Source organism: Pseudomonas sp. NPDC089407 (assembly GCF_044900445.1).
Taxonomy (GTDB): domain Bacteria; phylum Pseudomonadota; class Gammaproteobacteria; order Pseudomonadales; family Pseudomonadaceae; genus Aquipseudomonas.
The window spans coordinates 1-57289 of the sequence record NZ_JBJDNB010000014.1; the positions used below are offsets into that span (position 1 = coordinate 1).

The 57289-nt window shown below is 62.8% G+C and carries 49 protein-coding genes and 2 pseudogenes (1 of these 51 cut by a window edge); 23 read left to right on the forward strand and 28 right to left on the reverse strand.

The window, feature by feature from the left end; translation table 11 throughout:
* Positions 1 to 344: 344 nt before the first annotated feature.
* A complete protein-coding gene (locus ACI2KG_RS12795) occupies positions 345 to 1139 on the reverse strand; it encodes a phasin family protein (RefSeq protein WP_404662146.1) in 795 nt (264 codons plus the stop codon).
* Between the two features lie 10 nt (positions 1140 to 1149).
* Positions 1150 to 1569, reverse strand: coding sequence for a phasin family protein (locus ACI2KG_RS12800; protein ID WP_404662147.1), 420 nt, complete (start codon positions 1567 to 1569; stop codon positions 1150 to 1152).
* A gap of 177 nt (positions 1570 to 1746) precedes the next feature.
* Between ACI2KG_RS12800 and ACI2KG_RS12805 the strand changes: the two genes are divergently transcribed.
* The gene (locus ACI2KG_RS12805; RefSeq protein ID WP_404662148.1) at positions 1747 to 6477 is read left to right on the forward strand and encodes a hypothetical protein; all 4731 of its coding nucleotides are present in this window, start codon (positions 1747 to 1749) and stop codon (positions 6475 to 6477) included.
* A 20-nt stretch (positions 6478 to 6497) separates the two neighbouring features.
* Here ACI2KG_RS12805 and ACI2KG_RS12810 read toward each other — a convergent pair whose 3' ends face one another.
* Positions 6498 to 6773 carry a polyhydroxyalkanoic acid system family protein gene (locus tag ACI2KG_RS12810; protein WP_167068318.1) on the reverse strand — a complete coding sequence of 92 codons (276 nt, stop codon included), beginning with the start codon at positions 6771 to 6773 and terminating at the stop codon, positions 6498 to 6500.
* A gap of 124 nt (positions 6774 to 6897) precedes the next feature.
* Here ACI2KG_RS12810 and ubiE point away from each other — a divergent pair, with 124 nt between their 5' ends.
* The 13 genes and pseudogenes from ubiE to ACI2KG_RS12875 all read left to right on the forward strand — a co-directional run bounded on the left by ubiE (position 6898) and on the right by ACI2KG_RS12875 (position 17268).
* Positions 6898 to 7668 carry a bifunctional demethylmenaquinone methyltransferase/2-methoxy-6-polyprenyl-1,4-benzoquinol methylase UbiE gene (ubiE, locus tag ACI2KG_RS12815; protein ID WP_404662149.1) on the forward strand — a complete coding sequence of 257 codons (771 nt, stop codon included), beginning with the start codon at positions 6898 to 6900 and terminating at the stop codon, positions 7666 to 7668.
* Positions 7668 to 8291, forward strand: coding sequence for an SCP2 domain-containing protein (locus ACI2KG_RS12820; protein WP_404662150.1), 624 nt, complete (start codon positions 7668 to 7670; stop codon positions 8289 to 8291). Before ubiE ends, ACI2KG_RS12820 begins: the two co-directional genes overlap by 1 nt.
* Positions 8288 to 9910 (forward strand): ubiquinone biosynthesis regulatory protein kinase UbiB, encoded by a 1623-nt coding sequence (gene ubiB / locus ACI2KG_RS12825; protein WP_404662151.1) that lies wholly within the window; start codon positions 8288 to 8290, stop codon positions 9908 to 9910. Before ACI2KG_RS12820 ends, ubiB begins: the two co-directional genes overlap by 4 nt.
* A gap of 72 nt (positions 9911 to 9982) precedes the next feature.
* Positions 9983 to 10375 (forward strand): phosphoribosyl-AMP cyclohydrolase, encoded by a 393-nt coding sequence (gene hisI / locus ACI2KG_RS12830; protein ID WP_019472588.1) that lies wholly within the window; start codon positions 9983 to 9985, stop codon positions 10373 to 10375.
* Position 10376: 1 nt separating this feature from the next.
* A complete protein-coding gene (locus tag ACI2KG_RS12835; RefSeq protein ID WP_016489563.1) occupies positions 10377 to 10712 on the forward strand; it encodes a phosphoribosyl-ATP diphosphatase in 336 nt (111 codons plus the stop codon).
* A 171-nt stretch (positions 10713 to 10883) separates the two neighbouring features.
* A complete protein-coding gene (locus ACI2KG_RS12840) occupies positions 10884 to 11171 on the forward strand; it encodes a twin-arginine translocase TatA/TatE family subunit (RefSeq protein WP_404662152.1) in 288 nt (95 codons plus the stop codon).
* 3 nt (positions 11172 to 11174) lie between these two features.
* Positions 11175 to 11552 (forward strand): Sec-independent protein translocase protein TatB, encoded by a 378-nt coding sequence (gene tatB / locus ACI2KG_RS12845; RefSeq protein WP_404662153.1) that lies wholly within the window; start codon positions 11175 to 11177, stop codon positions 11550 to 11552.
* Positions 11549 to 12337: a twin-arginine translocase subunit TatC gene (gene tatC, locus ACI2KG_RS12850; RefSeq protein WP_400612344.1), complete on the forward strand. Its 789-nt coding sequence runs from the start codon at positions 11549 to 11551 to the stop codon at positions 12335 to 12337. The genes tatB and tatC overlap by 4 nt, the downstream gene beginning before the upstream one ends.
* Positions 12334 to 13041, forward strand: a complete 708-nt coding sequence (locus ACI2KG_RS12855) for a 16S rRNA (uracil(1498)-N(3))-methyltransferase (protein WP_404662154.1) — start codon at positions 12334 to 12336, stop codon at positions 13039 to 13041. Before tatC ends, ACI2KG_RS12855 begins: the two co-directional genes overlap by 4 nt.
* A 102-nt stretch (positions 13042 to 13143) precedes the next feature.
* Positions 13144 to 14205 (forward strand): annotated as a pseudogene (locus ACI2KG_RS12860) (methyl-accepting chemotaxis protein); the annotation flags it as partial.
* 141 nt (positions 14206 to 14346) lie between these two features.
* Entirely contained in the window at positions 14347 to 15060 is a 714-nt protein-coding gene (locus ACI2KG_RS12865; protein ID WP_404662229.1) for a methyl-accepting chemotaxis protein, read from the forward strand.
* A 264-nt stretch (positions 15061 to 15324) separates the two neighbouring features.
* Positions 15325 to 16365 (forward strand): annotated as a pseudogene (locus tag ACI2KG_RS12870) (methyl-accepting chemotaxis protein); the annotation flags it as partial.
* Between the two features lie 198 nt (positions 16366 to 16563).
* On the forward strand, positions 16564 to 17268 hold the full coding sequence (locus ACI2KG_RS12875) for a methyl-accepting chemotaxis protein (protein ID WP_400613229.1): 705 nt from the start codon (positions 16564 to 16566) through the stop codon (positions 17266 to 17268).
* 111 nt (positions 17269 to 17379) lie between these two features.
* Here the strand turns inward: ACI2KG_RS12875 and ACI2KG_RS12880 are convergent, their stop codons facing one another.
* The 14 genes from ACI2KG_RS12880 to hutC form a co-directional block, all read right to left on the reverse strand.
* Positions 17380 to 18114: an amino acid ABC transporter ATP-binding protein gene (locus ACI2KG_RS12880; protein WP_404662230.1), complete on the reverse strand. Its 735-nt coding sequence runs from the start codon at positions 18112 to 18114 to the stop codon at positions 17380 to 17382.
* Positions 18107 to 19069, reverse strand: coding sequence for an amino acid ABC transporter permease (locus ACI2KG_RS12885; RefSeq protein WP_400612348.1), 963 nt, complete (start codon positions 19067 to 19069; stop codon positions 18107 to 18109). Before ACI2KG_RS12885 ends, ACI2KG_RS12880 begins: the two co-directional genes overlap by 8 nt.
* Before the next feature lie 113 nt (positions 19070 to 19182).
* The gene (locus ACI2KG_RS12890; RefSeq protein WP_027921050.1) at positions 19183 to 19980 is read right to left on the reverse strand and encodes a transporter substrate-binding domain-containing protein; all 798 of its coding nucleotides are present in this window, start codon (positions 19978 to 19980) and stop codon (positions 19183 to 19185) included.
* A gap of 276 nt (positions 19981 to 20256) precedes the next feature.
* Positions 20257 to 22830, reverse strand: a complete 2574-nt coding sequence (gene mdoH / locus ACI2KG_RS12895; protein WP_404662155.1) for a glucans biosynthesis glucosyltransferase MdoH — start codon at positions 22828 to 22830, stop codon at positions 20257 to 20259.
* On the reverse strand, positions 22823 to 24544 hold the full coding sequence (locus ACI2KG_RS12900; RefSeq protein ID WP_404662156.1) for a glucan biosynthesis protein G: 1722 nt from the start codon (positions 24542 to 24544) through the stop codon (positions 22823 to 22825). The genes mdoH and ACI2KG_RS12900 overlap by 8 nt, the downstream gene beginning before the upstream one ends.
* Before the next feature lie 263 nt (positions 24545 to 24807).
* Positions 24808 to 25245, reverse strand: coding sequence for a D-aminoacyl-tRNA deacylase (dtd, locus tag ACI2KG_RS12905; RefSeq protein ID WP_400612354.1), 438 nt, complete (start codon positions 25243 to 25245; stop codon positions 24808 to 24810).
* Positions 25242 to 26213 (reverse strand): prolyl aminopeptidase, encoded by a 972-nt coding sequence (gene pip / locus ACI2KG_RS12910; RefSeq protein WP_404662157.1) that lies wholly within the window; start codon positions 26211 to 26213, stop codon positions 25242 to 25244. The genes dtd and pip overlap by 4 nt, the downstream gene beginning before the upstream one ends.
* Positions 26214 to 26330: 117 nt before the next feature.
* The gene (gene hutG, locus ACI2KG_RS12915; protein ID WP_404662158.1) at positions 26331 to 27140 is read right to left on the reverse strand and encodes an N-formylglutamate deformylase; all 810 of its coding nucleotides are present in this window, start codon (positions 27138 to 27140) and stop codon (positions 26331 to 26333) included.
* A 10-nt stretch (positions 27141 to 27150) separates the two neighbouring features.
* Positions 27151 to 28356: an imidazolonepropionase gene (hutI, locus tag ACI2KG_RS12920; RefSeq protein ID WP_404662159.1), complete on the reverse strand. Its 1206-nt coding sequence runs from the start codon at positions 28354 to 28356 to the stop codon at positions 27151 to 27153.
* Between the two features lie 16 nt (positions 28357 to 28372).
* Positions 28373 to 29776 carry an amino acid permease gene (locus ACI2KG_RS12925; RefSeq protein WP_404662160.1) on the reverse strand — a complete coding sequence of 468 codons (1404 nt, stop codon included), beginning with the start codon at positions 29774 to 29776 and terminating at the stop codon, positions 28373 to 28375.
* A 151-nt stretch (positions 29777 to 29927) separates the two neighbouring features.
* Positions 29928 to 31460: a histidine ammonia-lyase gene (gene hutH, locus ACI2KG_RS12930; protein ID WP_404662161.1), complete on the reverse strand. Its 1533-nt coding sequence runs from the start codon at positions 31458 to 31460 to the stop codon at positions 29928 to 29930.
* Between the two features lie 107 nt (positions 31461 to 31567).
* Entirely contained in the window at positions 31568 to 33241 is a 1674-nt protein-coding gene (hutU, locus tag ACI2KG_RS12935; RefSeq protein WP_051099534.1) for a urocanate hydratase, read from the reverse strand.
* A gap of 271 nt (positions 33242 to 33512) precedes the next feature.
* Complete coding sequence (locus ACI2KG_RS12940; RefSeq protein ID WP_404662162.1) at positions 33513 to 34085, reverse strand: HutD family protein; 573 nt, start codon at positions 34083 to 34085, stop codon at positions 33513 to 33515.
* On the reverse strand, positions 34082 to 34792 hold the full coding sequence (gene hutC, locus ACI2KG_RS12945; RefSeq protein ID WP_404662231.1) for a histidine utilization repressor: 711 nt from the start codon (positions 34790 to 34792) through the stop codon (positions 34082 to 34084). The genes ACI2KG_RS12940 and hutC overlap by 4 nt, the downstream gene beginning before the upstream one ends.
* A 145-nt stretch (positions 34793 to 34937) precedes the next feature.
* Between hutC and ACI2KG_RS12950 the strand changes: the two genes are divergently transcribed.
* Positions 34938 to 36302, forward strand: a complete 1365-nt coding sequence (locus tag ACI2KG_RS12950) for a formimidoylglutamate deiminase (RefSeq protein ID WP_404662163.1) — start codon at positions 34938 to 34940, stop codon at positions 36300 to 36302.
* Positions 36303 to 36417: 115 nt separating this feature from the next.
* Here ACI2KG_RS12950 and ACI2KG_RS12955 read toward each other — a convergent pair whose 3' ends face one another.
* The 5 genes from ACI2KG_RS12955 to ACI2KG_RS12975 all read right to left on the reverse strand — a co-directional run bounded on the left by ACI2KG_RS12955 (position 36418) and on the right by ACI2KG_RS12975 (position 41849).
* The gene (locus tag ACI2KG_RS12955; RefSeq protein WP_404662164.1) at positions 36418 to 36990 is read right to left on the reverse strand and encodes a lipocalin family protein; all 573 of its coding nucleotides are present in this window, start codon (positions 36988 to 36990) and stop codon (positions 36418 to 36420) included.
* Positions 36987 to 37241, reverse strand: a complete 255-nt coding sequence (gene bamE, locus ACI2KG_RS12960) for an outer membrane protein assembly factor BamE (RefSeq protein ID WP_003249234.1) — start codon at positions 37239 to 37241, stop codon at positions 36987 to 36989. The genes ACI2KG_RS12955 and bamE overlap by 4 nt, the downstream gene beginning before the upstream one ends.
* Positions 37242 to 37482: 241 nt before the next feature.
* On the reverse strand, positions 37483 to 38079 hold the full coding sequence (locus tag ACI2KG_RS12965) for a DUF924 family protein (RefSeq protein ID WP_404662165.1): 597 nt from the start codon (positions 38077 to 38079) through the stop codon (positions 37483 to 37485).
* Between the two features lie 3 nt (positions 38080 to 38082).
* Complete coding sequence (locus tag ACI2KG_RS12970) at positions 38083 to 39093, reverse strand: class 1 fructose-bisphosphatase (protein WP_110745120.1); 1011 nt, start codon at positions 39091 to 39093, stop codon at positions 38083 to 38085.
* 305 nt (positions 39094 to 39398) lie between these two features.
* On the reverse strand, positions 39399 to 41849 hold the full coding sequence (locus ACI2KG_RS12975; RefSeq protein ID WP_404662166.1) for a glycogen/starch/alpha-glucan phosphorylase: 2451 nt from the start codon (positions 41847 to 41849) through the stop codon (positions 39399 to 39401).
* Between the two features lie 187 nt (positions 41850 to 42036).
* Here ACI2KG_RS12975 and ACI2KG_RS12980 point away from each other — a divergent pair, with 187 nt between their 5' ends.
* Positions 42037 to 42441, forward strand: coding sequence for a YkgJ family cysteine cluster protein (locus tag ACI2KG_RS12980; RefSeq protein ID WP_003249225.1), 405 nt, complete (start codon positions 42037 to 42039; stop codon positions 42439 to 42441).
* A gap of 194 nt (positions 42442 to 42635) precedes the next feature.
* Here the strand turns inward: ACI2KG_RS12980 and typA are convergent, their stop codons facing one another.
* Both typA and thiI read right to left on the reverse strand, forming a co-directional pair.
* Complete coding sequence (gene typA / locus ACI2KG_RS12985) at positions 42636 to 44459, reverse strand: translational GTPase TypA (RefSeq protein WP_086978644.1); 1824 nt, start codon at positions 44457 to 44459, stop codon at positions 42636 to 42638.
* A 128-nt stretch (positions 44460 to 44587) separates the two neighbouring features.
* Positions 44588 to 46042, reverse strand: coding sequence for a tRNA uracil 4-sulfurtransferase ThiI (gene thiI / locus ACI2KG_RS12990; protein WP_404662167.1), 1455 nt, complete (start codon positions 46040 to 46042; stop codon positions 44588 to 44590).
* Between the two features lie 617 nt (positions 46043 to 46659).
* On the opposite strand from thiI, the gene glnA reads away from it, so the two are divergent.
* From glnA to ntrC, 4 genes are all read left to right on the forward strand, one after another.
* Entirely contained in the window at positions 46660 to 48066 is a 1407-nt protein-coding gene (glnA, locus tag ACI2KG_RS12995; protein WP_404662168.1) for a type I glutamate--ammonia ligase, read from the forward strand.
* Between the two features lie 148 nt (positions 48067 to 48214).
* Positions 48215 to 48745, forward strand: coding sequence for a chorismate mutase (locus tag ACI2KG_RS13000; protein ID WP_404662169.1), 531 nt, complete (start codon positions 48215 to 48217; stop codon positions 48743 to 48745).
* Between the two features lie 261 nt (positions 48746 to 49006).
* Complete coding sequence (gene glnL / locus ACI2KG_RS13005; protein WP_025340937.1) at positions 49007 to 50092, forward strand: nitrogen regulation protein NR(II); 1086 nt, start codon at positions 49007 to 49009, stop codon at positions 50090 to 50092.
* Positions 50089 to 51525, forward strand: a complete 1437-nt coding sequence (gene ntrC, locus ACI2KG_RS13010; protein WP_400612391.1) for a nitrogen regulation protein NR(I) — start codon at positions 50089 to 50091, stop codon at positions 51523 to 51525. Before glnL ends, ntrC begins: the two co-directional genes overlap by 4 nt.
* Before the next feature lie 450 nt (positions 51526 to 51975).
* Here the strand turns inward: ntrC and ACI2KG_RS13015 are convergent, their stop codons facing one another.
* The gene (locus ACI2KG_RS13015; protein ID WP_404662170.1) at positions 51976 to 52413 is read right to left on the reverse strand and encodes a hypothetical protein; all 438 of its coding nucleotides are present in this window, start codon (positions 52411 to 52413) and stop codon (positions 51976 to 51978) included.
* Here ACI2KG_RS13015 and trmL point away from each other — a divergent pair.
* Positions 52412 to 52873 carry a tRNA (uridine(34)/cytosine(34)/5-carboxymethylaminomethyluridine(34)-2'-O)-methyltransferase TrmL gene (gene trmL / locus ACI2KG_RS13020; RefSeq protein ID WP_012274606.1) on the forward strand — a complete coding sequence of 154 codons (462 nt, stop codon included), beginning with the start codon at positions 52412 to 52414 and terminating at the stop codon, positions 52871 to 52873. The two genes, ACI2KG_RS13015 and trmL, sit on opposite strands and share 2 nt — an antisense overlap.
* A gap of 163 nt (positions 52874 to 53036) precedes the next feature.
* Here the strand turns inward: trmL and secB are convergent, their stop codons facing one another.
* The 3 genes from secB to ACI2KG_RS13035 are packed head-to-tail and all read right to left on the reverse strand — an operon-like array spanning position 53037 to position 54231.
* Positions 53037 to 53522: a protein-export chaperone SecB gene (secB, locus tag ACI2KG_RS13025; protein WP_404662171.1), complete on the reverse strand. Its 486-nt coding sequence runs from the start codon at positions 53520 to 53522 to the stop codon at positions 53037 to 53039.
* Between the two features lie 39 nt (positions 53523 to 53561).
* Positions 53562 to 53816 carry a glutaredoxin 3 gene (gene grxC / locus ACI2KG_RS13030; RefSeq protein WP_400612395.1) on the reverse strand — a complete coding sequence of 85 codons (255 nt, stop codon included), beginning with the start codon at positions 53814 to 53816 and terminating at the stop codon, positions 53562 to 53564.
* A gap of 1 nt (position 53817) precedes the next feature.
* Positions 53818 to 54231: a rhodanese-like domain-containing protein gene (locus ACI2KG_RS13035; RefSeq protein ID WP_400612397.1), complete on the reverse strand. Its 414-nt coding sequence runs from the start codon at positions 54229 to 54231 to the stop codon at positions 53818 to 53820.
* Between the two features lie 208 nt (positions 54232 to 54439).
* On the opposite strand from ACI2KG_RS13035, the gene gpmI reads away from it, so the two are divergent.
* Positions 54440 to 55975 carry a 2,3-bisphosphoglycerate-independent phosphoglycerate mutase gene (gene gpmI, locus ACI2KG_RS13040; RefSeq protein ID WP_404662172.1) on the forward strand — a complete coding sequence of 512 codons (1536 nt, stop codon included), beginning with the start codon at positions 54440 to 54442 and terminating at the stop codon, positions 55973 to 55975.
* 230 nt (positions 55976 to 56205) lie between these two features.
* A protein-coding gene (locus ACI2KG_RS13045) for a murein hydrolase activator EnvC family protein (protein ID WP_404662173.1) crosses the window boundary here: on the forward strand, positions 56206 to 57289 show its 5' portion. It continues 230 nt past the right edge of the window; only the first 1084 of its 1314 coding nucleotides appear in the window; its start codon is at positions 56206 to 56208; its stop codon lies beyond the right edge, outside the window.

Genomic DNA, 57289 nt, shown 5'->3' on the forward strand with positions numbered 1-57289 from the left:
CGGGTTGCCTTCTTCGCGGGACAAGCCCGCTCCCACAATGGCCATTGTTCTCTGCGAGACAGCGCAGCCCGGAAGGGCTGGGTGATCTCCCACAGGGCCTGCGCACAATATCGAGTCTGCGCAAACCCTGTAGGAGCGGGCAAGCCCTAATGCCAGTCAGTTAAGACTGCCGGGGCTGCTGCGCAGCCCATCGCCGGCAAGCCTGCTCCCACACCGACCGCATTGAATTCAAGCCATGCGCCATATCTGTGGGAGCCTGGCTTGCCAGCGATGGGCCGCAACGCGGCCCCGAATTGCTTAACTGACCGGCATTAGGGCAAGCCCGCGAAGAAGGCGACGCGGTATCAGATCAGGGTACCGGTGCCAGTGGGTGCCGACGGGGTGCTGCTGGCCGGGGCGGCGGTTGGTGCCGGGGCTGCAGTTGCAGCGGGTGCAGCGCTGGCCGCTGGGGCTGCCGGTTTGGCCGCGGCGGGTTTGGCCGGGGCTTTTTTCACCGCTGGCTTCTTCGCCGCAGCTGGCTTGGCCGCTGCTGGTTTGGCTGCTGCTGGTTTGGCTGCCGCAGATTTGGCTGCTGGCTTCGCCGCTGCCGTTTTGGCCGCTGGTTTTGCCGTGGCAGTTTTAGCTACAGGCTTGGCTGCCGCAGGCTTGGCCGCTGCCGCCTTGGCCAGTGGCTTGGCCGCTGCCTTGCTCGCAGCCGGCTTGGCCGACGCAGTGCGGGACGAAACCGGCGTCACCGAAGCACCGGTCAGTTTCTCGATCTGCTTGGTCAGCGTGTCGACCTGCTGGTGCAGGGCCTTGATCTCGTTGCGGCTCGGTACGCCCAGACGCGAAATGGCGCTGTTGAGGCGCTTGTCGAAGGCCTCTTCCAACTCGCTCCACTTGCCCAGCGCACGATCTTTCACGCCAGACACGCGCGAAGTCGTCGAGGACTTGGCAGTATCGGCAACATCTTCAGCGGTTTTTTTCGCCTGCTTCTCAGCCTTCTCGCCATCCTTCACCAGCGAGTCGAACAGCTTGGGGCCGTCCTGGTCGATCTTCGAATAGATTCCCAGCCCCGCCAGCCAGATCTTGCGGGAGTATTTCTCGATCCCGCCGACCCAGGAGCTGCCTTCTTTGTCGGAATTCTTCTTGCCAGCCATCCTGCTCTCCTTATGGTTTGTGCGCGACGCGCTCAAGCAGCTCGTGCAGCTGTTCAAGCTTGATCGACAGCGCCTCAACGTCATGTTTAGACGGAATGCCGAGGCGATTCAAGGCGCGCCCTACCCGTGCGTCGAAAGCTTTTTCAATCTTGTCGAGTTGAATTTCTACCCGGCCTGGCACACGGCTGACAGCCTGGGTGGCTTCGTCGATCTGTGCGTTGGCTGCATCCAGCTCTTGGTCGATGCGTTTCTTGCCACGCTTCTCGACGCCTTCGCCGGCCTTGACCAGCTCCTGGAAGTAGTCGGAGCCTTCCTGGCCAACCCGCGCATAGGCGCCGACGCCCGCCAGCCAGATCTTGCGCGCGTAGCCGCGCACTTCGCCCAGCGTGCCAGGGGCGTCGTCCTTTTTCTTCACGTTCACTTTGGCCATGCTGTGTACCTCATGCTCATGAGAGGAAATAACGCCCATAAAGGCTGGGCTTGAGCATACGGTAGGCAAGAAAATTAGAATCCTCACCCTAAGGTGCTGCCGGCCTTAACCATCTACCGCAAGTACAGGGCCACCCCACGCTAGCGTCATGTCACCCACCTGTTCGAAGCTGACGCCGTGACTGACACCCCTGATTCATCTAGCGAAACCTTCAAGCAAAAAGTCGCAGACTGTTTCGCTAAACGCCCCACGATACGCGACGTACTGTCCCATGAAGGGTTCAAGGTTCTCGTCGATCATTACCCGTGGGTGCGCGACACCCATCCACAGCTCACCTCGCTCGATGATTTCGTCATCCTGCACACCGCGGACGGTGCCGACACGCACCGCTCGTTGGTGGATGAATTGCTTGAGCATTTTCGGACAGGTAAACGTCTGCAGCTTAGCCTTGCCGATCGGCCAAGCATCGCGCCGCCTGAGCCGTTTCAGTTACAGGTCGAAGGAGCGGGTAACAGCAAACCGGCCGCAATTGCCTTGGACTTGAGCCGGCTCAACGAGGGCCTGGAGCACGTGCTGGGTGCCCTGCTGGAAATGTTCCAGCTGGCTCAGGTCGGTTTTTGGAATGGCACCGACCCAACCACCCAGGTCACCCGTACGCTCTGGCTTGAGCATACGATCAAGGCCGCGCTGCTTTGCAACCTGCACGATCAGGGGTTGGATATCGATGAAAAGGCTGCCCTGTACGCTCTGCTCGCCGAGGCCCATGAAGGCCTGGTCATCAGCGCAGTGAGCGTAAACCTGAAAACAGCAGGCGGGACGCTGTCGGTAACCTTGGCAGGCCTGCTGCTGAGCATGGCGCACGGCCCGCGGCGCCTACTTCTGCATTGCAAGCCGGACGGGAGGGTGCGCAGCTTCACCGACCTGACGGCCTTCGCCAGCGCGTTGCAGGGCGAGTTGGCCCGGCGCTATCGCTTCGAGCGGCTGTCCTGGGCGCACACCACCGTGATCGGCAACCCATTCGCCTTCCAGGCCAGGCAACTGCTCAATGCCATGCTTGAAGACATTGAGCGTTTCAGCATTGGCTCGTTGACCTCGGTCAGTGATTTGCAGAACCAGTTGCACCGGCTGACCGACCCAAGTACGTATTTTCTTAACCAGGCCTGCCGGGCGCACAACATGCCTGACGTCAGCCTACCGGCTTGGCTAGCCAGCGCCGAGGGCGGGGACCGCCACGCCTACCATGCGGCGCTGCTCGATCTGGCCGCTCGGCAAGGGCATTCCAAAGGTTCCACCTCACTCAGCGATGTCGACGACCTTCAGCGCTACGCCAAGCGCCGCCTGCGCGAGCAACTACAAAGCAGCTACCCGCAAGTGGCACAGCACGACCCTGACCAGGTATTGATCGAGGTTTCGCAAACCATCGTCGGCAGCGCTATACAAGGAGGGCAATCGCTGCCCCTGCGCAGGATGAGCTTGACGGACCTGGCCATCGCCCGCTTGCGCCTCGATGCTGGCGAAGTAATGACTGGCGTGACGCTACCCACTGGCGGCAAGCCCGGCGGCTGGCTGAGCCTCGAGCAAATCAACGCGCTGATTCACAAAGTGGACATTGGTGGCCAGTACCCTCGCTATCTGGACACCAAGGTGGCCGAACAACCACGCAGGGGCGAGCGGATCACGCAATACGCATGGGAATGGCGGCGTCACTTGCTGTTCAGCACCCTCAAAGCCGGCATCCAGCAACAGCTGAGCGCACCCGCGCGCGATGCGCTGCTAGCTTGTTGCCAAAATTACGGCGATGGCCAGCCACTGCGCATTGGCCCACTGGCGTTTCTTTGCGCGCCAGGTGCTGCGACCACGGACATCGCCCACGGCATGTTCCTGATCAAGCTACCCGCCGCGCATGGCTGGGTCCTGTACCGCCCGTTCTATGCGAGCCACGTCCTGCTGGAGTTCGCTGAGCTGGATCAGCTGATGGCCGCAATCCGCACTGAAGGTGAATTGCAACAAAGTATCCTCGACTGGCTGCATGAAGACGTACGCGCGGTGTATGCAAATGACGGCTTCACGCGCCCTCACCTTCATCCCAGGCTGGAACAACTGGCGCATTTGCTGGGTGGTGAAAGCCTTGTGGCGGACGAACTGGTACAGCTGCTGCGACAACCGGTCGATTGCGTTTTCAGCCCTTGGTTGGCCGATCTGGACGCCCACCTGTGCGACGCCAGGATCAGTGCCATACGCCTGGCGGCATCAAGCAGCAGCCTGTCCAACGCGCAGGAAAAATGGCAGCTGGTGCAACAGGCGGCCTGGTCGTTGTTCAACACCTTGGCCGTATTCTGGCGCGGCCCCTTGGCCGTCCTGACCTGGCTGCTACAAGCACTGTCGGCCGCCCAGGATGATGTGTCGGTGCTGGCCAACGGTAGCGATGAAGCGCGCATCGTGGCAGCCATTGACCTACTGACCAACCTGGCCATGCTTCTGGCCCATCGCGATGCGCCTCTGCCCGCAAGCGGCACGCCGGCTGCGAAGTTGCGGTTTACCGAGCCCGTCGAGCCGGATGGGGCCATGACAGCGGTCGCAGACAAACCGCATGAGCGCCCCTGGGAAACACTGACCGCCGAGCAGAAGGCAGTACCCATGCGGCTCACCAGCTGGCACGACCACCAGCGCGTGGGCAACCTGACGCCGCCCGAGCGCCAGGCACTGGTCAAGCTTCAGGCCACCTTGTCGCTAGACGGCCATGCACCCTTGGTCGAGGGCCGCCTGCGCGGTTTGTATCACATCGCCAACCGCCACTATGTGTCACTGCAGGGGGCAGCGTACGAAGTGCAGGAGACATGGGGCGGCATTCAGATCGTCGGCCCGGACCCGAGCAGCAGTGAATGGCAATCACGATGGCAGGGCGCCCCCGACGGCTACCACATCGTCGGCCGTGAGCGCAGCAGAGGCCCTTGGCTGACACGCTGGAACGGCGAGTGGGCACTCAACCTGAAACTGGCAGGTGGCATGCCCAGGACCAGCAGGTCCGTCAACGCTGATAACCAGCAGCGCTACGCACAATTGCGCGATACGGCATTGCGCAATGGCGACGCGTTGAACAAGCTGCGCCCTCTCATGGAGCGCAACAGCCAGCGCCTTGCCGATTATGACGAGCTCGCCGCAGCTTACAGCCGCACGTCGCAAGCGTTGCCCGCGCATGAGCGCGCCAATCCACCCGAAGCACTGCAGGCGCAAAAACAACAGCTGCTCGCCCAGCGTCGGCTACATGCCGCCGAGCTCAAGGCCTCTGCGCTGTTCCTGGAGAAACAGGGCGAGATCCTGGAGGCAAACGTCAACACCTTCAGGGAGCTGATTGAACCGCGCTTTCTCAGGCTGGACGCTACCGGGACCAATGCCAGCAGATTCAGCAAGTGGTTCGAGGCGGCCATAGACAGCGACATGCTGTTATGCCGACGTCTGCTGGAACAAGTCGATCATGAACTGCTGGTGGTGCAGGGCAAGCGCATAGTGCGGCTGCCGCAGACCAACGAGCAGATTCAACACTATCTCAACTACCGTGAAAGCGTTCGCGACTCGCTGCAGGCCAGCCGCCGCCTGCTGGTAATCAGCCGCCGGCTGGATCGGGCCTTACCTGAAGCGTTGGAAAACAGCAAAATCGACTTCGCCGACAAGGCCAGCAAGATCGAGACCGCCATCAAGCGGCGCGCCTATTCAACGTTAGTGGTGCACGCGCAGTTAATCGGCGACCTGGCTTACCTGACACTGGACAAGACCAAGCTAACCGCCGAATCAGCCGACAACCTGCTGCCGATGCGGGAGGTGCTTAGCAACAACGATCTGAGCCGCACGATCTGGAGCCATGACGGCCTCGCCACGGCCGTCGGCTCTGCCGAAGACAAGGCCGACGTGCTGGATGATGTGCTACGCCGGTATCGCGCGATACTCGATAAGGCCCACTACATGAGGCAGCTCAGCGACCCGGCGCTGGACGAGGCCATCCTCGATGAATATATCCAGGAAATGCAAGCGCTGGTAAACACCACCGAAGTCCAGCTAGGCACGGCGCTGGCCAACCTCGACAAAGGCATCGCCACGCCGCCGCCGCGCACAATCCAGCACCCCGTGCCGGTCAAGCGCACGGTGATCCGCGTCGCACGTGGTCGCCCGGCGCTGGTGGAAGCGCAAGGCGACCACGCAATTCAACGCAACCCCCTGAATCAACAACCCGCTGGCAGCTACGAGCGACGCGGTCATGAGTGGCATGAGCAAATCGCCCCACCACGCGCCGCCGAGCACGACCTGGCCCAGCTGCGCAAGCAGGCCAGGCACCTGCTGGCAAAAATTGATGAAAAGCTCGACTTTGCAGCCCGCTATGCAGACCAACCCAATAGCCTGGCTGACTTCCTGGACTGGCCTATCGATGACATGAGCACGCTGGCTCGACAACTGGAGCGGACCGACGGCAGCCTGGTCGACCAGCTGCGCCAGGCGATCGCCAGGGTCAGCGAGCGCAAGCAGCAGCTGCTCACCCATGCCTACCTGAACACCCGCCACCCTGACAGCGCCGCCTTGCGCTACCTGGTAGGGCAGCAGCGCGTCACAATCAGGCCCAGCGTAGTGCGCAAAGCGCTTCGCCACGCGAATGACTACCTCGACACCTACGCAATCAGCGACGTCCAAGCCCCGCAAACGGTGCTGTGGGAGGCTCACTTTCATTACCGCACTGCGGATGCCAAGGCCCGTGACTTCGTCAAAGGCCACCTTAAATTCCGCGAGCCCCGCGCTATCGGCCGAGACGCCGAGCTGGAGCTGGCCAGCGACCCGAAGGAACGCATAGCCATTTACCGTGGCGACCTGCGCCTGGCACAGATTGCCGATCTGATCCCGTTCCCGCCCGACTTACCGTAGCCAGCCACGCGCGCTGGGCCTCAGGCCAGGGCCTTGTCCAGTGCGCGCTCGATCTCGCCCTTGATGGTACCGCTCATCATCGACAGCATCATGCCCAGCTTCAGCTCTACGCGGATGCTGTCCTCACCGATGTGCACGCTGCCATTGGCACCGCTGCGCGCCACATCGACGCGGTCGCCGTTCCAGGTGGCCTTGAGGTCGTATTCGCGGCTGAGCTTGTCGACCAGCGCTTCGGCTTTGGCGCGGGCGGCCTCACGGCCGAGGGAGTGTTTGCGTTCGACGCTGATCTGGGTCATGCGGGCGTTCCTGAAGATGTAGACATAATGGGCATTATGCCCGCCCCTGCCCACTGGCACACCCCGCCAAGACAAAACCGCCCGTACGCCCTAGAATGGCGGTAATTTTTTTCGGTGAAGCGATATGAACGACCAGCGCAAAGGCGAACACGCCGAACCCACCACCCATTTCGGCTACCAGGACGTCCCTGAAAGCCAGAAGGCGAAGAAAGTCGCCGAAGTGTTCCACTCGGTGGCCGCCAAGTACGACCTGATGAACGACGTGCTGTCCGGCGGCATGCACCGCCTGTGGAAGCGCTTTACCATCGAGCTGTCGGGCGTGCGCAGCGGCAACCGCGTGCTGGACATCGCCGGCGGTACCGGCGACCTGGCGGCCAAGTTTTCGCGCCTGGTCGGCCCCACCGGGCAAGTGGTGCTGGCCGATATCAACGAATCGATGCTCAAGGTCGGCCGTGACCGCCTGCTCGACCGCGGCGTGGCCGGCAACATCGAGTTCGTTCAGGCCGACGCCGAGAAGCTGCCGTTCCCGGACAACCACTTCGACTGCGTGACCATTGCCTTCGGCCTGCGCAATGTCACCCACAAGGACGCCGCCATCCGCTCGATGCTGCGTGTGCTCAAGCCCGGTGGCCGCCTGTTGATCCTGGAGTTCTCCAAGCCGACCAACAAGCTGATGTCCAAGGCCTACGACGCCTACTCGTTCGCCTTCATGCCGCTGGCCGGCAAGCTAATTACCAATGACGCCGAGAGCTACCGTTACCTCGCCGAGTCGATCCGCATGCACCCCGATCAGGAAACCCTGAAGAGCATGATGGTCGAGGCCGGCTTCGACCGCGTCACCTACCACAACATGACCAGCGGTATCGTTGCCGTGCACCGCGGTATCAAGCCCTGATGTTGCTGGCCGGGCTGCTCGCCAGCGTCGAACATGGCCTGAACCGCGTCTTGCGCATGGACAGCACGGCCCTGCCGCGGCTGGCCGCGCTGGAAGGCAGGGTCATCGAGATCGACTGCCGCCAACCGGCCCTGCAGGTGTTCATCCTGCCCGATGAAGAGGGCCTGATGCTCGCCGCCCACTGGGAGGGGGAGGTCGACTGCAGCCTGCGCGCCCCGGCCGGCAGCCTGGCGCAACTGGCCCTGGCCAGGGACAAGACCGCCGTGCTGCACAGCCCGCAGGTCGAACTGCATGGCGACAGTGCCGTGCTGCTCGACCTGTTCGGCGTGCTGCAGGACCTGGAGCTGGATTGGGAACATGAGTTGCAGCGCTGGCTCGGGCCGGTCGCCACGGCCATGCTCGCCGGGCACATCCGCCTGCGCGCACGCTGGACCCGCCAGGGCCTGGCGCGCTTCAGCCAGAACCTGTCCGAATACCTGGCCGAAGAGTCCCGCACCCTGGTCGGCAAGCGCGAAGCCGAGGCCGCCTTCAGCGAACTCGATGCCCTCAAGCTCGACATAGAACGCCTCGAGGCGCGCCTCAAGCGCCTTTCCCGATCCCTTGATACCAGCGATAACGCATGAAGCTGCTCGCCGTCCGCCGTCTTTTTCGCATCCAGCGTGTGGTGATGCGCTACCGTCTCGATGACCTGCTGTTCGAACAGCCCCTGCTGCCCTGGTGGCTGGCCAGCCTGCGCCTGCTGATGCCGTGGCGCTGGCTGCCGCGCAAGCCCAGCGAACTGAGCCGCGGCGCGCGCCTGCGCCTGGCGTTGCAGGAACTGGGGCCGATCTTTATCAAGTTCGGCCAGCTGCTATCCACCCGCCGCGACCTGCTGCCCAATGACATCGCCGACGAGCTGATGCTGTTGCAGGACCGTGTGCCACCGTTCGACCCCAAGCAGGCCGTGGCGCTGATCGAGGCACAGTTGGGCGCACCGGTGGCGCAACTGTTCAGCCGCTTCGACGTCGAACCGCTGGCCTCGGCCTCGGTGGCCCAGGTACACGCCGCCCGCCTGAAAACCGGCGAAGAAGTGGTGGTCAAAGTGGTGCGCCCGGGCCTCAAACCCGTTATCGCCCAGGACCTGGCCTGGCTGTTCCTGATTGCCAAGGCCGCCGAGCGCGCCTCGGCCGATGCCCGCCGCCTGCACCCGGTGGAAATCGTCGGCGACTATGAAAAGACCATCTACGACGAGCTGGACCTGCTGCGCGAAGCGGCCAACGCCAGCCAGTTGCGGCGCAACTTCGAAGGCTCCGAGCTGATGTACGTGCCCCAGGTGTACTGGGACCTGTGCCGGCCCAAGGTACTGGTGATGGAGCGCATCTATGGCGTGCCGGTGACCGACATGGCCACCCTCGCCGACCAGCGCACCGACATGAAGCTGCTGGCCGAGCGTGGCGTGGAGGTGTTCTTCACCCAGGTGTTCCGCGACAGCTTCTTCCATGCCGACATGCACCCGGGCAACATCTTCGTCAGCACGGTCAAGCCGTGGAGCCCGCAGTACATCGCCATCGACTGCGGCATTGTCGGCAGCCTCACCGCCGAAGACCAGGACTACCTGGCGCGCAACCTGTTTGCCTTCTTCAAGCGTGACTACCGCCGCGTCGCCCAGTTGCACATCGACTCGGGCTGGGTGCCGGCGAACACCAAGGTGAATGAATTCGAAGCAGCGATCCGTACCGTATGCGAGCCGATCTTCGAAAAACCGTTAAAGGATATTTCCTTTGGCCAAGTGTTGATGCGCCTGTTCCAGACTGCACGACGCTTCAACATGGAAGTGCAGCCACAGTTGGTGCTGCTGCAGAAGACCCTGCTCAACATCGAGGGCCTGGGGCGCCAGTTGTACCCCGACCTGGACCTGTGGAGCACAGCCAAGCCCTACCTTGAACGCTGGATGCGTGACCGCTACAGCCCCAAGGCCATGTTCGGCAACCTGTACAGCCAGGCAGAGCAATTGCCACACCTGGCGGGCATGACCCGCGACCTGCTCGAGCGCCTGTCGCAGCCGCACCTGAACGACCCGCAACTGCCGGAGCGCCGCCGCCAGGGCGACCGCTGGGCGCTGCGCCTGCTGGGTGCCGGCCTGCTCGGGGGTGGCGCGGTACTGGCCGCTGGCGCCGCCGAGGCCGCCAGCCTGGCCGCCCCGGCCGCCTGGCCGGCGTGGTTGATGCTGGCCGCAGGCCTGTACCTGATCGTACGCCAATAGCCAGCCGCGCCTGTGGCTGGCACACTAGCGCAAATGGCCCGGTACAGGAGCGGGCCCGCTTTGGAGTCGACGATGAAAGACTGGCTGGACGAGATCAAGTGGAACAGCGATGGCCTGGTACCGGCGATCGCCCAGGACCACAAGACCGGACGCGTGCTGATGATGGCCTGGATGAACCGCGAATCGCTGGCCCTGACTGCCACCGAGCAACGCGCCATCTACTGGTCGCGTTCGCGTGGCAAGCTGTGGCGTAAAGGCGAAGAGTCCGGGCATGTGCAGAAGCTGCATGAACTGCGCCTGGACTGCGACGCCGACGTGATCATCCTGATGGTCGAGCAACTGGGCCATATCGCCTGCCATACCGGCCGTGAAAGCTGCTTCTACCGCGTCTTCGAAGACGGCCAGTGGAAAATCGTCGACCCGGTCCTGAAAGACCCGGATGCCATCTACAGCGCAGGACACTGACATGAGCGACACCCTCAACCGCCTGGCCGAAGTGCTTGAAGAACGCAAGCAAGCGGCGCCTGACAGCTCCTACGTGGCCAGCCTGTACCACAAGGGCCTGAACAAGATCCTTGAAAAGCTCGGCGAAGAGTCGGTCGAGACGATCATTGCCGCCAAGGATGCCGCGGTCAGCAAGGATTACAGCGATGTCATCTACGAAACCGCCGACCTGTGGTTTCATAGCCTGGTGATGCTCAGCGCGCTGGGCCAGCATCCGCAGGCCGTGCTGGATGAGCTGGACCGCCGCTTCGGCTTGTCCGGGCATGATGAGAAGGCTGCACGGCAGCCATCTGCCTGATGTAATTTAGGTGCGTGGTGCCCCTCTCTTTTTTGTGGGAGCGGGTTCACCCGCGAAGAATGCGACGCGGTGTATGGCACCGGCCAAGCCGGTGTTCGCGGGTGAACCCGCTCCCACAGGGACCGCGTTGGCAGAACAATTCGCTTTACCTGTAAATTTCAGGAGTACGAAATGGGTATCTTTGACTGGAAACACTGGATCGTCCTGCTGGTGGTCGTGGTCCTGGTGTTCGGCACCAAGAAGCTGAAAAACTTCGGCAGTGACCTGGGCGAGTCGATCAAGGGCTTTCGCAAGGCCATGAACGACGAAGAGACCAAGCCGGCCGAGCCAACCACGCCGCCTGCCCAGCCCGTGCCGCCGGTGCAGGCACCTCACCCGCAGAGCAGCGCCCAGCCGCAGCAAGGCCACACCATCGAGGGCCAGGCCCAGCCGGTCCACGAGCCACAGCGGAAAGACTGACCCATGTTCGGCATCAGCTTCAGTGAGCTATTGCTCGTCGGCCTGGTCGCCCTGCTGGTGCTCGGCCCCGAGCGCCTGCCGGGTGCCGCGCGCACCGCAGGCCTGTGGATCGGCCGCCTCAAGCGCAGCTTCAACAGCATCAAGATGGAAGTAGAGCGCGAAATCGGCGCCGACGACATCCGCCGCCAGTTGCACAACGAGCACATCCTGCAGATGGAAGAGGAAGCCAAGCGCATCCTCAACCCGCTGACGCCACCTGCGCAGCCGCCGGTAACCACGGCCAGCGTGCAGCCACCTGCCGGCCTCGAAGCCAGGCCGGTCGAGCCGCCTGCCGCCCCGGTCGCCCCTTCTGAACCGCCTCAACCGCCGCGAGCCCCATGAGCGAGAACCCGGAACACGACCAGCCGATGCCGCTGGTTTCGCACCTGACCGAACTGCGCACCCGCCTGCTGCGTTGTGTTGCGGTCATTTTCCTGATCTTTGCCGGGCTGTTCAGCTTCGCCCAGCAGATCTACACCATTGTTTCGGCGCCCTTGCGTGATCACTTGCCGGCCAACGCGACGATGATCGCCACCGACGTGGCCTCGCCGTTCCTTACGCCGTTCAAACTGACCATGATCGTCTCGCTGTTCCTGGCGATCCCGTTCATTCTCCAGCAGATCTGGGGCTTTATCGCTCCTGGGCTGTACCGCCACGAAAAGCGCATTGCCATTCCACTGCTAATATCGAGCATCCTGCTGTTCTATGCCGGCATGGCCTTCGCCTATTTCCTGGTGTTCCCGCTGATGTTCAAGTTCTTCGCCGCTGCCACCCCGGCAGGCGTGGCGATGATGACCGACATCGCCAACTACCTCGACTTCGTGATGACGCTGTTCTTCGCCTTTGGCGTGGCCTTCGAAATCCCGGTTGCGGTGGTGCTGCTGGTGTGGATCGGCGTGGTCGATGTGAAGTACCTGAAAAAGATTCGTCCCTACGTGATCATCGGCTGCTTCGTGGTCGGCATGGTCCTTACGCCGCCGGACATCTTCTCGCAGACCCTGCTGGCCGTGCCCATGTGGCTGCTGTTCGAGATCGGCGTGCTGTGTGGCAGCCTGATCCGCAAGCGCGGTGCCCACGACGAAGCCGCCGACGACCCTAACGACCAGCCACCAGCGACCCAACCGTGAACCTGCTGCTTCTTGAAGAGGCCGACTTTGTTTCGGCCGACCGCGTCGTTCTTGCTGATCGTCGCTTCACCCACATGCAGGAAATCCACCGCGTGGCGGTGGCCGACACGCTGCGCGTGGGCCGTATTAACGGCCTGATGGGCAAGGCTACGGTGCTGCGCGTGGAACAGCACGAGGCCGAGCTGGAGGTGGCCTTCGACCAGCCGCCACCGGTCAAGCTGCCGCTGACCCTGGTGCTGGCGGTGCCCCGCCCGAAAATGCTGCGCCGGCTGTTCCAGACCGTGGCCACCCTGGGCGTGCCGCGGCTGATCCTGGTGAACAGCTACAAGGTCGAGAAGAGCTTCTGGCAAACGCCGTTCCTGCAGCCGCAGAGCATCCGCGACAACCTTATCCTTGGCCTGGAACAGGCGCGTGACACGGTGCTGCCCGAGGTGATCATCGAGAAGCGCTTCAAGCCGTTCGTCGAAGACCGCCTGCCGGCGATTGCCGCTGGCACCCTGGGCCTGGTCGGTCATCCCGGTCCCTACCCTGCCTGCCCGCGTGCCGTGGACCAGGCCGTGACCCTGGCGATCGGCCCCGAGGGTGGCTGGATCCCCTATGAAATCGACCTGCTGGGCAAGGCGGGCCTTGCGCCTGTGCAACTGGGTGATCGCATCTTGCGGGTGGAAACAGCTGTCACGGCACTACTATCGCGAATTTTCTGACATACACATCGGAATTTTCCTCCCATCAAGTTTCACGCTCCCAGGCCGATGGCCTTGGCAACACAACAATGATTAGTGCTGCCAACGCCGAGGGAGTCGCACATGTATCAATGGATCGCCCATTCACTGGGCAATATCAGCGTCAATCGCAAACTCGGGCTGGGGTTCGGGCTGGTTCTGCTGTTGACCTTGGCCATCACCCTGACCGGGTGGCACGGCCTGGACAGCATCATTGATCGGGGCGACAAGCTCGGTAACATCTCCGTCATCCAGCAGCACACCCAGGAGTTGCGCATCGCCCGCCAGCACTACGAGCGCCGGCGTGACGACGCGTCGGTGGCAGAGCTGGAAAAGACGTTGGGCAAACTCGACCGCCAGGTGCAGCTGATGCTGGGGCAGATCGAAGACCCGACGGACCGCCAGCGCCTGGAGCAGCAACGCGACGCCGTGCAGGTTTACCAGCAGGCGTTCAACGAGCTGAAACAGGCCGGCCAGCGGCGCGAGGCCAGCCGTGACGTGCTCGGCGACAGCGCAGACAAGGCAGCCGAACTCATCGACAAGGTACAGCGCGGCTTGCTTGAGGGCGGCGTGGTCAGCCAGTACCAGCACGCCGTCGAAGTCAGTGCCCAGTTGCAGCAGGCGCGCTTCCAGGTGCGCGGCTACACCTACAGCGGCAACGCCAGCTTCCAGCAGACCGCCCTGCAGGCCATTGACCGGGCACTGCAAGAGCTACGCGCGCTACCCGGCAAAGTCGGCGCCGAACACGCCGCCAGCCTCGACGACGCCAGCGCCGCCCTTGCCAGCTACCGCGATGCGGTCACCCAGTTCGGCAACGCGCAAGCGGCAAGCGAACAAGCCCTGCAACACATGGCTGACCAGGGCACCGTGCTGCTGGAAACCAGCCAGGCCATGACCACCTCGCAAACGGATCGACGCGACGCGGCTGCGGCTCAGGCCAAGACCCTGCTGGCCGTTGCCACCCTGTTGGCCTTGGTCCTCGGCCTGCTGGCTGCCTGGGTCATCACCCGGCAGATCATCATCCCACTGCGCCAGACGCTGCAGGCCGCGGAGCGTGTGGCCAACGGCGACCTCAGCCAGGCGCTGCAGGTGCAACGCCGGGACGAGCTGGGCCAGCTTCAGGCCAGCATGCAACGCATGACCCAAGGCCTGCGCGAATTGATCGGTGGCATCGGCGATGGGGTCACCCAGATCGCCAGTGCGGCCGAGCAGCTGTCGGCCGTGACCGAGCAGACCAGCGCTGGGGTCAACAACCAGAAGGTCGAGACCGACCAGGTCGCGACCGCCATGAACCAGATGACCGCCACGGTGCACGAGGTGGCCCGTAACGCCGAGCAGGCCTCGGAAGCCGCTGTCATGGCCGACCAGCAAGCCCGCGAAGGCGACCGTGTGGTGGGAGAAGCCGTGGCGCAGATCGAGCGCCTGGCCAGTGAAGTGGTCAACTCCAGCGAAGCGATGAACCAGCTCAAGGCCGAAAGCGACAAGATTGGCAGCGTGCTCGACGTGATCAAGTCGGTGGCCCAACAGACCAACCTGCTTGCCCTTAACGCGGCGATCGAGGCCGCCCGTGCCGGTGAAGCCGGGCGTGGCTTTGCCGTGGTCGCCGACGAAGTACGCAGCCTGGCCCAGCGCACCCAGCAGTCGACTGAAGAGATCGAAGAGCTGATTGCTGGCCTGCAGAGCGGCACCCAGCGGGTGGCCAGCGTGATGGACAACAGCCGCCAGCTGACCGACAGCAGCGTCGAACTGACCCGCCGTGCCGGCAGCTCGCTGGAAACCATCACCCGTACCGTGTCGTCGATCCAGGCGATGAACCAGCAGATTGCTACGGCGGCAGAGGAACAGACGGCCGTGGCCGAGGAGATCAACCGCAGCGTGATGAATGTGCGGGATATTTCCGACCAGACCTCGGCGGCCAGTGAAGAGACCGCCAGTTCGAGCGTGGAGCTGGCGCGGCTGGGTACCCATTTGCAGGGGTTGGTGGGGCGGTTCAGGCTCTGACCTGAAGTAATGGGCCGCCTGTTCTGGCCTCTTCGCGGGTGAACCCGCTCCCACAGATATCGCGCAGGACCCAAGGCTTGTGCAATACCTGTGGGAGCGGGTTCACCCGCGAAGAGGCCGGTGCAGGCGAAAAGCTTCCTACTCTTTGCGGCGAATTTTCCTACACGATTATCAGGTCAAGTCCTACAGCTCCGCTGCCGATGGGCAGAGGTGTGATGCCAGCAATCCGCCTGCATCCCTCTTTCACTTGCACGGAGACTCCCCATGCTCGGCTACCTCAACCGCAAGCTCGGCAACATCAGCGTCGCCGCCAAGCTCGGCCTCGGCTTTGCCGTGGTCCTGCTGCTTACCCTGGCTACTACTATCAGCGGCTGGCGCGCGCTGGACGAGGCCATCATCCGCTCGCAGCAACTGAGCGAAATCGGCACGATCAATGACCTGACCAAGGACCTGCGCGCAGAGCGCATCACCTACCGGGTGCTCAACGACGACGCCAGCAAAGCGCGCATCGGCACTATTCTTGATCAGCTCAACAACAGGCTCACTACCCTGCAGCAACGCAGTAACGTCGATGAGTCGCGAGAAATGCTGACCGAAAAGCTGGCATTGCTGCAGCAGGTCCGCGACGAATTCAGCGAGCTGCAGCGCAGTGTCGCCAACCGCCTCGAGCTGCAAGCAGCGATGCAGGCGCAACAGCAGAAGCTCAATGTAGCGATTGACGACCTGCAGACCCAGGCGCTGCTGAAAATGCCGGCAGACAGCCAGCAAAGCGGCCTGCTGGGGCTGATGGACACCCTTAGCCGCCATGTCGAAGGCGCCCAGCAGCAAAGCCTGGTGCCAGCGTATACCTTTAGCCCGGTCGAGGACTTCAGCAAGGTTGGCGACAGCGCCCTGGACGCTGCCGATACCAGCCTTGGGCAGCTGCTAAGGGGGGTTGCGCAACTGGGCTTGCCGCGGAGCCTGATCGAGCAGCCAGGGGTCGAACTTAACAAGTACCGCGCCAGCCTGGATCAGTACCGCCGTGCTGCTGTGCGTGCCGAGCAGTTGCAGAACAGCATGGAAAACAAAGGCAACGAGCTGCGCGCGGTAAGCCTTGAACTGGGTAAACGCAAGATCGAGCAGCGCGACAGCGAAGCATTGGCGGCGCGTTCTCTGCTGACCAGCGTGGCACTGCTGGCATTGGTGGTCGGAGCGGCAGCTGCCTGGTTGATCACCCAGCAAATCACCCAGCCACTGCGCCAGACCTTGGTGGTGGCCGGGCGCATCGCCAAGGGCGACCTGAGCCAGGTAGAACCTGCGCAACGCCGCGACGAGATGGGCCAGCTGCAAGCCAGCATGGGCGAAATGACCCTGAGCTTGCGCCAGCTGATCGGCGGTATCGACCAAGGTGTGGGCCAGCTGTCGCAGGCTGCCTCACAGCTGGCGGCAACCAGCGAGGACACCAAAATGCGGATCAACCAGCAGCGTGAAGAAACCGACCAGGTGGCCACGGCCATGAACCAGATGAGCGCAACTGTGCAAGAGGTGGCGCAAAATGCCGAACAGGCCTCGTTCGCCGCCACCAATGCCGACCAGCAGGCGCAGCTGGGCGACCAGGTGGTGAGCGAAGCGATCGGGCGTATCGAGCAGCTGGCCGGGCAGATGGACCACTGCCTGGCGGCCATGCAGCACCTGGCGGGTGAGAGCCAGCGGATCGGCAGCATTCTCGATGTGATCAAGTCGGTTTCCGAACAGACCAATCTGCTGGCCCTGAACGCGGCGATCGAAGCGGCCCGCGCCGGTGAGGCCGGGCGCGGTTTTGCCGTGGTTGCCGATGAAGTGCGCGGGCTGGCACAGCGCACCTCGACCGCGACCGAAGAAATCGGCCAGCTGATCGACAGCCTGCACCACGGCACAGACGAGGTCACCCGGCTGCTGGACAGCAGCAAGAACCTCACCGAGCAGAGCGTGGAGCTAAGCCGCAAGGCCGGCCTGGCGCTGGGCCAGATCACCGATACGGTGTCTCATATACAGGGCATGAACCAGCAGATCGCCACCGCCAGCGAAGAACAGAGCGTGGTGGCCGAGCAGATCAACCGTAGCGTGCTGAATGTGCGCGATGCGTCCGATCAGACCAGTGCGGCCAGTGAGCAGACGGCGGCTTCGAGTGGGGAGCTGGAGCAGTTGGGGCAGCAGTTGCGGGGGATGGTGGGGCGGTTCAACATCTGAGACCGAGTCGCCTGCTTCGCGGGTGAACCCGCTCCTACAACTATTTCCGCTGTTCCAAGGACAGCACAATACCTGTGGGAGCGGGTTTACCCGCGAAGAGGCCTGCGCAGGCTAAAGCACCTGACGCAGGAAGGCCTGCGCACGCGGGTCTTTCGGTGCAGCGAAGAATGCAGCGGGGGCCGAGTCTTCCAGCAGCTTGCCATGGTCGAAGAACAGCACGCGGTCGGCCACTTCGCGGGCAAAGCCCATTTCGTGGGTAACGCAGACCATGGTCATGCCTTCCTGGGCCAGGGTCTTCATCACGTCCAGCACCTCGCCGACCATTTCCGGGTCGAGCGCCGAGGTCGGTTCGTCGAACAGCATCACTTTCGGGTCCATGGCCAGGGCGCGGGCGATTGCGACCCGCTGCTGCTGGCCACCGGAAAGCCGCGACGGGAACTCGTTGGCTTTCTGTGCAATGCCAACCTTTTCCAGCAACGCCCGGGCCTTGGCCTCGCGGTCTGCCTTGCTGCGCTTGCGCACCACCTTCTGCGCCAGGCAGAGGTTTTCCAGCACGGTCATGTGCGGGAACAGGTTGAAGTGCTGGAACACCATGCCGACTTCGCGGCGGTAGGCGTTGATGTCGGTCTTCGGGTCGGCCAGCTGCAGGCCGTCGATGGCCACATGGCCTTGGTCGAAATGCTCCAGGCCGTTGAGGCAGCGCAGGAAGGTCGACTTGCCCGAACCGGAAGGGCCGAGCACCACCACCACTTCACCCTTTGCCACCTGAGTGGTGACGTTATCCACAGCCCGTACCACCTGGCCACGGGTGTCGAAGACTTTCAGCAGGTCACGGACTTCAATCACTTTGCGCAAGCCTCCGCTCAAGCCGGCTGGCAATGTGCGACAGCGGCAGGTTGATCAGCAGGTACAGGCCTGCCACGCAGAACCAGATCTCGAAGGTCGAGAACGAGGTGGTGATGGCCTCGCGGCCGCTCTTGGTCAGTTCGGTGATGGCGATTACCGAGACCAGCGAGGTGTCCTTGACCAGGCTGATGAACTGCCCGGCCAGCGGCGGCAGCACGCGCTTGAACGCCTGCGGCAGGATCACGTGGCGCATCGACTGGCCAGCGTTCAGGCCCAGCGAACGCGCGGCTTCGTTCTGGCCCTTGGCGATCGACTGCACACCCGCGCGGACGATTTCCGCCACGTAGGCGCCGGTGAACAGCGCCAGCGCCGCCACCCCGGCAAACTCGCGGGACAGGTTGAGCACGGTGCCGATGAAGAAATAGAAGATGAAGATCTGCACCAGCAGCGGCGTGCCGCGCACCAGTTCGACATATACGGTCGACAGGTCACGCAGGGTCGGGTTGTTCGACAACCGGCACAAGCCGGCGAACAAACCGATCACCAGGCCGAACGCACCGGACACCACCGAAATCCACAAAGTGGTCCACAGCCCCCAGGCCAACGGGCCTGCGGCCCAATGCCGGGTCACACCAATCTGGTCGCCTTCAGCAACATCGTCGCCACGGCTCAGTTGCAGGCTGTCCTTGGCCACATCGAGCACTTGCTCGGCGCCGCTTTCGTCTTTCAGCGTGACGCGGGCGTTATCGCCGGAAATGACGATTTCCTGCACGGTGCCGTAACCGGCTGCGCGCTGGGTTTCTTCGGCCTTGTAGGCGAAGTACTGCGGTACGCGGTTCCAGCGCCACTCGTAGGAAATCATCGAGGTGGCCATGTACAGGCTGAACGCCAGGCCCACCAGGACCAGAGCGGTCAGCCCGTGCCAGGGCCACTGGGCTTTCTTGTGTTTGATCACGTGGGATTACTCCAGAAAGCAGCAAGCCGCAAGCTTCAAGCTGCAAGAAAAAGCGGACCGTGCACCGACCCGCTTCTTCTTGCAGCTTGCAACTTGCGGCTTGAAGCTGCCTTTTATTCCATTTCCTTCAGCCAGTCCTTGTTCTTGAACCACTTGTCGTGGATACGATCGTAGGTCCCGTCATGCTTGATCTGGTGCAGGAAGTTGTTGATGAAGTTGATGCTGTCGTAGTCGCCTTTCTTCAGGCCGAAGGCCAGCGGCTCGTAGGTGAAGGGCTCTTCGAGGAACAGCAGCTTGCCGGCACCGGCCTTCTCGACTGCCACCACGTTGTACGGTGCGTCGTAGACGAAGGCATCAGCCTTGCCGTTGACCACGTCCATCACCGCTTCCTGTTCGTTGTCGTAGCCGTGGTACTTGGCTTTGCCGATCAGCTTCTTGGACACCATTTCGCCGGTGGTACCGAGCTTGGAAGTGAGGCGGTACTTCTCGTTGTTCAGGTCTTTGTACGACTTGATTTCGCCCGCCAGCTCCTTGCGGATCAGCAGGGTCTGGCCAACAACGATGAAGGGTTCGCTGAAGTTCAGGCGCAGGTTGCGTTCCTGGGTCAGGGTCATGCCGCTGCCGATCATGTCGAACTTGTCGGTCAGCAGGGCCGGGATGATGCCGTCATAGGCGGTGGAAACAGCCTCGAACTTGACGCCCATCGACTTGGCCATGGCTTTGAGGATATCGACTTCGAAGCCAATGATCTCGCCACGTTTGTTGGTCATCTGGAACGGCATGTAGGTCGGGTCCATGCCCACCCGCAGGGTGCCGCGCTTTACCGCTTCATCGATGGCGCCGGCCTGGGCCGCTGTCACGGCGACCAGGGCGGTGACACCGACCAGCAGTCGCGAAAGGTATTTCTTGATCATCACCAAGTCCCCTAGCAAGAAAAAAGCGAATCTTATTGTGTTGGCACGACCGTACTGGCCGATGCGTCGTATCGGGGAAGGATGCTAACGCATGGCGGGCCGGGGACCTAGAGCTGGGGGGGACTTTGTTGGCCAAAATCCATTATGCAGGGACATTGCTGGCGAGGGCTTCGCCCTCGTTTCGCGACACAAGGCCGCTCCTACAAGGGAATGCATATCCCTGTAGGAGCGGCCTTGTGTCGCGATAGGGCCGCAAAGCGGCCCCAAGGTCGATCAGGCGCCGACGAGTGCCGGCTGGCCTTCATTCTCCGGATGCAGCGGCAACAGCGGCGAATGTGGGTCGTTCTTGATCGAAGCACGCCACACATCGATCCACGCCGCGTTGTGCTCGGCCCACACCTGCTCGTGCAGGCGGGTCAGCGCGACCGGGTCGCTGAGCAGCGCCAGGCGGGTATTGAGGTCCAGCCCTTTAGGCCCAACCTCGATCGCCTTGGCCACGCGCTCGGCACGCAGTGCCTCGATGGGCGCCGCTTGCCCGTGGCGGGCAGTGGCCATGGCGCAGGCCAGGGCGTTCTGCCGCGGGTCGACCACCGCACGCACGAAGCCGTCATGCAGGGCATGCCAGCGGTTTTCGTGGGTGTACTGGTCGGTCGCCAGCAATTCTTGCGGCGTGGCGTATTCCTCGGGGATGAGGAACAGCTTCTCGTCCTTGGCTGCCAGGCCCAGGCGGGTGCGGCTGGAAATCACCGATACCGGGATCGACAGCACCAGCGAACCGACGATTGGCGCCAGCCACCACAGGAAGCTCGGGTTCAGCCAGGCCACCAGGCCGGCCCAGGCAATGCCCAGCAGGGTTTGCGGGCCATGCCGACGCACCGCTTCGCTCCATGGGGTGGAGTCGTCATCACGCTGCGGCGAGTTCCAGGTTGCGGCCCAGCCAAGGAACGCGGCCAGTACGAAACGGGTGTGGAAGATCATGCGCACCGGCGCCAGCAGCATGGAGAACAGCATCTCCATCAGCATCGACAGGGTGACCTTGATGCGCCCACCGAACTCGACGGCGCCCTTGGCCCAGATCAGGATCACACTGAGCAGCTTGGGCAGGAACAACAGCACAATGGTGGTGGAGAACAGTGCCACGGCCTTCTCGGGGTGCCACTGCGGCCACAGCGGGTAAAGCTGGTACGGCTCGATGAAGTACTGCGGTTCCATCAGCGTGTTGGTCGCCAGCAGCGCGGTCGACAGCACCAGGAACAGGAACCACAGCGGCGCCGACAGGTACGACATCACCCCGGTGAGGAACACGGCACGGTGTACCGGGTGCATGCCCTTGACCAGGAACAGGCGGAAGTTCATCAGGTTGCCGTGGCACCAGCGGCGGTCGCGCTTGAGTTCGTCGAGCAGGTTCGGCGGCAGTTCTTCGTAGCTGCCCGGCAGGTCGTAGGCGATCCACACGCCCCAGCCGGCACGGCGCATCAGCGCAGCTTCGACGAAGTCGTGGGACAGGATGGCCCCGGCGAACGCGCCCTTGCCCGGCAACGGCGCCAGGGCGCAGTGCTCGATGAACGGTTTCATGCGGATGATCGCGTTGTGGCCCCAGTAGTGCGACTCGCCCAGCTGCCAGAAGTGCAGGCCGGCGGTGAACAGCGGGCCGTACACGCGGGTGGCGAACTGCTGCATGCGCGCATACAGGGTGTCCATACCCGAGGCTTTCGGCCCGGTCTGGATGATGCCGGCGTCCGGGTTGGCCTCCATCAGGCGTACCAGGCTGCTCAGGCATTCGCCGCTCATGACGCTGTCGGCGTCGAGCACGACCATGTACTTGTACTCGCCGCCCCAGCGACGGCAGAAGTCGTCGAGGTTGCCGCTCTTGCGCTTCACCCGGCGCCGGCGGCGGCGGTAGAAAATACGGCCGAAACCTTTGGTTTCGCGGCACACGTCCAGCCAGGCCTGTTGCTCGGCCACGGCAATGTCGGTGTCGTTGGTGTCGCTGAGCACGAAGAAGTCGAAGCGGTCGAGGTTGCCGCTGGCGGCCACCGACTCGAACGTTGCACGCAAACCGGCGAATACGCGCGGCACGTCTTCGTTGCAGATCGGCATCACCAGCGCGGTACGCGCCTCGGGCGCGATCGGCTCGTTGCCGGCGCTACTGCCGGAAATCTTGTACTTGTCACGCCCGGTGAGCAGCTCGAGGAAGCCCATCAGTGCGGTCCAGAAACCCGCCGACACCCAGCAGAACAGGATACCGAAGAGGATCAGGATTGACGTCTGCAAGGCATACGGCCACACCTGCACCACCGTGTCCCACAGCGACTGGCTAAGAATTTCGTCAAGGTCGACGAACGACCAGCCCTGGTACGGCAGGATGCCCTTCATGTACCAGCCGGCAACGATGGTCTGGCCGATCATCAGGGCCAGCAGGATGTAACGGCGGATTGAGCCAACCGTGCGCCAGCGTGCCGGCGGCAGTTCGCGCTTGGGCGGCTGCGGCGCGTTGGGGCGGCCGGTCATGCGCCGCCACATGCGGATCAGCACGTTGGTGCGCCAAGGCTCTGGCACGACTTTGGTGCGCTTGATCGGCGGGGCAATCTTCAGGCACAGGCGGCCGCTGCCATCGACGCCGAGCATTTCGGCGTCTTCCAGCTCGGCGGCGCTGCCCACGGTCAGGCGCGGGCCTACCGAAGCCTGTACGGCCTCGGCAGGGCTGGCAGCCGGGTTGGCCGCCAGGCGTTGGTGCAGCTCACTGAACGAGGTGCAGCTGGCAAGTTCTGCACGCTGCTCGTCGCTCAGTGGTAGGTGAGCCAGGTACTCGCCAAGCGATACTGGCCTTGCGTTTGAGTCACTCATCGGCAGGCAACTGATAGCTCCAGGTCTCGGTCAACACCTTTTCGGTGGTGGCCGGGGCCCCGTTGGTGGATGCCGCATCGGCGGCAGGTTGTTCGGCCTTGGCGGCTTTGTCGGCCTTGGCATGCTTGGCTGCAGCCTTGTCCTGCTTGGCGTCCTGGGCAGGCTTGGCAGGTTCGACCGGCACATCACGCACCAGCGCGGCGCGCATTTCGGTCGACTTGTTGGCTTCCTTGACCTTCAGGCGCAGGGTCAGGCGCCAGCCCTTGGTCTCAGGGTTATAGCGCAGATTGTTCTCGACCACCTCGGCGTTGTCACCGACGCTGATCTGGCTGCGCACTGCGGTGTCTTCCGGCAAAGCGGCCAGGGCCGGGCTGGCGAAGTCGACCAGGAAGGCGACGCTGCCGTCTGGCTGGCGGATCAGGTTGGACTGCTTGACGTCACCGGTAGAGCGCAGGGTCTGCTTGACCCAGCCCAGCTCAGGGGCCTGGAACTGCTGCTCGTTGATGGTCCAGTGCAGGCGGTAGGCGTATTCCACCGGCGTGCCGGGTTCCGGCAGCTTTTCCGGGCTCCAGAAGGCCACGATGTTGTCGTTGGTCTCGTCGGCGGTCGGGATTTCGACCAGGTCGACGGTGCCCTTGCCCCAGTCCCCCTTCGGCTCGATCCAGGCGCTCGGGCGCTTCTGGTAGTTGTCGTCGAGGTCTTCGTAGTCGCTGAAGGCGCGCTGACGCTGCATCAGGCCGAAACCACGCGGGTTCTCGACGCTGAAGTTGCTCACGGCCAGGTGTTTCGGGTTGTTCAGCGGGCGCCAGATCCACTCGCCGTTACCGGCGTGGATCGACAGGCCTTCGGAATCGTGCAGGGCCGGGCGATAGTTGAGAACCTTGGACGGCTGGTTGGGGCCGAACAGGTACATGCTGGTCAGCGGGGCAATGCCCAGGCGGCTGACGTGGTCACGCAGGTACACGCGCGACTGCACATCGACCACGGTGTCGCTGCCAGGGCGCAGGATCAGCTTGTAAGCACCGGTGGAACGCGGCGAGTCGAGCAGGGCGTAGATCACCAGGTGCTTGTCGGCCGGTTTGGGCTTTTCTACCCAGAACTCGGTGAAGCGCGGGAATTCCTCGCCCGACGGCAACGCGGTGTCGATGGCCAGGCCACGGGCCGACAGGCCATACACATGGCCCTTGCCGACCACGCGGAAATAGCTGGCGCCGAGCAGGGTCATGATCTCGTCCTGCTTGTCGGCCTTGTTGATCGGGTACAGCACGCGGAACCCGGCGTAACCGAGGTTCTTGGTGGTTTCCGGGTCGTGCGGCACGTCACCGAACTCGAAACGGCTCGGGTCGTACTTGATTTCCTCGACCTTGGTGGCCGTCACCTCATTGATTTTCACCGGGGTGTCGAAGTGCATGCCCTGGTGATAGAACGACAGCTTGAACGGGGTCTTGTCCTTGGCCCACTCGGCCTTTTCCTGCAGGAAGTGGATTTTCTGGTAGTCCGCGAACTTCATGTCACGGAACACGGCCGGCAGGTTGCTTTTTGGCGCTTCGTACTTCTGGCCGGCCAGATCCTTTGCCTTGGCTGCAACATCGTCAAGATTGAATGCCCACAGCTGGCCCGCGCTCATCAGGCCGACCAGTGCCACACTGGCCATCAGGGCCTTGCGCAGCCCGGTGCCGGGGATTCTTGATGCTTTTTGGGGACTAACAATCACGAGCAACCCTCGCCGAAAACAGATCATGAAACCAACGGCCAGCGACAAATGCCGGGTTGGCGAGCACTGTTCGGACCCCGTAAGGGCGTAATGATTCCCCAAACGGTTCCAGACAATGCTCGAGTCAGAGTGAAACGAACCTGCGAACGCAGGTCCATGCAGCGCGCGATTATCCAGCAGGTTGCGTGACAACGCATCAGGCCGGAACAACTATTTATCGTACAAAACCCCTTGTTTTCACATGAACAAGGGGTTTATTGCCTTCATATTTGTAACATAAATGTCACTGGGCCATCATTGACCAAATGTACCTGCATGTCCGCGCCGAACCGCCCACTCGCCACCTCGGCGTGCTGGCTCTTTGCTTGCTGCAAAAGATAGTCGAACAATTCGGCGCCAAGGGCCGGCGGCGCTGCCGTCGAGAAGCTCGGGCGCATGCCGTTGCGGGTGTCCGCCGCCAAGGTGAACTGCGACACCAGCAGCAACCCGCCCCCAACATCCTTGAGCGACAGGTTCATCTTACCCTGCTCATCGCTGAACACACGGTAGTTCAACAGCTTGTGCAACAACTTATCGGCCTGTTCGCGGGAATCTTCAGGCTCGACCGCCACCAGCACCAGCAAACCCTGGTCGATGGCGCCAACCACCTCCCCTGCCACCTCTACCCGCGCACCGCGTACGCGTTGCAGCAGGCCCCTCATGCTTCTTCCAGGGGCAGGTCGAGCAGGCGCCGGGCCATCTGGTCCGCGGCGCGCACCAGGGCATCGGTAATGCCTGGCTCGGAAGCCGCATGGCCGGCGTCACGAATCACTTTCAGCTCGCTGTTCGGCCAGGCCTGGTGCAGCGCCCAGGCGTTGTCCAGCGGGCAGATTACGTCATAGCGGCCATGCACGATCACCGCCGGCAGGTGGGCAATTTTCGGCAGGTCGCGAATCAGCTGGTCGGGCTCGAGGAAGGCGTTGTTCATGAAGTAATGGCATTCGATACGCGCAATCGACAGCGCCCGCTGCGGCTCGGAGAAGCGGTCGACCACCAGCGGATTCGGGCGCAGGGTTGCCGTGCGCCCTTCCCAGGTAGACCAGGCCTTGGCGGCGTGCATCTGGGCAATCTGGTCGTTGCCGGTCAGGCGCTTGTGGAAGGCCTTGACCAGGTCGCCACGCTCTTCCAGCGGAATCGGTGCGATGTAGTCCTGCCAGTAGTCCGGGAACAGGCGGCTGGCACCCTCCTGGTAGAACCATTGGATTTCCTGGGGACGGCACAGGAAGATGCCTCGCAGGATCAGGCCATGCACCCGCTCAGGGTGGGCCTGGGCGTAGGCCAGGGCCAGGGTGGAACCCCACGAGCCACCGAACAGCACCCATTTGTCGATCCCCAGGTGCTCACGGATGCGCTCCAGGTCCTCGACCAGGTGCCAGGTGGTGTTGTTCTCCAGGCTTGCGTGCGGCGTGGAGCGGCCACAGCCGCGCTGGTCGAAAGTGATGATGCGGTACAGCGTAGGGTCGAAATAGCAACGGCTCTGGGCGTCGCAACCGGCGCCCGGGCCACCGTGGATGAACACCACCGGCAGACCTTCTGGCGAACCGCTTTCGTCGACATACAGCACATGCGGCGCTTCCACGGCCAGATCGTGCCGGGCGTAGGGTTTGATCTGCGGGTAGAGGGTCTGCATTGCGCACTCCGTGTGAGGATTTAATCTGCCGTTGGGCATCATAAACCTGAATTGCGCTTAGAGCATGCCCCCCGCTATCAATCGCCGCACGTTGCCGCTGACAACCGCACGGCCTGGTTACCGCCGTGCACCATACCGGCCCACGCCCCATGCCAGACAAGCCTGCAACAAGTGCTGCAACACTCGCTGGGTCGGCTGTGCCAAATCCTCGCGGTAGGCGAACGGCTGGGTTTCCTCCATATAGGTACTCTGCGCCAGCTCCAGTTGCACCGCATGGATATGGTGGGCCGGGTCCCCGTAATGCCGGGTGATGTGGCCACCCTTGAAGCGACCGTTGAGCACATGGCTATAGCCCTTCGCTTCGGCGCACACGTCTTGCAGCTGTTCTGCAAGAGCCGGATCGCAACTGGCGCCATTGAAGGTGCCCAGGTTGAAGTCCGGCAACTTGCCGTCGAACAGGTGCGGGATCAGCGAACGGATCGAATGGGCATCCCACAGCAGGGCGTAGCCGAACTGCTCACGCAAGCGGTCCAGTTCATTGCGGATGGTGTTGTGATAAGGGCGCCAGATTTGTTCCAGGTACTGCTTGCGTTGCTCGCGGGTCGGCTCCAGGCCGGCCTTGAACAGCGGCTCGCCCTCGAACAGGGTGGCCGGGTACAGACCGGTGGTGGCACCGGCGTACAGCGGTTTGTCGTCATCCGGGCGGTTCAGGTCGATGACGAAGCGCGAGTACTCCGCCGCCACCACGCTGGCGCCCATGTCTCGGGCAAAATCGTACAACTGCGGGATATGCCAGTCGGTGTCGGGCAAGCTGCGCGCCGCCTCGACCAGCCCGTTGTCTACCGCCGCCGTCAGTTTCAGCCCAGCGTGCGGCATGCTGATCAGCAGTGGCAGGCGGCCCTGGTGAAAACTCAGTACCTTGTCCATCGTGCCTCGCTCAGTAGGAAATTTCGTGGCCCATGCGCACCACGCGCTTGGGCAGGTCGCCGCCCAGCCAGTAGGCCAGGTCGGCGGGGCGCTCGATTTGCCAGGCGACAAAGTCGGCGACCTTGCCGACTTCCAGCGAGCCATGGCTGTCGCCCAAGCCCAGTGCCGTGGCGGCATGCACCGTGACGCCGGCCAGGGCCTCTTCCGGGGTCATGCGGAAGCAGGTGCAGCCCATGTTCAGCATCAGCCGCAGCGACAACCCTGGCGAAGTGCCGGGGTTGAGGTCGCTGGCCAGGGCAATCTTCACGCCGTGACGGCGCAATGCGTCCATCGGCGGCAACTGGGTTTCACGCAGGAAGTAGAACGCGCCCGGCAGCAGCACGGCGACGGTGCCGGCTGCGGCCATGGCGATGGCGTCTTCTTCGGTCATGAATTCCAGGTGGTCGGCCGATAACGCCTGGTAGCGCGCCGCCAGGCTGGAGCCGTGCAGCGACGAAAGCTGTTCGGCGTGCAGCTTGACCGGCAGGCCCAGCTCGCGCGCCTTGATGAACAGGCGCTCGACCTGGGCCGGCGAGAACGCCAGGTGTTCGCAGAAGGCATCCACTGCATCCACCAGGCCCTCGGCGGCCAGCGCCGGGAGCATTTCGTCGCAGATGTGCGCGATGTAGTCGTCGGCACGGCCGGCGTACTCCGGCGGCAAGGCATGCGCGGCCAGGCAGGTGGCACGCACTGCCAGCGGCAGCTCGTCGGCCAGCCGGCGGGCCACACGCAGCATCTTGCGCTCGTTGGCCAGGTCCAGGCCGTAGCCGGACTTGACCTCGATTGTAGTCACGCCATCGCGCATCAATGCCTGAACCCGCTGGCGCGCACTGGCGAACAGCTCGTCCTCGCTGGCAGCGCGGGTGGCCCGCACGGTGCTGGCGATGCCGCCGCCCTGGGCGGCAATTTCGGCATAGCTCACGCCTTGCAGGCGCTGCTCGAACTCGCCGCTGCGGTTACCACCGAACACGGCGTGGGTGTGGCAGTCGATCAGCCCCGGGGTGACCCAGGCGCCGCCCAGGTCCACGCTGCGCTCGGCATCTACCGGCGCCAGCCCGGCGCGTGGGCCGATCCACTCGATCAGCCCGGCGTCGGTGACGATGGCCGCATCCTCGATAACCGAGTAACGGCCTTCGGCCATGGTTGCCACATGGCAGTGCTGCCAGACGGTTCTCATGCACAATCTCCTTTTACTAGCGGTGCAACTCGGCAGGCTCTGCTGCCGGCTGGCCCTGCCCTGCGCGCGGCTTGCACCACAGCAGGTAGGACGCGACCAGGAACACCACCCAGACCACGCCAACGATCAATGCCGCCTGGGTGTCCGGGAAGTAGCCGAGCACGCCAAAGATGAACACCATGAACGCAATGGCCATGGCCGGGCCATAAGGCCAGAACGGTACCGGGAACTTCAGCTGGGCCACTTGTTCACGGCTCATGCTGCGGCGCATGGCCACCTGGGTTACCAGAATCATCAGCCACACCCATACGGTGGCGAAGGTGGCGATGGAGGCAATCAGCAGGAACACGTTTTCCGGGATCAGGTAGTTGAGCAGCACGCCGATCAGCAGCGCGGCCCCCATTACCACCACGGTCATCCACGGCACGCCGTGCTTCGACAACTTGCTGAAGCCGCGCGGCGCGTGGCCCTGCTGGGCCAGGCCGTACATCATGCGGCCAGCGCCGAAGATGTCGCTGTTGATGGCCGAGATGGCCGCAGAGATCACCACGACGTTCAGCACGGCGGCGGCCGAGCCGATGCCCAGGTTGCTGAAGATCTGCACGAACGGGCTACCTTCGCTGCCGATCTGCGGCCATGGGTACAGGCACATCAGCACGAACAGGGTAAGCACGTAGAACAGCAGGATACGCAGCGGCACCGCGTTGATCGCCTTGGGGATGACACGCTGCGGGTCTTTGGCTTCACCGGCAGTGACGCCGATGATCTCGATGCCACCGAAGGCGAACATCACCACCGCGAACGAGGCGATCAGCCCACCGATGCCGTTCGGCATGAAGCCGCCATGCTCGAACAGGTTGCTCACGCCCACGGCATGCCCGGTGCCTACCTGGCTGAAGCCAAAGGCCATGATGCCGAGGCCGGCCAGGATCATCGCCACGATGGCGCCGACCTTGAGCAGCGACAGCCAGAATTCCATTTCGCCGAAGACCTTGACGTTGCACAGGTTGAGGCCGCCGATCAGGAAGACGATGCCCAGTACCCAGACCCAGCGGGCCACCTCCGGGAACCAGAAGCCCATGTAGATACCGAAGGCAGTGACGTCGGCGATGGCAACGATGACCATCTCGAAGGCGTAGGTCCAGCCCAGGATAAAGCCGGCCATGGGGCCGAGGTAGGTGGTGGCGTAGTGGCCGAAGGAGCCGGCCACCGGGTTGTGCACGGCCATTTCACCAAGGGCGCGCATGACCATGAACACGGCGGCGCCGCCGATCAGGTAGGCCAGCAGCACGGCCGGGCCGGCCATCTGGATAGCCGAGGCGGAACCGTAGAACAGGCCGGTGCCGATGGCCGAACCAAGGGCCATGAAGCGGATGTGGCGGGCACTTAGCCCGCGCTTGAGACCTTGAGCTTGTTGCATGTCACGTCCTTAAATTGTTTTTGTGGTCGTGAGATCGAAGGGGCTGCCTTGCAGCCCTTCGCGACACAAGGCCGCTCCTACAAGGGAGCGCGTCGCCTTTTGTAGGAGCGGCCTTGTGTCGCGAAAGGGCCGCATAGCGGCCCCAGGGGCATTACAGGCTTGGCAGCACACCCGCCGGCAGCAAACCGGTCAGGCTACCCTTGGCCAACAGTTCCACGGCCTTTTCGATGTCCGGCGCAAAGAAACGGTCACGGTCGTAATGCGGTACTTCGCTGCGCAGGGCCTTGCGCGCCTGCTCCAGCTTGGCCGAAGTCTTCAGGCCTTTGCGCAGGTCGAGGCCCTGGCAGGCACCCAGCCATTCAATGGCCAGCACGCCACGGGTGTTCTCGGCCATTTCCCACAGGCGCTTGCCGGCAGCCGGGGCCATGGACACGTGGTCTTCCTGGTTGGCCGAGGTCGGCAGGCTGTCGACACTGTGCGGGTGCGACAGGGCCTTGTTCTCGCTGGCCAAGGCAGCCGCAGTCACCTGGGCAATCATGAAGCCGGAGTTGACCCCGCCGTTTTCCACCAGGAACGGCGGCAGCTGGGACATGTGCTTGTCCATCATCAGCGAGATGCGGCGCTCGCTCAGCGAGCCGATTTCGGCGATGGCCAGGGCGATGTTGTCGGCGGCCATGGCCACCGGTTCGGCGTGGAAGTTACCACCGGAAATCACGTCACCTTCGGCAGCGAACACCAGCGGGTTGTCCGACACGGCGTTGGCTTCGATGCCCAGTACCTCGGCAGCCTGACGCAGCTGGGTCAGGCAAGCGCCCATGACCTGTGGCTGGCAACGCAGCGAGTACGGGTCCTGGACCTTGTCGCAGTTCTTGTGCGACAGCGACACTTCGCTGGAGTCGCCCAGCAGGTCGCGGAAGCAGGCAGCGGTGTCGATCTGGCCGCGCTGGCCACGCACGGCATGCACGCGGGCATCGAACGGCGAACGCGAGCCCAGCGCGGCTTCGACGGTCAGGCCACCACAGGCAATGGCGGCAGCGTAAAGGTCTTCGGCCTGGAACAGGCCACGCAGGGCGTAGGCTGTGGAAGCCTGGGTACCGTTGAGCAAGGCCAAGCCTTCTTTGGCAGCCAGGGTCAGTGGCTCGAGGCCGGCAATCGCCAGCGCTTCGCTGGCCGGCAGCCATTGGCCTTTGTAACGGGCCTTGCTTTCACCCAGCAGTACCAGCGACATGTGCGCCAGTGGCGCGAGGTCGCCCGAGGCGCCAACCGAGCCCTTGAGCGGAATGTGCGGGTAGACCTCAGTGTTGACCAGCGCGGTCAGGGCGTCGATGACTTTACGGCGGATGCCGGAGAAGCCGCGGCTGAGGCTGTTGATCTTCAGCACCATGATCAGGCGCACCAGGTCGTCATCCAGCGGCGCGCCAACACCGGCAGCGTGGGACAGCACCAGCGAGCGCTGCAGGTTTTCCAGGTCGTGGCTGGCGATGCGGGTCGAGGCCAGCAGGCCGAAACCGGTGTTGATGCCATAGGCGGTGCGGTCTTCGGCCAGGATCTGCTCGACGCAGGCAACGCTGTCGTTGATCGGCTGGTCGGCGCTGGCGTCCAGCTGCAGGCGCACGGGCGCGGCGTGGATCGCGCGCAGCTGGGCCAGGGTCAGGGTGCCGGGCTTGAGGGTGAGTTCGGTCACGTTACTACTCCAATCGCGTGGAGCCGCAGGCCCGTTGTGAGGTGCCTGCGCGCTCTTTCTTGTTGTTCAGTATCACCCCTTGCGGGGTGCGAGCCAAAGCGTGGCGATCAGCCAGTGATCATTGGCAGGTCCAGGCCCTGCTCCTTGGCGCAGTCGATGGCAATGTCGTAACCGGCATCGGCGTGGCGCATTACGCCAGTCCCTGGGTCGTTGGTCAGCACGCGGGCGATACGCTCGGCGGCTTCATCGGTACCGTCGCAGACGATGACCATGCCCGAGTGCTGGGAGAAGCCCATGCCTACACCACCACCATGGTGCAGCGACACCCAAGTGGCGCCGCCTGCGGTGTTCAGCAGGGCGTTGAGCAGCGGCCAGTCGGAGACGGCATCGGAACCATCACGCATGGCTTCGGTTTCGCGGTTGGGGCTGGAGACCGAACCGGAGTCCAGGTGGTCACGGCCGATAACGACCGGCGCCGACAGCTCGCCACTGCGGACCATTTCGTTGAAGGCCAGGCCGAGCTTGGCGCGCAGGCCCAGGCCAACCCAGCAGATACGGGCTGGCAGGCCTTGGAAGCTGATGCGCTCGCGGGCCATGTCCAGCCAGCGGTGCAGGTGGGCGTCGTCCGGGATCAGTTCCTTGACCTTGGCGTCGGTCTTGTAGATGTCTTCTGCATCACCGGACAGCGCCGCCCAGCGGAACGGGCCGATGCCGCGGCAGAACAGCGGGCGAATGTAGGCCGGAACGAAGCCTGGGAAGTCGAAGGCGTTGGCCACGCCCTCTTCCTTGGCCATCTGGCGGATGTTGTTGCCGTAGTCGAAGGTCGGGATGCCCTGCTTCTGGAAGTCGAGCATGGCCTGCACGTGTACGGCCATCGACTGCTTGGCGGCCTTGACCACGGCAGCCGGCTCGGTCTGGGCGCGGTCGCGGTACTGTTCCCAGGTCCAGCCGGCGGGCAGGTAGCCGTTCAGGGGGTCATGGGCGCTGGTCTGGTCGGTGACCATGTCCGGGCGCACGCCACGCTTGACCAGTTCTGGCAGGATTTCGGCGGCGTTCCCGTGCAGGGCGATGGAGATGGCCTTGCCTTCGGCGGTGTACTTGGCGATGCGCGCCAGGGCGTCGTCCAGGTCAGTGGCCTGTTCGTCGACGTAGCGGGTTTCCAGGCGGAAGTCGATACGGCTCTGCTGGCATTCGATGTTCAGCGAGCAGGCGCCGGCCAGGGTCGCGGCCAGTGGCTGGGCGCCGCCCATGCCGCCCAGGCCAGCGGTGAGTACCCACTTGCCTTTCAGGCTGCCGCCGTAGTGCTGGCGACCGGCTTCGACGAAGGTTTCGTAGGTGCCCTGGACGATGCCTTGGCTGCCGATGTAGATCCAGCTGCCGGCGGTCATCTGGCCGTACATGGCCAGGCCCTTGGCGTCCAGTTCGTTGAAATGTTCCCAGTTGGCCCAGTGTGGCACCAGGTTGGAGTTGGCGATCAGTACGCGCGGGGCGTTGCTGTGGGTCTTGAACACGCCAACCGGCTTGCCCGACTGCACCAGCAGGGTTTCGTCGTCTTCCAGGCGGGTCAGGGTTTCGACGATCTTGTCGTAGCAGGCCCAGTTGCGTGCAGCGCGGCCGATACCGCCGTAGACCACCAGTTCTTTCGGGTTTTCCGCGACCTGTGGATCGAGGTTGTTCATCAGCATGCGCAGTGGCGCTTCGGTCAGCCAGCTTTTGGCGGTCAGCTTGTTGCCACGTGGGGCACGGATTTCAACGTCACGGTATTTGTTGTTGTCGGTCACGGGAAAGGTCCTCTGCGGTCGTCCGCGGGCGGGGTATGTCGTGGTCAATATACAAACACACCTTTACTTGTATGTACAAGCATGGACAACCAAAATATTTGGACTAACCCGTTGAATGGATCGGAAAACAAAGGGGCCGCTGTGCGACCCAATCGCCGGCAAGCCAGCTCCCACAGGTACACCACAAGCCTTGAGAGCAGCGGAGTACCTGTGGGAGCTGGCTTGCCGGCGATTGGGCTGCACAGCAGCCCCTCTACTGGCTAAACGGGTGTCAGCGCGGCGTCAATTCAATCAGGCAACACCGCCCCTGCACATCCAGCCCCAGCAACTCACCGTCGCCCTCCAGCCGCAGGCAGTCATACCCCCCCAGCCGCTGCGTCTCACGCCCAGCCAAGGCCACCTCGACCTGATTGCTGGCAGCAAACAGCAGCACCGTCGAAGCCGAGCTGTACACCCGGCTGGTACCATCCAGCCATTGCAACCGCGCCCGATAGCGTTGCGGCGCATAGATCAGATTGAAATCGCGAATCGCCCCGCCCAGCAGCTTGCAACTGACCTGGCTTTCGCCACTGAAGGCAAAGGCATCGAACGGCAGCAACGGCCGGCTGGCCTGGCCGTCGACCAGCAGGCGCATGCCGTCGCCCTGCAGCACGGTGATGATCCGCTGGTAGCCGGCAAAGGTGGAAAAGCCGCCCGACTCCTCGATATCGGCAATCGACAGACGCCAGCCAAAGCCGTCCAGGCCCTCGCCATTGTCGCGGGTAATTTCTTCGGTGAAACCGCCACCGTTCTTCCACGGCATGCGCGGGTAGCCCTGCGCACGCAACAACTGCAACTGGCTCATTTACTGAAACGTCCTTCCAGGCGATGACGGGAACCGGGGTGAATCAACCGCGCAGCGGTCACCGGCTGGCGGCCGGACCAGGTACGACGGCGGATCAACAGGCATGGTTCGCCCCGCTCGATCTGCAGCAGGCTGCATTCATCCGGCTCGGCCAGGATCGCTTCGACCACGTGCTCGCCTTCGGTCAACGGTGCCACCTGCGACAGGTAGGCGTAGGGCGTCTGCCGGGTAAAGTCCTGCTTGAGGTAGTCGGGGGCAATCGCCGCATTGACGTAGCGGTCCTCGATCTGCACCGGCACGCCGTTCTCGAAATGCACGATCAGCGAATGGAACACCCGCTGGCCTTCGCGCATGTCCAAGGCCAGGGCGCGTTCGGAGCCGGCCGCTTCCTCGGTAAGGGTGATCACCTGGCAGCTATGCTGGTGGCCGCGCGCGGCAATTTCGTCGGCAATGTTGTTGACTTCGAACAACGCCGAACGGCCCTTGGGCTCGGCGACGAAGGTACCCACACCTTGCATGCGCACCAGCAGGCCTTCGGCGGTGAGTTCACGCAGGGCGCGGTTGATGGTCATGCGGCTGAAGCCCAGCTCGTTGACCAGCTCGCTCTCCGAAGGTACCCGGTGATGCGGTGGCCAGCTGCCGTTGTCGATCTGATGGATGATCATCTGTTTGACCCGGGCATAGAGCGGCGCCGGGCCCTCGCCCATCTGGGCAACCAGCGCGGAGACAGGAGGTGTCGGCACGGCGGTGAATCCTTGTGCAAATGGAATGAGCGGTAGCTTGCCGCAGTTTACCCGGCAGGCAAACGGCTGTATATGTATATACAAGTTAACAATAACAGGATTTGCACCGATGTCCGCCTATTTCGCCGAACGCGCCCTGCTACCCACGGGCTGGGCCAGCCATGTACGCATCCAGGTCGCCGGCGATGGCCATGTGGCCAGTATCGAGCCAGGCGCCTCGGCTGAAGGTGCCGAGCGCTTGGCCGGCCCGCTGCTGCCCGGCATGCCCAACCTGCACTCTCATGCCTTCCAGCGCGCGATGGCGGGCCTGGCGGAAGTTGCCGGCAACCCCAACGACAGTTTCTGGACCTGGCGCGACCTGATGTACCGCCTGGTCGGGCAGATCAGCCCGGACCAGCTACAGGTCATCGCCCGCCAGCTTTACATCGAAATGCTCAAGGCCGGCTACACCTCGGTCGCCGAATTCCATTACGTGCACCACGACCAGGCCGGCCAGCGCTACGCCGACCCGGCCGAGCTGTCGCGCCGCATCAGTGCGGCGGCGGTCGACAGCGGCATTGGCCTGACCTTGCTGCCGGTGCTGTACAGCCATGCCGGCTTCGGCGGCCAGGCGCCGAATGATGGGCAGCGGCGCTTCATCAACGCCACCGAACAGTACCTGCAGTTGCAAGCGCAACTCGCCCCGCTGCTGGCCGCGCAACCGGCCCAGCAGTTGGGCTTGTGCTTCCACTCGCTGCGGGCGGTGACGCCCGGGCAAATCGCCGAAGTGCTAGCCGCCAGCGACAAACAGTGCCCGGTGCATATCCACATTGCCGAACAGCAGAAGGAAGTCGACGACTGCCTGGCCTGGAGCGGCCTGCGCCCGCTGCAGTGGCTATATGAGCACGTGGACGTGGACCGGCGCTGGTGCCTGGTACACGCCACCCATGCCGAGGCGGATGAAGTGACGGCCATGGCCCGCAGCGGTGCGGTGGCCGGGCTATGCCTGACCACTGAAGCCAACCTGGGCGACGGGATTTTCCCGGCGGTGGACTTTCTCGCGCAGGGTGGGCGCATGGGCATTGGCTCGGACAGCCATGTATCGCTGAGCGTGGTGGAGGAGCTGCGCTGGCTGGAATATGGCCAGCGCCTGCGTGACCAGCGGCGCAACCGCCTGTATCGCGGCGACCAGCCGATGGTCGGGCGTACACTCTATGACGCCGCGCTGGCGGGAGGTGCGCAGGCGCTGGGGCAGGCGGTCGGGCAGCTGGCCGTGGGCAAACGCGCCGACTGGCTGGTGCTTGATGGGCAAGATCCTTATATCGCCATGGCGGATGGCGATGCCATTCTCAACCGCTGGCTGTTTGCCGGGGGTGATCGCCAGGTGCGCGATGTGATGGTGAACGGGCAGTGGGTGGTGCGCCAGGGGCGGCATGCGCAGGAAGAGCAGAGCGGGCGGGCGTTTGCCGAGGTGTTGCGCCAGCTGTTGGGGTAGGTGTATTGGGGCTGCTTTGCAGCCCTTTCGCGACACAAGGCCGCTCCTACAGGGGACCGCGATCGCCTGTAGGAGCGGCCTTGTGTCGCGATGGCCTGCGCAGCAGGCCCCAGGACTAGTGCATCTTGACAATCTGCTGGTCCGAAGCCCGCCAGATCAAGCGACTGGTGTCATAGCCCTGCTGCCGCGCCCTGGACAGCAGGTTCTCGCGCTCCCACGCCGGCAGCGTCGGCGTACGCGACAGAATCCACAGATACTTGCGGTCCGGGCTACCGACGATGGCCGTGCGGTAGCGATCATCCACATACAAAATCCAGTACTCACCCCGTGCCACGCCCGGCACCAGCTTGGTGAACCAGTTATCGAACTCGACCCACAGCTTGTCGGTGTGCCCAGGCTCCTGGATGTTTGCATGCCCTTCTGCGCGCAGCCATTCGTCACCCATGGTGCGGCAGCGGTTGAGCACACCATAGCTGCCATCAGGCTTGAGGTTGTAATGGGCTTCGGACTGTTCGCAGCCCTCCTGGAAGCGCATCGGCAGGCGCGCCAGCTCGTACCATTTGCCCTGGTAGCGCTTGAGGTCGACATTACCGGCGGTTTTCGGCGCCAGTGGGTCGTGCACGGAGCCTGCACAACCGCCCAGCAGCAATGCCAGGCATACCCCCATCAGCAGGAATGCACGCCTCATTTGAGGCCCTGCCCTGAATACATCAGCACCTTGTCAGCTGCGTACTGCACGCTGATGAAGCTTTTCTCGTCCCCCCAGGTGCAGCTGCTCATGCCCAGCGCGCCAGAGCACTCGGTCGGCGTACCGAGCAGCTGCTCGACCTCGGCCTTGTTCATACCGGCCTTGATCTTGGAATAGTTTTCCTGGTTGATCTTGCTGCAGGCAGTCAGGACGACGCACAGCGACAACAGGGCGAGGGAACGCAACGACATGAAGGACACTCCTGGAGAGGTGAAAACAGGCGAGTGGCCTGCAGTGACCTTCGACGCGAAAATCCCTCCCGGGTTCCCTGCCCTCCCCCGTTTGCCGCTACACCGTTGGTCGGATGGCCACTACTGTGCGATTAATCACAAAGCATTAATCACCCACCCAAAAAAAAGCCGCCCCCTATAGGAGCGGCCTTGCCGGGGCGCCGTACCGTCGCGGTGGCCTGCAAAGCAGGCCCTTTGGCAGTCAGAACCTCGACCCAGGCTCCAGCAAAAAGTCCATCTCATCACTGGTACTCGGCCGCTCCAGCACCAGGTTGCGGTGCGGGAAGCGCCCGAACCGGGCAATCACCCGCTGGTGCTGCTCGGCATAGTCGAGGAAGCCTTCGAACAGCCGGCGGTTGGCCTCAGGCTGTTCCTCCAGCAAGGTCTGGTAGCGCTCGACGCACAGGTTCTGCCAGTCCAGCACCTCGGCATGCTCCAGCACCAGCAGCACGAACACCCGCTGGATCGGCAGCAGCTGGTAGTCCCAGCCCTTTTGCAGGCCCTGCATGGCCACTACCTGGGCACGCCGGTCGCCCTCGAAGGCGCGCGGCGTATCGCGGTGGATCATGCGCGGCAACTGGTCCAGCAGGATCAGCAAACCAAGCCAGCCCTGCGGGCTTTGCTGCCAATCCTCGAGCCCACCCGCCAGGGCGTGCTCCATCAGGTCGCCGAACAGCGCCTGGGCTTCAGCATCGTGATGCTTGCCGAACCACAGCGTGCTCTTCTCGTCAGCCACGGCCTGGGCACTGGTGCCCCAACCGAACCACCATTCCAGCAACGGCTGCCAAGGTGCGAGCATGACTTACTCCTTGTGGTACGCGGTTGCGCGCTCTACCTCTTCCTTCGAACCGAGGAAGACCGCCACGCGCTGGTGCAGGCCTTCTGGCTTGATGTCGAGGATGCGATTGTAACCGTCGGTAGAAGCGCCACCGGCCTGTTCGATGATGAACGACATCGGGTTGGCTTCGTACATCAGGCGCAGCTTGCCCGGCTTGCTAGGTTCGCGGGCGTCACGTGGGTACATGAACAGGCCGCCACGGGTCAGGATGCGATGCACGTCGGCCACCATCGAGGCGATCCAGCGCATGTTGTAGTTCTTCTTCAGCGGACCGGTCTCGCCAGCCAGCAGTTCGCCCACGTAGCGCTGTACCGGGGCTTCCCAGTGGCGCTGGTTGGACATGTTGATGGCGAACTCGGCGGTGGTTTCCGGCACGCGGATGTTTTCGTGGGTCAGCACGAAGCTACCCAGTTCGCGGTCCAGGGTGAAGCCCTTGACGCCATTGCCCAGGGTCAGGATCAGCATGGTCTGCGGGCCGTAGATGGCGTAACCGGCGGCGACCTGCTGGGTGCCTGGCTGCAGGAAGGCGTTTTCGTTCAGGGTTTCGTTCTGGCTCAGGTACTCGTTAGGGCAGCGCAGGACCGAGAAGATGGTGCCGACCGACACGTTGACGTCGATGTTGGACGAACCGTCCAGTGGGTCGAAGACCAGCAGGTAGGCGCCTTTCGGGTACTTGCCCGGGATCTGGTAGGCATTGTCCATTTCTTCGGACGCCATGCCGGCCAGGTGGCCGCCCCACTCGTTGGCTTCCAGCAGGATGTCGTTGGAAATCACGTCCAGCTTCTTCTGGACTTCGCCCTGCACGTTTTCAGTGCCCATGCTGCCCAGTACACCACCGAGGGCGCCTTTGGACACGTGATGGCTGATTTCCTTGCACGCACGCGCCACCACTTCGATCAGGAAGCGCAGATCGGCAGGGGTATTGTTGCTGCGGGTCTGCTCAATCAGATAGCGACTCAGGGTAACGCGGGACATGTATGGCTCCGAATGGATGGGGGGAGATAAAAAACCCCCGCAGTTTACAGGGAGAGTTGCAGGCTAGCGAGTGATGAGACTCGCCACGGCTCTCAGACGGCACAATAGGTCGGTAGTTCAGCGCGCGCCAGGCCGGTGGTCTGATTGCTACCCGCCTGCGCAATCCGTGTAGGAGCGGCCTTGTGTCGCGAAAGGGCCGCAAAGCGGCCCCGGGATTTCAGCTTTGCCGCGAAAATTGTCGGGGCCGCTGCGCGGCCCTATCGCGACACAAGGCCGCTCCTACAAAGACCACGCCACCTGCAGCTTCAATCCAGCGCCTTCCAGATCTCGGTCGCATACTCGCGAATGGTCCGGTCCGACGAGAACCAGCCCATCCGCGCCGTATTCAGCACCGCCATGCGCCACCACTCCTGCGGCGTATGCCACAGTTCCTCGACCCGACGCTGAGCATCCCAGTAGGCATCGAAGTCGGCGCACACCAGGAAGCGGTCATACGCCACCAGCCCGTCGATCAGGCCGGTGTAGCGCGACGGGTCGTCCGGCGAGAACACGCCGCTGCGAATCGCCTGCAGCACGTCACCCAGGCGGCTGGAGGCCGCAATGGCCGCATTGGCACCGAAGTCCCCGGCCTTGCGCCGTGCCTCTACCTGCTGCGCCGTGAGGCCAAAGATGAACATGTTGTCGGCCCCCACCTGCTCGCACATCTCCACGTTGGCGCCATCCAGGGTGCCGATGGTCAGCGCGCCGTTAAGGCCGAACTTCATGTTGCTGGTACCCGAAGCTTCATAGCCGGCGGTGGAAATCTGCTCGGACAGGTCGGCCGCCGGGATGATGCTCTCGGCCAGGCTGACGTTGTAGTTCGGCAGGAACACCACCTTGAGCAGGCCACGCACGGTCGGGTCGTTGTTCACCACCCGGGCGATGTCGTTGGCCAGTTTGATGATCAGCTTGGCCTGGTGGTAACTGGCCGCAGCCTTGCCGGCGAAAATCTTCACCCGTGGCACCCAGTGGGTGCTCGGGTCGTTGCGCATGGCCTGGTACAGCGCCACGGTGTGCAACAGGTTGAGTAGCTGGCGTTTGTACTCGTGGATACGCTTGACCTGCACATCGAACAGCGCTTCAGGGTTGACCGTGACGCCAATGCGGTCCTGGATGATGCTGGCCAGGGCACGCTTGCTGTGCAGGCGCTGGGCGGCGAATTGCTTGCGGAAACCGGCCTTGTCGGCGAACGGCACCAGGCCGGCCAAACGGCCTTCGGGGTCGTCCTTCAGCTCTGGCCCCAGCGCTTCGACGAGCATGTCGGTCAACTGCGGGTTGGCCTGGTACAGCCAACGGCGGAAGGTGATGCCGTTGGTCTTGTTGTTGATACGCTGCGGGTACAGCTTGTGCAGCTCGGCAAACACCGTGCTTTTCATCAGTTGGCTGTGCAGCGCCGAGACGCCGTTGACGCTGTGCGAACCGAGAAACGCCAGGTTACCCATGCGCACCCGGCGGCCGTTGTCCTCCTCGATCAGCGACACTGCCCGCAATACGTCGAAGTCGTGCAGGCCTTTGGCCCGCAGGCTGTCGATGTGATAGGCGTTGATCAGGTAGATGATCTGCATGTGCCGCGGCAACATGCGCTCCATCAGTGCCACCGGCCAGGTTTCCAGGGCCTCGGGCAGCAGCGTGTGGTTGGTGTAGGCCAGGGTGCCGACGGTCAGCTCCCAGGCCGTGTCCCAAGGTATTTCATGCTGGTCGACCAGCAGCCGCATCAACTCGGCCACGGCGATCGACGGGTGGGTGTCATTGAGCTGGATGGCCGCCGCGTCTGGCAGGTTGAGCAGGTTGTCATGCATGTTCAAATGGCGACGCAGCAGGTCTTGCAGCGATGCCGAAACGAAGAAGTACTCCTGGCGCAGGCGCAATTCCTGGCCGGCCTCGGTGCTGTCAGCGGGGTACAACACCCGCGAGATGCTCTCGGCCCGTGCCACTTCGGCGACTGCCCCCAGGTGGTCGCCGGCATTGAAGCGCTCCAGGTGCAGCTCTTCAAGGGCGCGGGCGCGCCACAGGCGCAAGGTATTCACGCTGGAGCCTCGCCAGCCAACAACCGGGGTGTCATAGGCAACCGCGCGTACCGTCTCGCCAGGCGTCCATACCTGGCGTTGTTGCCCGTGGTTGTCGCTGAGCGTTTCGACACTGCCGCCAAAGCTGATCGGGTAGATCACCTCGGCGCGCTCGAACTCCCAGGGGTTGCCGAAGTCCAGCCAGTTCTCGGTCTGCTCCTGCTGCCAGCCATCGACCACCGCCTGGCGGAACAAACCGTGCTCATAGCGAATACCGTAACCGTGGGCGGCAATGCCCAAGGTCGACATGCTCTCCATGAAGCACGCGGCCAGGCGGCCCAGGCCGCCGTTGCCCAGGGCGGCATCCGGCTCCAGCAGGCGGATGCGCTCCAGGTCGACGTCCAGGCCTTCCAGCGCATCGCGGGCGATGTCCAGCAGGCCCAGGTTGCTCAGGCTGTCGTAGAGCAGGCGGCCGATAAGAAATTCCAGTGAAAGGTAATACACCCGCTTCTGGCTGCGTCGATAGGCCTGGCGGGTGTGGTCCATCCAGTGGTCGACCATGTGATCGCGTGCAGCCAGGGCAATGGCTTCGAACCAGTCGTGGTCGAAAGCGTGCTCCGGGTCCTTGCCGACCGCGTAGGTCAGCTTGTTCAGTACAGCAGCGCGAAAATCCGCGACTTCGGCGTCACGAGCTTTAGGTTCCTGGGACATGCGGCATCCTCGGGCAAGTTGACGAAAGCGGAGGGAGACTGTTCAGCCTAGACGCTTCGACCGGGAGCGAAAGCCTGGGTTCGTGGTTTTCATGATCGTTTGCGCATTCGGTCAAAAGGTTGTTCATTAATTGAGCAATTCCGGTATGATCGCGCGCCCCAAGACCGTGATTCACCCCCCTATAAAGATGAAAACGACCCTGATTGCCGCGGCCGAAGTCGACCGCCTGGAGACCTGGCAGCGCTACACCAGCAACATGTGCCACGGCTGCCATTCGACCTGCTGCACCCTGCCGGTGGAGGTGAAGATCAAGGATCTGATCCGTATCGGCGTGGTCGACGAGTTCGAAAAAGACGAACCGCCGAAGAATGTGGCCAAGCGCCTGCAGAAAGAAGGCATCATCGAGCGCTTCAACCAGAAGTCGGGGATTTTCACCCTGACCCGGATGAGCAACGATGACTGCATGTACCTGGATCGTAAAAGCCGGCTGTGCACCATTTATGACAAGCGCCCGGACACCTGCCGCAACCACCCCAAGGTCGGGCCGCGGCCGGGGTATTGTGCTTACAAGCCCAAGGTGGTTGGGCGCTGATCATGTTTATGTTTGAGATTTTGGGGCCGCTTTGCGGCCCATCGCGACACAAGGCCACTCCTACAGGGGATCGCCGTCTCTTGTAGGAGCGGCCTTGTGTCGCGATGGGCTGCAAAGCAGCCCCCAGAATCTCAAAGCAAAAAAAACGCCCCCGGCCTTTCGACCGGGGGCGTTTTCATTCAGCCAACGCTAACTTAGCTGTTCTTGGCTTTCTTGGCAGCGCGGGTACGCTCGCTTTCGTCCAGGATCTTCTTGCGAAGACGGATGGACTTCGGCGTTACTTCGCACAGCTCGTCTTCCTGGATGTATTCCAGAGCCTGTTCCAGGGTGAAGCGAACAGGTGGAACCAGGGCGATGACTTCGTCTTTACCCGAAGCACGCATGTTGTCGAGCTTCTTGCCCTTGGTAGGGTTGACGCCCAGGTCGTTGTCGCGGCTGTTCTGGCCGATGATCTGACCGTTGTAGATCTCCTGGCCGTGTTCAACGAACAGCTTGCCACGCGCCTGCAGGGTTTCCAGCGAGTAGGTCAGCGCCTTGCCGGTTTCGACCGAAACCAGTACGCCGTTCTGACGGCCGGACATGTGGCCGGACTTCACGGTGTCGTAGCGATCGAAGATCGAGGTCAGGATGCCTGCACCGTTGGTCAGGGTCAGGAACTGGTTACGGAAACCGATCAGACCACGCGCCGGGATGTTGTATTCCAGGCGTACACGGCCCTTGCCATCCGGAACCATGTTGGTCAGGTCGCCTTTACGCAGACCCATCTCTTCCATGACCTTGCCCTGGGATTCTTCAGGGATGTCGATGGTGACGTTTTCGAACGGCTCTTGCTTGACGCCGTCGACTTCACGAATGATCACTTCCGGGCGGCCCAGGGCCAGCTCGAAGCCTTCGCGACGCATGGTTTCGATCAGTACCGACAGGTGCAGCTCGCCACGGCCCGAGACCTTGAACTTGTCTGGGGAGTCGGTTTCTTCAACGCGCAGGGCAACGTTGTACAGCAGTTCTTTGTCCAGACGGTCCTTGATGTTACGGCTGGTGACGAACTTGCCTTCCTTGCCGCAGAACGGCGAGTCGTTGACCTGGAAGGTCATCGAAACGGTCGGCTCGTCAACGGTCAGCGGCTTCATTGCCTCAACGGCAGTCGGGTCGCACAGGGTGTCGGAGATGAACAGCTCGTCGAAACCGCTGATGCAGACGATGTCGCCAGCCTGGGCTTCTTCGACGTCAACGCGGTGCAGGCCGTGGTGACCCATCAGCTTCAGGATACGGCCGTTACGCTTCTTGCCGTCGGCGTCGATGGCAACAACCGGGGTGTTCGGCTTGATGCGGCCACGGGCAATACGGCCAACGCCGATCACACCCAGGAAGCTGTTGTAGTCCAGTGCCGAGATCTGCATCTGGAACGGGCCGTCACGGTCAACAGCTGGCGCTGGAACGTGGTCGATGACAGCCTGGTACAGGGCAGTCATGTCTTCGCCCATTTCGGTGTGGTCCAGACCGGCAATGCCGTTCAGGGCCGAGGCGTAGACGACTTTGAAGTCCAGCTGTTCGTCGGTGGCACCGAGGTTGTCGAACAGGTCGAAGATCTGGTCCAGAACCCAGTCAGGACGCGCACCCGGGCGGTCAACCTTGTTGATCACGACGATTGGCTTCAGGCCGGCTTCGAAGGCCTTCTTGGTCACGAAGCGGGTTTGCGGCATAGGGCCGTCCTGGGCGTCGACCAGCAGCAGCACCGAGTCAACCATCGACATTACACGCTCAACCTCGCCACCGAAGTCGGCGTGGCCGGGGGTGTCGACGATGTTGATGTGGTAGCCGTTCCAGTTGATGGCGGTGTTTTTCGCCAGAATGGTAATACCGCGCTCTTTTTCCTGGTCGTTGGAGTCCATGACGCGCTCGTCGTTGAGCTCGTTACGCTCCAGGGTGCCGGACTGACGCAGGAGTTTGTCGACCAGGGTGGTTTTACCATGGTCAACGTGGGCGATGATGGCGATGTTACGCAGATTTTCGATCACAAGTGTATCTCGATCAGAGGATTCGGTTGCCGCCCAGTGTAGGCGGCGAATATGTACTGTTTAAGGCTCAGCGGGCCCGGCGGTCGGGAGGGCGATGGCGGATACTGCCGCCATACAGCCCCGGCGTCTTATGTCGGACGATAAACACGCACATTGGCATGTCCCTCACTGAGCAGGTGGTGTGCGTGCAAACGGCTCATCACACCCTTGTCGCAATACAGCAAGTACTGGCGCGTAGGGTCCAGGTGCTTGAACTTGCTGTTGATGGCGTAGAACGGCATGGCCTGGACTTCGATACCGTCCAGTGCCAGAGGTTCGTCTTCCTGGACATCGGGGTGACGGATGTCGATGACGATCTGGCCGGGCAACGCCTCGGCCACCTCTTCGATTTCGATGTCCTTGCCCAGCTCATCGATCACATGGTCGATGGAAATGAACTTGGCGCGCTCCAGGGCGCGCTCCAGCACGGCCATGTCGAACTGCTTTTCTTCGTGCTCCATGCGGTGACGCTTGGCATGGGTGGTCGGGTTCACCGAAATCACGCCGCAGTATTCGGGCATGTGCTTGGCGAAGTCGGCGGTGCCGATTTCGGTAGCCTGGTCGATGATGTCCTGCTTGTGGCTGGCCAGCAGCGGGCGCAGTACCAGCTTGTCGGTGGCCGAGTCGATGATCGACAGGTTCGGCAAAGTCTGGCTGGACACCTGGGAAATCGCCTCGCCGGTCACCAGCGCCTCGATCTGCAGGCGGTCGGCCATATGGGCGGCGCCGCGCAGCATCATGCGCTTGAGGGTCACGCCCATGTAGCTGTTGTCGACCTTGTTGAGGATCTCGCCAACCACTTCTTCGAACGGCACGCTGATGAACAGTACGCGCTGGCTGCTGCCGTACTTTTTCCACAGGTAGTGGGCCACTTCCATCACGCCCAGCTCGTGGGCACGGCCGCCGAGGTTGAAGAAGCAGAAGTGGGTCATCAGGCCGCGGCGCATCATCTGGTAGGCCGCCACAGTGGAGTCGAAGCCACCGGACATCAGCACCAGGGTTTGCTCCAGGGCACCCAGCGGGTAGCCGCCGATGCCGTTGTGCTGGTTGTGGATCACGTACAGGCGCTGGTTGCGGATTTCCATGCGCACCACCACTTCAGGCGTCTTCAGGTCGATGCCGGCGGCGCCGCACTGCTGGCGCAGCTGGCTGCCGACGTAGCGGTCGACGTCCATCGAGGTGAAGTCGTGGTGGCCGCCGCGCTTGCAGCGTACCGAGAAGCGCTTGCCGGCAAGCAGGTGGCCGAAGTGGTGCTTGCACTTGGCAACGATGTCGTCGAAGTCACCCAGCGGGTATTCGTCAACCTGCAGGAAATGGGTGATACCCGGGGTGCAGGTGAGGCGCTCGATCATCTCGCGCTGGACTTTCTCGTCTTCGACGCGGGTAACCACTTCGAGATTGTCCCAGACACCGTCGACCGCGAGCTCGGGATCAAGGTCCTTGAGCACGTTGCGGATGTTCTTGCCGAGCTGGCGGATGAAGCGCTTGCGCACCGGCCGGCTCTTGATGGTGATTTCTGGGAAGACTTTGACGATAAGTTTCATTGGTTAACAGCGCGCGCAGGGCCTGCCGAAAATGAGGGGCGCGAATTATAGCGGAAATTGCTCAGGATTTGACCAACTTTTGATCAGAAGCTTTCAGATAAATGTACGAGGCGGGTTTTGTGGCGCCTGGGAGACCGAGCGCCGCCCGCGCGGCGCTTCGCGGGGCAAGCCCGCTCCCACATTTGTTTCGGGCCAGTCTCTCCTGCCACCATTGGCGCGCGTATCCTTGTTTGCCCCATTCGATATCGCGTCGAACACCAAGGGGCCGCGCGCTAATGGAAACAGGAATAATTGGCCCGAAACAAATGTGGGAGCGGGCTTGCCCCGCGAAGCGCCGCGCGGGCGGCGCTCGATCTCACAGGCACTACAGAAACCAAGGCATGCACCACATTGGTGCGCAGCCATCAGAATCCGCATCTTAAGAGTGCACTTTTCCTGCCCAACCCACCGTCAAATGCCCGCAAACGCCCCCTTTTATCCCGCGCTCGCCATTTTCGGGCACTGGCATGCAATTTGCTCCCTTGTGAGGCAGGTAAGCTTGGCCGACTATCCGCGCCCGGCAACACCCTTTTTCCAGGGCAGCGGCCCACCGCGCTCTAGACCATCCGGAGGACAACATGTCGAAGTCGGTTCAACTCATCAAAGATCATGACGTCAAGTGGATTGATCTGCGTTTCACGGACACCAAAGGCATTCAGCACCACGTGACCATGCCGTCGCGTGATGCGCTGGACGAAGACTTCTTCGAAGTCGGCAAGATGTTCGACGGTTCCTCCATCGCTGGCTGGAAAGGCATCGAAGCTTCCGACATGATCCTGATGCCGGTCGACGACACGGCCGTCCTGGACCCGTTCACCGAAGAACCAACCCTGATCATCACCTGCGACATCGTCGACCCGTCGAGCATGCAGGGCTACGATCGCGACCCACGCGCCATCGCCAAGCGCGCCGAAGAGTACCTGAAGAGCACCGGCATTGGTGACACCGTATTCGCTGGCCCAGAGCCAGAGTTCTTCATCTTCGACGAAGTGAAGTTCCACTCCGATATCTCCGGTTCAATGTTCAAGATCTTCTCCGAGCAAGGCTCGTGGATGACCGGCGCTGACGTGGAAGGCGGCAACAAAGGCCACCGTCCAGGCGTGAAAGGCGGCTACTTCCCGGTTCCGCCGTTCGACCACGACCACGAAATCCGTACTGCCATGTGCAACGCTCTGGAAGAAATGGGCCAGACCGTTGAAGTTCACCACCACGAAGTGGCGACTGCCGGCCAGAACGAAATCGGCGTCAAGTTCAACACCCTGGTGAAGAAGGCTGACGAAGTACAGGCGCTGAAATACGTCGTGCACAACGTTGCCGATGCCTACGGCCGTACCGCTACCTTCATGCCGAAGCCACTGTACGGCGACAACGGCTCGGGCATGCACGTACACATGTCGATCTGGAAAGAAGGCAAGAACACCTTCTCCGGCGAAGGCTATGCCGGCCTGTCCGACACTGCTCTGTACTTCATCGGCGGTATCATCAAGCACGGTAAGGCCCTGAACGGCTTCACCAACCCGTCGACCAACTCGTACAAGCGTCTGGTTCCAGGCTTTGAAGCCCCGGTAATGCTGGCCTACTCGGCGCGCAACCGTTCCGCCTCGATCCGTATCCCTTACGTCGGCAGCCCGAAAGCCCGCCGTATCGAAGCGCGCTTCCCGGACCCATCGGCCAACCCGTACCTGGCCTTCGCGGCCCTGCTGATGGCTGGCCTGGACGGTATCCAGAACAAGATCCACCCAGGCGACGCGGCCGACAAGAACCTGTACGATCTGCCGCCAGAAGAAGCCAAGAACATCCCGCAAGTGTGCGGCAGCCTGAAAGAAGCGCTGGAAGAACTGGATAAAGGCCGTGCGTTCCTGACCAAGGGCGGCGTGTTCTCCGACGACTTCATCGACGCCTTCATCGAGCTGAAGAGCGAAGAAGAAATCAAGGTGCGCACCTTCGTGCACCCGCTGGAATACGAGCTGTACTACAGCTGCTGATCTGATCGGCGCCCTGCGCCGGTGACATGATCAAACGGCCTCCCTCGGGAGGCCGTTTTCGTTTCTGTCGCCGCACTTTCGGAAGCGTCCTACCCCAATCATCCTTAGCTACCGCCAAACTCGAGCCTTCACTTTATGGAGGTCTGTCATGCGTACATTCCCTTTGGCCGCCTTGGTCGTACTGGCGCTCGCCGGTTGCACCGCAAACCCAACGCCCGATACCGCCCTCACCGCTCTGCTCGACAGCATCGAACGTCGCCTCGCCTTGGCCGAAGGCGTGGCGCTGCACAAATGGGACAACGGCCAGCCGGTGCAAGCAACCATGCGCGAGCAGCAAGTGCTGGCGAATGTACGTGCAGCTGCGCCTGGCCACGGCCTGGCGCCCCAGCGCGCCGAAGCGTTCTTCGCCGATCAGATTGAAGCGAACAAGCTGGTGCAGTACACATTACTTTCCGACTGGTCTCGCAAGGGCGTCGCCCCGCACACCCAACGCTGTGACCTGCAAGGCCAGATCCGCCCGCGACTGGATGAGCTGCAGGTTGTGCTGCTCCAACAACTGGCAGCGTTTGACCGACTGCCTGCCACTGCCTGCAGCGCTGCGCTGGCCCAGGAACTGGACCGCAGGCAGGCGCCGCAGGCGCTGGTTCGCGCCACGGGGCAACTGTGCGATAAATCCTGAACGCTCTATGCTCTATATTGGTGCATTAACCCGTTGAGCGCCCTCCTATGCAGCCCAAAAAAGGTCACATGAAACGTTAAACCCGCACATTCTGGTGCGTAACCGCACAATTTCAGGTGCTTATCGGTCAATTCCGCTTCTTTTCGGAGCCTTGGTTTGTTTCTTGCATTTTCAACAGGGAAACTGGAATCAGCGGATTAACCGTGCCCCGGTTCTGGCTGCCCCCCGCCAGACAAGCGCCAAAAGAGGTCAACCACACTCATGACCATCAGCGATGCACAGCACCGTCTGCTTCTGGACAACCTGACCACCGCCACGTTGCTGCTCAATGCCGAGCTGCGCCTGGAATACATGAACCCGGCTGCAGAAATGCTGCTGGCGGTCAGTGGCCAGCGCAGCCATGGGCAGTTCATCAGCGAACTGTTCACTGAATCGACCGAGGCGCTCAGCTCGCTGCGCCAGGCCGTCGAGCAGGCGCACCCGTTCACCAAGCGTGAAGCACAGCTCACCTCGCTGACCGGGCAGACCATCACCGTCGACTACGCGGTAACGCCAATCCTGCACCAGGGCCAGACCCTGCTGTTGCTGGAGGTACACCCACGCGACCGGCTGCTGCGCATTACCAAGGAAGAGGCCCAGCTGAGCAAGCAGGAAACCACCAAGATGCTGGTGCGCGGCCTGGCCCACGAAATCAAGAACCCCCTCGGGGGCATCCGTGGCGCCGCCCAGTTGCTGGCCCGGGAGCTGCCCGAAGAAGGCCTGCGCGACTACACCAACGTGATCATCGAAGAGGCCGACCGCCTGCGTAACCTGGTCGACCGCATGCTCGGTTCGAACAAGCTGCCGTCGCTGGCCATGACCAATATTCACGAAGTGCTGGAGCGGGTATGCAGCCTGGTCGAGGCCGAAAGCCAAGGCTGCATCACGTTGGTGCGCGACTACGACCCAAGCCTGCCAGACGTGCTGATCGACCGCGAACAGATGATCCAGGCGGTACTTAACATCGTGCGCAATGCCATGCAGGCGATCAGTTCGCAGAATGAACTGCGCCTGGGCCGCATCACCCTGCGCAGCCGCGCCTTGCGCCAATTCACCATCGGCCATGTGCGTCATCGCCTGGTCGCCCGGGTGGAAATCATCGACAACGGCCCGGGCATCCCGCCGGAACTGCAAGACACCCTCTTCTATCCCATGGTCAGTGGCCGCCCGGACGGTACCGGGCTGGGCCTGGCCATTACCCAGAACATCATCAGCCAGCACCAGGGCCTGATCGAGTGTGAAAGCCACGCAGGGCACACCGCCTTCTCGATCTACCTGCCCCTGGAACAAGGAGCCACCGCCTCATGAGCCGAAGTGAAACCGTATGGATCGTCGACGATGATCGCTCCATCCGCTGGGTCCTGGAAAAAGCCCTGCAACAGGAAGGCATGACCACCCAGAGCTTCGACAGCGCAGACGGTGTAATGGGCCGCCTGGCTCGCCAGCAGCCCGACGTGATCATTTCCGACATTCGCATGCCGGGCGCCAGCGGCCTAGACCTGCTGGCACAGATTCGCGAACAGCACCCGCGCCTGCCGGTAATCATCATGACCGCGCATTCCGACCTGGACAGTGCGGTGGCCTCGTACCAGGGCGGTGCTTTCGAGTACCTGCCCAAGCCATTCGACGTCGACGAAGCGGTGTCGCTGGTCAAGCGTGCCAACCAGCATTCCCAGGAACAACAAGGGCTGGATGTGCCGCAGAGCCTGGCGGCCACCCCGGAGATCATCGGCGAAGCCCCGGCCATGCAGGAGGTGTTCCGCGCCATCGGTCGCCTTAGCCACTCGAACATCACCGTGCTGATCAACGGCGAGTCGGGTACCGGTAAAGAGCTGGTGGCCCACGCCCTGCACCGCCACAGCCCGCGTGCGGCGTCGCCGTTCATTGCCCTGAACATGGCTGCCATCCCCAAGGACCTGATGGAATCCGAGCTGTTCGGCCATGAAAAAGGCGCCTTCACCGGCGCTGCCAACCTGCGCCGTGGCCGTTTCGAACAGGCCGACGGCGGCACGCTGTTCCTCGACGAAATCGGTGACATGCCTGCCGACACCCAGACCCGCCTGCTGCGCGTGCTGGCCGATGGCGAGTTCTACCGGGTGGGCGGCCATGTGCCGGTCAAGGTTGATGTGCGTATCATCGCCGCCACGCACCAAAACCTCGAGTCACTGGTGCAGGCCGGCAAGTTCCGCGAGGACTTGTTCCACCGCCTGAACGTGATCCGCATTCATATCCCGCGCCTGGCCGACCGCCGCGAGGACATCCCGGCACTGGCCCGGCACTTCCTCGCCCGTGCAGCCCAGGAGCTGGCCGTCGAGCCGAAAGTTCTCAAGCCTGAAACCGAAGAGTTCATCCGCAACCTGCCATGGCCGGGTAACGTGCGGCAGATGGAAAACACCTGCCGCTGGATCACCGTGATGGCCTCCAGCCGTGAAGTGCTGATCGGCGACCTGCCGCCTGAACTGCTGAACCTGCCACAGGACGCCGCGCCGGTAACCAACTGGGAGCAGGCCCTGCGCCAATGGGCCGACCAGGCGCTGGCGCGCGGGCAGACCAACCTGCTGGACAGCGCCGTGCCGAGCTTTGAGCGGATCATGATCGAGACGGCGCTCAAGCACACTGCCGGGCGCCGGCGTGATGCGGCGCTGCTGCTGGGCTGGGGGCGCAATACCCTGACGCGCAAGATCAAGGAGCTGGGGATGAATGTGGCTGGGGGGGATGAAGAGGAAGGTGATGAGCACTAATTCCTAGTAAGCCTGCAAGATCCTTGGGGCTGCTGTGCAGCCCTTCGCGACGCAAGGCCGCTCCTACAGGAATTCGCGTTCCCCTGTAGGAGCGGCCTTGTGTCGCGATTGGGCCGCAAAGCGGCCCCAAAAATTTCAGCCATATCGCGCACCGTTCCTGTGCTCACTGCACCTCAGCAAGGCACAAATCCCCTCAAAGCCCGGCCAAAACCCCCTCAAACCCCAATATTCCCGGGCTTTGCAAAACTGGCACGCCCCCTGCAATAGCTAATACATACCCAGTTTCGGGGGCCCTGGTACAGGCAGGCCGGGTGAACCCCTCTTTTATTCGCAGCACCGCCGCTTTCGGGGACCTCGGTACAGGCAGGCCGGGCCATCCCCCCTTTACACGCAATACGCCGCAGCCCTTTCAGGGGACCCTGGTACAGGCAGGCCGGGATATCCCCTCTTTTATTCGTGCAGTTTCACCTGCACCCGCCAGCGCCCAGCGTCCTCTGCACCGGCCCACTCGCCGCGCAGGGGGCGCGCGGCCACCACCGTCAGCAACAACCCTTCCTTGCTGTGCTGCACACGCCAGCTCACCGGTTTGCCTTGCAGGCTCAGTTGCCCCTGCTGGGGCTCGCCCTGGGCCTGGAACAGCAACGCCACCGTACCTTCCACGTTCTCGCCGTGCAGCTTGGGCTCTTCGTTGAACCACAGCGCCAGGCCGTCCTGCACAACCTGCACCTGCTGCAACTCGCGCTCTTCGGGCGCGGTCAGGCGGCCGATCATCAGCCCCACCATCACCCCGACGATTGCCAGCGACAGGATCATCCGCGGCATCGCCTTCGAACGCACGTCCGGTTCGGGGGTAGAATGCCCGTCATCTTCACGCTTGGAGCCGTGCATGTTTCACGTCATCCTTTTTCAACCAGAAATTCCGCCGAATACCGGCAACATCATTCGCCTGTGCGCCAACAGCGGCTGCCACCTGCACCTGATCGAACCCATCAGCTTCGAACTGGATGACAAGCGCCTGCGCCGTGCGGGGCTGGACTACCACGAGTATGCCACGCTCAAGCGCCACGAGAGCCTGGCCGGATGCCTGGAAAGCCTGGGCAACCCGCGGCTGTTCGCCTTTACCACCAAGGGCTCGCACCCGTTCCATGAGGTGGCCTACCAGCCGGGTGATGCCTTCCTGTTTGGGCCGGAGAGCCGTGGGTTGCCGGCCGAGGTGCTGGACAGCCTGCCGGCCGAACAGCGCTTGCGCCTGCCGATGCGGCCGGGGTGCCGCAGCCTGAACCTGTCCAACACCGTGGCGGTGACGGTGTATGAGGCGTGGCGGCAGAATGGGTTTGCCGGGAGCTGATGTATAGCCTGCACTGGCCCTATCGCCGGCAAGCCAGCTCCCACAAGGACCGCGTACAGCTCAGGTCCTGTGCAGTACCTGTGGGAGCTGGCTTGCCGGCGATAGGGCCCGCACAGGCAACAAAAAAGCGCCCCGGGAGGCGCTTTCTTGATAACAGCAAAACTTACTGAACGGTCGGCGCTTCGCCAGCTTCCTGCATGCGCTGCATTTCCTGCGCGTACAGGGCGTCGAAGTTGACCGGCGACAGCATCAGTGCCGGGAACGAACCGCGGGTCACCAGGCTGTCCAGGGTCTCACGGGCATACGGGAACAGGATGTTCGGGCAGAACGCACCCAGGGTATGGCTCATCGAAGGCGCATCGAGGTTGGCGATCAGGAAGATACCCGCCTGCTGCACTTCAGCGATGAACGCCACTTCGTCACCGTTCTTGACGGTAACCGACAGGGTCAGTACCACCTCATGGAAGTCACCTTCCAGGGCCTTTTGCTTGGTGTTCAGGTCCAGGGCAACGCTCGGTTCCCAGGTCTGGCGGAAGATCTGCGGGCTTTTCGGGGCCTCGAACGACAAGTCGCGTACATAAATGCGCTGCAGGGAGAACTGAGGGCTGTTGTCTTCTGCAGCAGCGCCGTTGGTCTGTTGGTCAGTCATGGCAGATCCTTATCCTAATGTTTTTGAATGCAGTGCAAATCAGGCCGCCAGCAGCGCGTCGAGCTTGCCGGCACGTTCCAGGGCATAGAGGTCATCGCATCCACCGACATGGGTGCTGCCGATCCAGATCTGCGGCACCGATGTACGGCCGGCCTTCTGGCTCATTTCGGCGCGAACCTGCGGCTTGCCGTCGACCTTGATTTCCTCGTAGGCCACGCCCTTGCTCTCAAGCAGGTGCTTGGCGCGCATGCAGTACGGGCAGTAGTCGCTGGAATAGACGATGACGGGCTTCATATCACTTCACCAGGGGCAGGTTATCGGCTTTCCAGCTGGAAACGCCACCGCTCAGCTTGGCGGCGTTGTAACCGGCTTTTAGCAGTTCACGGCAGTGCGTGCCCGACTGCTGGCCCATCGCATCGACGATGATCAGGGTCTTCTCTTTGTGCTTTTCCAGTTCGCCCATGCGAGTGGCCAGCTTGTCCTGCGGGATGTTCACTGCACCGACGATGTGGCCGGCGGCGTATTCCTTGGCCGGGCGAATGTCGATCACCAGCGCCTTGTCGGCGTTGACCAGGGCGGTCAGCTGGCCATTGCTCAGGCTCTGGCCGCCACGGCGGATTTCATTGATGAGCAGCAGAACCAGCAGAATGAGGAAGATCGCAACCAGGATGTAGTGATCTGTCGCGAATTGAATCAGGTGAGCAACCATCAGCGGTGTTCCAGGCGATTGAAAATGCCGGCCAGTATACACAGCCCCAGGGTGCCACCAAAGCCCGACGGGCCGGCGGCAAAACCAACCTTCATATGGCTATCACAGGTGCGCCGGTCGGGGGAACGGGACGAATATTCGCCGTGGGTGGCGGATTTGCCCTAAAATGCGTTTCTTTATCATCTTTGAACAACCGTGAGTTTGATTGATGACGAGTACGCCCAAACCCCTGGTCCTGATCATCCTGGATGGCTTCGGCCACAGTGAAACCCCCGAACACAACGCCATTTTTGCCGCCAATACCCCGGTTTATGATCGGCTGCGCGCCACCCTGCCGCACGGCCTCATTTCCGGCTCGGGCATGGATGTCGGCCTGCCGGACGGGCAGATGGGCAACTCCGAAGTCGGTCACATGAACCTCGGCGCCGGTCGCGTCGTGTACCAGGACTTCACCCGGGTGACCAAGGCCATCCGCGACGGCGAATTCTTCCAGAACCCGGTGCTGACCGGTGCGGTGGACCAGGCAGTGGGTGCCGGCAAGGCCGTGCACATCCTTGGCTTGCTGTCCGACGGCGGCGTACACAGCCATCAGGACCACCTGGTGGCAATGGCTGAACTGGCAGCACAACGTGGTGCCGAGAAAATTTACCTGCACGCCTTCCTCGATGGCCGCGACACCCCGCCACGCAGCGCGCAGTCGTCCATCGAGCTGCTCGACAGCACCTTCGCCAAGCTTGGCAAAGGCCGCATCGCCAGCCTGATCGGCCGCTACTACGCCATGGACCGCGACAACCGCTGGGACCGCGTCAGCGCCGCCTACAACCTGATCGTCGATAGCGTCGCCGAATACACCGCCGACACCGCCCAGGCCGGCCTGGAAGCGGCCTACGCCCGCGACGAAAGCGATGAGTTCGTCAAGGCCACGCGCATCGGCGAAGCGGTCAAGGTCGAAGATGGCGATGCCGTGATCTTCATGAACTTCCGTGCCGACCGCGCCCGCGAGCTGTCGCGTGCCTTTGTCGAGCCAGACTTTGCCGAGTTCGCCCGTGCGCGCCTGCCGAAGATGGCGGCTTACATCGGCCTGACCCAGTACTCGGCGAAAATTGCCGCACCGGCTGCCTTTGCGCCTTCCAGCCTGAACAACGTACTGGGCGAATACCTGGCGAAGAACGGCAAGACCCAGCTGCGCATCGCCGAAACCGAGAAATACGCCCACGTTACCTTCTTCTTCTCCGGCGGCCGCGAAGAGCCGTTCGAAGGCGAAGAGCGCATCCTGATCCCTTCGCCAAAGGTCGCCACCTATGACCTGCAGCCGGAAATGAACGCCCCGCAAGTGACCGATCACATCGTCGAAGCCATCGAGCAGCAGCGTTTCGATGTGATTGTGGTCAACTACGCCAACGGCGACATGGTCGGCCACACGGGCGTGTTCGAAGCCGCAGTCAAGGCCGTCGAAGCGCTGGATACCTGTGTCGGGCGCATTGTTGAAGCCCTGGACAAGGTCGGTGGCGAAGCGCTGATTACCGCTGACCACGGCAACGTCGAGCAGATGGAAGACGAGTGCACTGGCCAGGCGCACACTGCGCACACCACTGAGCCGGTGCCGTTCATCTATGTGGGCAAGCGTAACGTGAAAGTGCGGGACGGTGGCGTGCTGGCTGATGTGGCGCCTACAATGCTGAAGCTGCTGGGGCTGGAGAAGCCGGTGGAAATGACCGGGACTTCGATCCTCGTCGACGCCTGATTCGGTGTTAAGGGGGCCGCTTTGCGGCCCCATCGCGACGCAAGGCCGCTCCTACAGGGGACCGCGTGATGGCTGTAGGAGCGGCCTTGTGTCGCGATCGGGCTGCGCAGCAGCCCCCAATAACACATGAATTCCAGACAAACGCCCCCCTGCACCCGCAGCGAGGCGTTTTTTTTGCCCGCCCGCGCGGGCATACTAGGCCAGTCTCCATCCTTGGTACGCCAAACCCCATGCTTCGCGCCCTGATCCTCCTAGCCCTGTCTTGCCTGCTCAGCCCGGCCTTCGCCGATGAGCGTGCACAGACCCAGCAGCAACTGGACGCCACCCGTCAGGACATTGCCGAGCTCAAGAAGACGCTGGGCAAGCTCCAGGAAGAAAAAGCCGGTGTGCAAAAGGACCTCAAAGCCACCGAGACCGATATCGGCAACCTCGAAAAGCAGGTGGAGGCCCTGCAGCAAGAACTAAAAAAGACTGAGGGCGAGCTGGAGCGCCTTGATACCGAGAAAAAAAAACTCCAGAGCGCCCGCGTTGAACAACAGCGACTGATCGCCATCCAGGCCCGTTCGGCCTACCAGAACGGCCGCGAGGAATACCTCAAGCTTCTGCTCAACCAGCAGAACCCCGAGAAGTTCGCGCGAACCCTCACTTACTACGACTACGTCAGCAAGGCGCGCCTGGAGCAACTGCGCACCTTCAACGAGACCCTGCGCCAACTGGCCAACGTCGAACAGGAGATCGCTACCCAGCAGCAACAGCTGCTGGCCCAACGCGCCGACCTGGACACCCGCCGCCAGGCCCTGGAAACCGAGCGTGGCAAGCGCCAGCAGGTACTGGCCAAGCTCAATAGCGACATGAAGGACCGCGACCAGAAGCTGCAATCACGCCAGCAGGATCAGGCCGACCTGGCCAAAGTGCTCAAGACCATCGAAGAAACCCTGGCGCGTCAGGCCCGCGAGGCTGAAGAAGCACGGCAAAAGGCCCTGCTGGCCAAGCAGGAAGCCGAAAAACGCCGCCAGCAGGAAGCGCTGGCCGCCGCCGCTGCCCGCGAGCAAGCGCGCGAGCCCGCCGAGCCTGTAGAGCCGCCGAAAAAGGCCCGCACCACCCTCGGGCCGATGGTCTCCAGCGACGGCGCCAACTACGGCGGCGCTTTTTCTGCAGCACGGGGCAAACTTCCGTGGCCGGTCAATGGTCGATTACTGGCACGCTTCGGTGATGCCCGTGGCAGCGACGCCCGTGCCAAGTGGGACGGGGTGATGATCAGCGCCAACCCAGGCACCCAGGTGCGTGCGGTACACGGCGGGCGCGTGGTGTTCG

Excerpts from the sequence above, each read along its gene's own strand:
- ACI2KG_RS12940 (WP_404662162.1), bottom strand. The coding sequence starts at position 34,085 with ATGAGCCAGTTGCAGTTGTTGCGTGCGCAGGGCTACCCGCGCATGCCG.
- tatB (WP_404662153.1), top strand. The coding sequence starts at position 11,175 with ATGTTCGGCATCAGCTTCAGTGAGCTATTGCTCGTCGGCCTGGTCGCC.
- ACI2KG_RS12865 (WP_404662229.1), top strand. The coding sequence starts at position 14,347 with ATGAACCAGATGACCGCCACGGTGCACGAGGTGGCCCGTAACGCCGAG.
- secB (WP_404662171.1), bottom strand. The coding sequence starts at position 53,522 with ATGACTGACCAACAGACCAACGGCGCTGCTGCAGAAGACAACAGCCCT.
- ACI2KG_RS12800 (WP_404662147.1), bottom strand. The coding sequence starts at position 1,569 with ATGGCCAAAGTGAACGTGAAGAAAAAGGACGACGCCCCTGGCACGCTG.
- ubiB (WP_404662151.1), top strand. The coding sequence starts at position 8,288 with ATGAAGCTGCTCGCCGTCCGCCGTCTTTTTCGCATCCAGCGTGTGGTG.
- gpmI (WP_404662172.1), top strand. The coding sequence starts at position 54,440 with ATGACGAGTACGCCCAAACCCCTGGTCCTGATCATCCTGGATGGCTTC.
- ACI2KG_RS12875 (WP_400613229.1), top strand. The coding sequence starts at position 16,564 with ATGAGCGCAACTGTGCAAGAGGTGGCGCAAAATGCCGAACAGGCCTCG.
- glnA (WP_404662168.1), top strand. The coding sequence starts at position 46,660 with ATGTCGAAGTCGGTTCAACTCATCAAAGATCATGACGTCAAGTGGATT.
- ACI2KG_RS12965 (WP_404662165.1), bottom strand. The coding sequence starts at position 38,079 with ATGCTCGCACCTTGGCAGCCGTTGCTGGAATGGTGGTTCGGTTGGGGC.
- glnL (WP_025340937.1), top strand. The coding sequence starts at position 49,007 with ATGACCATCAGCGATGCACAGCACCGTCTGCTTCTGGACAACCTGACC.
- ACI2KG_RS12955 (WP_404662164.1), bottom strand. The coding sequence starts at position 36,990 with ATGAGGCGTGCATTCCTGCTGATGGGGGTATGCCTGGCATTGCTGCTG.
- ACI2KG_RS12820 (WP_404662150.1), top strand. The coding sequence starts at position 7,668 with ATGTTGCTGGCCGGGCTGCTCGCCAGCGTCGAACATGGCCTGAACCGC.
- ACI2KG_RS12840 (WP_404662152.1), top strand. The coding sequence starts at position 10,884 with ATGGGTATCTTTGACTGGAAACACTGGATCGTCCTGCTGGTGGTCGTG.
- ubiE (WP_404662149.1), top strand. The coding sequence starts at position 6,898 with ATGAACGACCAGCGCAAAGGCGAACACGCCGAACCCACCACCCATTTC.
- ACI2KG_RS12795 (WP_404662146.1), bottom strand. The coding sequence starts at position 1,139 with ATGGCTGGCAAGAAGAATTCCGACAAAGAAGGCAGCTCCTGGGTCGGC.
- ACI2KG_RS13000 (WP_404662169.1), top strand. The coding sequence starts at position 48,215 with ATGCGTACATTCCCTTTGGCCGCCTTGGTCGTACTGGCGCTCGCCGGT.
- ACI2KG_RS13035 (WP_400612397.1), bottom strand. The coding sequence starts at position 54,231 with ATGGTTGCTCACCTGATTCAATTCGCGACAGATCACTACATCCTGGTT.
- trmL (WP_012274606.1), top strand. The coding sequence starts at position 52,412 with ATGTTTCACGTCATCCTTTTTCAACCAGAAATTCCGCCGAATACCGGC.
- hutC (WP_404662231.1), bottom strand. The coding sequence starts at position 34,792 with ATGGGCGAGGGCCCGGCGCCGCTCTATGCCCGGGTCAAACAGATGATC.
- ACI2KG_RS12835 (WP_016489563.1), top strand. The coding sequence starts at position 10,377 with ATGAGCGACACCCTCAACCGCCTGGCCGAAGTGCTTGAAGAACGCAAG.
- mdoH (WP_404662155.1), bottom strand. The coding sequence starts at position 22,830 with ATGAGTGACTCAAACGCAAGGCCAGTATCGCTTGGCGAGTACCTGGCT.
- ACI2KG_RS12925 (WP_404662160.1), bottom strand. The coding sequence starts at position 29,776 with ATGCAACAAGCTCAAGGTCTCAAGCGCGGGCTAAGTGCCCGCCACATC.
- ntrC (WP_400612391.1), top strand. The coding sequence starts at position 50,089 with ATGAGCCGAAGTGAAACCGTATGGATCGTCGACGATGATCGCTCCATC.
- ACI2KG_RS13015 (WP_404662170.1), bottom strand. The coding sequence starts at position 52,413 with ATGCACGGCTCCAAGCGTGAAGATGACGGGCATTCTACCCCCGAACCG.
- dtd (WP_400612354.1), bottom strand. The coding sequence starts at position 25,245 with ATGAGGGGCCTGCTGCAACGCGTACGCGGTGCGCGGGTAGAGGTGGCA.
- ACI2KG_RS12980 (WP_003249225.1), top strand. The coding sequence starts at position 42,037 with ATGAAAACGACCCTGATTGCCGCGGCCGAAGTCGACCGCCTGGAGACC.
- tatC (WP_400612344.1), top strand. The coding sequence starts at position 11,549 with ATGAGCGAGAACCCGGAACACGACCAGCCGATGCCGCTGGTTTCGCAC.
- ACI2KG_RS12970 (WP_110745120.1), bottom strand. The coding sequence starts at position 39,093 with ATGTCCCGCGTTACCCTGAGTCGCTATCTGATTGAGCAGACCCGCAGC.
- bamE (WP_003249234.1), bottom strand. The coding sequence starts at position 37,241 with ATGTCGTTGCGTTCCCTCGCCCTGTTGTCGCTGTGCGTCGTCCTGACT.
- hisI (WP_019472588.1), top strand. The coding sequence starts at position 9,983 with ATGAAAGACTGGCTGGACGAGATCAAGTGGAACAGCGATGGCCTGGTA.
- hutI (WP_404662159.1), bottom strand. The coding sequence starts at position 28,356 with ATGAGAACCGTCTGGCAGCACTGCCATGTGGCAACCATGGCCGAAGGC.
- thiI (WP_404662167.1), bottom strand. The coding sequence starts at position 46,042 with ATGAAACTTATCGTCAAAGTCTTCCCAGAAATCACCATCAAGAGCCGG.
- ACI2KG_RS12950 (WP_404662163.1), top strand. The coding sequence starts at position 34,938 with ATGTCCGCCTATTTCGCCGAACGCGCCCTGCTACCCACGGGCTGGGCC.
- hutG (WP_404662158.1), bottom strand. The coding sequence starts at position 27,140 with ATGGACAAGGTACTGAGTTTTCACCAGGGCCGCCTGCCACTGCTGATC.
- grxC (WP_400612395.1), bottom strand. The coding sequence starts at position 53,816 with ATGAAGCCCGTCATCGTCTATTCCAGCGACTACTGCCCGTACTGCATG.
- ACI2KG_RS12975 (WP_404662166.1), bottom strand. The coding sequence starts at position 41,849 with ATGTCCCAGGAACCTAAAGCTCGTGACGCCGAAGTCGCGGATTTTCGC.
- pip (WP_404662157.1), bottom strand. The coding sequence starts at position 26,213 with ATGCAGACCCTCTACCCGCAGATCAAACCCTACGCCCGGCACGATCTG.
- ACI2KG_RS12810 (WP_167068318.1), bottom strand. The coding sequence starts at position 6,773 with ATGACCCAGATCAGCGTCGAACGCAAACACTCCCTCGGCCGTGAGGCC.